The organism is Frankia sp. Mgl5 (assembly GCF_023242985.1).
In the GTDB taxonomy this organism is placed as follows: Bacteria; Actinomycetota; Actinomycetes; order Frankiales; family Frankiaceae; genus Parafrankia; species Parafrankia soli.
On sequence record NZ_JALKFY010000688.1, the window covers coordinates 328 to 52,932 of the forward strand.

32 protein-coding genes and 1 pseudogene are annotated in these 52,605 nt (G+C 72.7%); 9 read left to right on the forward strand and 24 right to left on the reverse strand.

Annotation, left to right across the window (positions count from 1 at the left end; translation table 11 throughout):
• Positions 1 to 680: 680 nt before the first annotated feature.
• From MXD62_RS25680 to MXD62_RS25690, 3 genes are all read right to left on the reverse strand, one after another.
• Positions 681 to 1,229, reverse strand: coding sequence for a helix-turn-helix transcriptional regulator (locus MXD62_RS25680; RefSeq protein ID WP_020458713.1), 549 nt, complete (start codon positions 1,227 to 1,229; stop codon positions 681 to 683).
• Between the two features lie 242 nt (positions 1,230 to 1,471).
• Positions 1,472 to 2,434, reverse strand: coding sequence for an electron transfer flavoprotein subunit alpha/FixB family protein (locus MXD62_RS25685; protein ID WP_248831992.1), 963 nt, complete (start codon positions 2,432 to 2,434; stop codon positions 1,472 to 1,474).
• Positions 2,435 to 2,448: 14 nt separating this feature from the next.
• A complete protein-coding gene (locus tag MXD62_RS25690) occupies positions 2,449 to 3,234 on the reverse strand; it encodes an electron transfer flavoprotein subunit beta/FixA family protein (protein WP_248831993.1) in 786 nt (261 codons plus the stop codon).
• A 586-nt stretch (positions 3,235 to 3,820) separates the two neighbouring features.
• Between MXD62_RS25690 and MXD62_RS25695 the strand changes: the two genes are divergently transcribed.
• Complete coding sequence (locus MXD62_RS25695; protein ID WP_248831994.1) at positions 3,821 to 5,449, forward strand: transcriptional regulator; 1,629 nt, start codon at positions 3,821 to 3,823, stop codon at positions 5,447 to 5,449.
• A 28-nt stretch (positions 5,450 to 5,477) separates the two neighbouring features.
• Positions 5,478 to 6,701 (forward strand): endonuclease/exonuclease/phosphatase family protein, encoded by a 1,224-nt coding sequence (locus MXD62_RS39855; protein WP_248831995.1) that lies wholly within the window; start codon positions 5,478 to 5,480, stop codon positions 6,699 to 6,701.
• A 103-nt stretch (positions 6,702 to 6,804) separates the two neighbouring features.
• On the opposite strand, the gene MXD62_RS25705 is transcribed toward MXD62_RS39855, so the two are convergent.
• On the reverse strand, positions 6,805 to 7,581 hold the full coding sequence (locus MXD62_RS25705) for an enoyl-CoA hydratase/isomerase family protein (RefSeq protein ID WP_248831996.1): 777 nt from the start codon (positions 7,579 to 7,581) through the stop codon (positions 6,805 to 6,807).
• Between the two features lie 348 nt (positions 7,582 to 7,929).
• Between MXD62_RS25705 and glgX the strand changes: the two genes are divergently transcribed.
• Entirely contained in the window at positions 7,930 to 10,293 is a 2,364-nt protein-coding gene (gene glgX, locus MXD62_RS25710) for a glycogen debranching protein GlgX (RefSeq protein ID WP_248831997.1), read from the forward strand.
• A gap of 74 nt (positions 10,294 to 10,367) precedes the next feature.
• Here the strand turns inward: glgX and glgP are convergent, their stop codons facing one another.
• From glgP to MXD62_RS25725, 3 genes are all read right to left on the reverse strand, one after another.
• Positions 10,368 to 12,932 carry an alpha-glucan family phosphorylase gene (gene glgP / locus MXD62_RS25715; RefSeq protein WP_248831998.1) on the reverse strand — a complete coding sequence of 855 codons (2,565 nt, stop codon included), beginning with the start codon at positions 12,930 to 12,932 and terminating at the stop codon, positions 10,368 to 10,370.
• A 168-nt stretch (positions 12,933 to 13,100) separates the two neighbouring features.
• Entirely contained in the window at positions 13,101 to 15,119 is a 2,019-nt protein-coding gene (gene acs, locus MXD62_RS25720) for an acetate--CoA ligase (RefSeq protein WP_248831999.1), read from the reverse strand.
• Between the two features lie 50 nt (positions 15,120 to 15,169).
• Positions 15,170 to 15,922, reverse strand: coding sequence for an antibiotic biosynthesis monooxygenase (locus MXD62_RS25725; RefSeq protein WP_248832000.1), 753 nt, complete (start codon positions 15,920 to 15,922; stop codon positions 15,170 to 15,172).
• A 30-nt stretch (positions 15,923 to 15,952) separates the two neighbouring features.
• Between MXD62_RS25725 and MXD62_RS40905 the strand changes: the two are divergent.
• A pseudogene (locus MXD62_RS40905) lies at positions 15,953 to 16,042 on the forward strand (nucleoside deaminase); the annotation flags it as partial.
• 19 nt (positions 16,043 to 16,061) lie between these two features.
• Here the strand turns inward: MXD62_RS40905 and MXD62_RS25730 are convergent.
• The 11 genes from MXD62_RS25730 to MXD62_RS25780 form a co-directional block, all read right to left on the reverse strand.
• On the reverse strand, positions 16,062 to 16,919 hold the full coding sequence (locus MXD62_RS25730) for a sucrose-6-phosphate hydrolase (protein WP_248832001.1): 858 nt from the start codon (positions 16,917 to 16,919) through the stop codon (positions 16,062 to 16,064).
• Entirely contained in the window at positions 16,916 to 18,085 is a 1,170-nt protein-coding gene (locus MXD62_RS25735; RefSeq protein WP_248832002.1) for a cysteine protease StiP family protein, read from the reverse strand. The genes MXD62_RS25730 and MXD62_RS25735 overlap by 4 nt, the downstream gene beginning before the upstream one ends.
• Positions 18,082 to 19,440, reverse strand: coding sequence for a phosphoribosyltransferase family protein (locus tag MXD62_RS25740; RefSeq protein ID WP_248832018.1), 1,359 nt, complete (start codon positions 19,438 to 19,440; stop codon positions 18,082 to 18,084). The genes MXD62_RS25735 and MXD62_RS25740 overlap by 4 nt, the downstream gene beginning before the upstream one ends.
• 14 nt (positions 19,441 to 19,454) lie before the next feature.
• On the reverse strand, positions 19,455 to 20,648 hold the full coding sequence (locus MXD62_RS25745) for an HpcH/HpaI aldolase/citrate lyase family protein (RefSeq protein WP_248832003.1): 1,194 nt from the start codon (positions 20,646 to 20,648) through the stop codon (positions 19,455 to 19,457).
• Positions 20,649 to 21,008: 360 nt separating this feature from the next.
• Positions 21,009 to 22,838 (reverse strand): glycosyl hydrolase, encoded by a 1,830-nt coding sequence (locus MXD62_RS25750; RefSeq protein ID WP_248832004.1) that lies wholly within the window; start codon positions 22,836 to 22,838, stop codon positions 21,009 to 21,011.
• Between the two features lie 996 nt (positions 22,839 to 23,834).
• On the reverse strand, positions 23,835 to 27,839 hold the full coding sequence (locus tag MXD62_RS25755; RefSeq protein ID WP_248832005.1) for a zinc ribbon domain-containing protein: 4,005 nt from the start codon (positions 27,837 to 27,839) through the stop codon (positions 23,835 to 23,837).
• Between the two features lie 132 nt (positions 27,840 to 27,971).
• Entirely contained in the window at positions 27,972 to 29,714 is a 1,743-nt protein-coding gene (locus MXD62_RS25760; RefSeq protein WP_020458696.1) for an Hsp70 family protein, read from the reverse strand.
• Between the two features lie 213 nt (positions 29,715 to 29,927).
• Entirely contained in the window at positions 29,928 to 32,840 is a 2,913-nt protein-coding gene (locus tag MXD62_RS25765; protein WP_248832006.1) for a hypothetical protein, read from the reverse strand.
• Positions 32,841 to 33,006: 166 nt separating this feature from the next.
• Entirely contained in the window at positions 33,007 to 33,684 is a 678-nt protein-coding gene (locus MXD62_RS25770; RefSeq protein WP_248832007.1) for a Tellurium resistance, read from the reverse strand.
• A gap of 99 nt (positions 33,685 to 33,783) precedes the next feature.
• Positions 33,784 to 34,986, reverse strand: coding sequence for a DUF475 domain-containing protein (locus MXD62_RS25775; RefSeq protein ID WP_248832008.1), 1,203 nt, complete (start codon positions 34,984 to 34,986; stop codon positions 33,784 to 33,786).
• A gap of 406 nt (positions 34,987 to 35,392) precedes the next feature.
• Positions 35,393 to 35,968: a TerD family protein gene (locus MXD62_RS25780; RefSeq protein WP_248832009.1), complete on the reverse strand. Its 576-nt coding sequence runs from the start codon at positions 35,966 to 35,968 to the stop codon at positions 35,393 to 35,395.
• A gap of 860 nt (positions 35,969 to 36,828) precedes the next feature.
• Here MXD62_RS25780 and MXD62_RS25785 point away from each other — a divergent pair.
• The 4 genes from MXD62_RS25785 (at position 36,829) to glgB (ending at position 44,871) form a co-directional block, all read left to right on the forward strand.
• Positions 36,829 to 38,847 (forward strand): alpha-1,4-glucan--maltose-1-phosphate maltosyltransferase, encoded by a 2,019-nt coding sequence (locus MXD62_RS25785; protein ID WP_248832010.1) that lies wholly within the window; start codon positions 36,829 to 36,831, stop codon positions 38,845 to 38,847.
• Positions 38,844 to 40,562: a maltose alpha-D-glucosyltransferase gene (treS, locus tag MXD62_RS25790; protein ID WP_071065997.1), complete on the forward strand. Its 1,719-nt coding sequence runs from the start codon at positions 38,844 to 38,846 to the stop codon at positions 40,560 to 40,562. The genes MXD62_RS25785 and treS overlap by 4 nt, the downstream gene beginning before the upstream one ends.
• Before the next feature lie 266 nt (positions 40,563 to 40,828).
• The gene (locus tag MXD62_RS25795) at positions 40,829 to 42,217 is read left to right on the forward strand and encodes an aminoglycoside phosphotransferase (protein ID WP_248832011.1); all 1,389 of its coding nucleotides are present in this window, start codon (positions 40,829 to 40,831) and stop codon (positions 42,215 to 42,217) included.
• A 125-nt stretch (positions 42,218 to 42,342) separates the two neighbouring features.
• A complete protein-coding gene (gene glgB, locus MXD62_RS25800; protein ID WP_248832019.1) occupies positions 42,343 to 44,871 on the forward strand; it encodes a 1,4-alpha-glucan branching protein GlgB in 2,529 nt (842 codons plus the stop codon).
• Positions 44,872 to 44,968: 97 nt separating this feature from the next.
• Here glgB and MXD62_RS25805 read toward each other — a convergent pair whose 3' ends face one another.
• Both MXD62_RS25805 and MXD62_RS25810 read right to left on the reverse strand, forming a co-directional pair.
• Entirely contained in the window at positions 44,969 to 45,907 is a 939-nt protein-coding gene (locus tag MXD62_RS25805; RefSeq protein WP_248832012.1) for a tetratricopeptide repeat protein, read from the reverse strand.
• Positions 45,908 to 46,066: 159 nt separating this feature from the next.
• Positions 46,067 to 46,363 (reverse strand): MTH1187 family thiamine-binding protein, encoded by a 297-nt coding sequence (locus tag MXD62_RS25810; protein WP_248832013.1) that lies wholly within the window; start codon positions 46,361 to 46,363, stop codon positions 46,067 to 46,069.
• A gap of 246 nt (positions 46,364 to 46,609) precedes the next feature.
• Here MXD62_RS25810 and MXD62_RS25815 point away from each other — a divergent pair, with 246 nt between their 5' ends.
• Positions 46,610 to 48,079, forward strand: coding sequence for a hybrid sensor histidine kinase/response regulator (locus MXD62_RS25815; protein ID WP_248832014.1), 1,470 nt, complete (start codon positions 46,610 to 46,612; stop codon positions 48,077 to 48,079).
• 53 nt (positions 48,080 to 48,132) lie between these two features.
• On the opposite strand, the gene meaB is transcribed toward MXD62_RS25815, so the two are convergent.
• The 4 genes from meaB to MXD62_RS25835 all read right to left on the reverse strand — a co-directional run bounded on the left by meaB (position 48,133) and on the right by MXD62_RS25835 (position 52,306).
• Positions 48,133 to 49,218, reverse strand: coding sequence for a methylmalonyl Co-A mutase-associated GTPase MeaB (gene meaB, locus MXD62_RS25820; protein WP_248832015.1), 1,086 nt, complete (start codon positions 49,216 to 49,218; stop codon positions 48,133 to 48,135).
• A gap of 14 nt (positions 49,219 to 49,232) precedes the next feature.
• Complete coding sequence (locus MXD62_RS25825) at positions 49,233 to 50,417, reverse strand: acetyl-CoA C-acetyltransferase (RefSeq protein ID WP_248832016.1); 1,185 nt, start codon at positions 50,415 to 50,417, stop codon at positions 49,233 to 49,235.
• A gap of 336 nt (positions 50,418 to 50,753) precedes the next feature.
• Positions 50,754 to 51,752: a VCBS repeat-containing protein gene (locus MXD62_RS25830; protein ID WP_248832017.1), complete on the reverse strand. Its 999-nt coding sequence runs from the start codon at positions 51,750 to 51,752 to the stop codon at positions 50,754 to 50,756.
• The gene (locus tag MXD62_RS25835) at positions 51,749 to 52,306 is read right to left on the reverse strand and encodes a SigE family RNA polymerase sigma factor (protein ID WP_050796088.1); all 558 of its coding nucleotides are present in this window, start codon (positions 52,304 to 52,306) and stop codon (positions 51,749 to 51,751) included. The genes MXD62_RS25830 and MXD62_RS25835 overlap by 4 nt, the downstream gene beginning before the upstream one ends.
• Positions 52,307 to 52,605 lie beyond the last annotated feature (299 nt).

Below are 52,605 nucleotides of genomic sequence, written 5' to 3' on the forward strand. Positions count from 1 at the left end.
GCTGCGGCGACTCGGTTAAGTTACCGAGACTTTCGGGTTTGTGTCAAATCACTCCGGCTGAGCCGGTGACTGCCACTTTGCCGTATCCGTTTCGGCCTTTCGGCCCCGGCTGCGGCGACTCGGTTAAGTTACCGAGACTTTCGGGTTTGTGTCAAATCACTCCGGCTGAGCCGGTGACTGCCACTCTTTCAAACCTTACCGCATCGTTTTCGGGCCTCTTCCTCGGGGGGTCTGTGCCTCCTCGGAGGATCCTGGCCCGCCAACGCCCCGGACTGTTCGTCCTGGGTGGGCGGCGAGATGGAACTATACACGAGCGATCCGCGGGGGTGTGGGGACCACCCCGACATATGCAATCCAGGCCTGGGCCGGCCCCGCCCCCACCCGCCGCCGAGCCCGGCGAAGGCTCCCCGACCGCCTGTTACCGGCCGCTGCCCGGCTTCCCCGGGGCCCCGCAGGCCTGCCCACGGTGGGTCTCTCCCGGCGAGTTCCGACGATTGCCTCCCGGCGTCGCCGCTTCAGGACTGCTACCCCATATCGAGCGCCCCAACACCCCTGCCCGCGGAACATCCGTGGCCGGGTATCGCACGCTTTCGACGTCCATGACCGGGTATCAGTGTTCTCGCGGTTGCCTGCTGCGCCCGGGTGGCTTCCGATGTGCCCGAGAGCTGCCGGCTCGCGTTTCAGGGCCGTGGACGTCCACCCGCCGCCTCGGAGCGCTCGGCCGCCCACCGTGCCCAGCCGGCCAGGGCCTCGTACAGCCGCGCTCCGCCCTCGATCGCCAGGCGCAGTGACCGGTTCTGTGGGGTGTCGGGGAAGTCGCCGCGGTCGGTGGCCTGCGCATAGGCGCGGTACCGGCCGGCCGCCGACGCGAAGAACTCGGCCTCGCGCACCAGGTGCTGGTTGAGGTCCGCCGGTTCCATGAGCCAGAAGAAGAACGACCGCAGCAGCGACTGGAGCCGCATGGTGTGGTCGACCTCCGACGGCTCACGCAGCCAGCGCCTGATCTCGTCCAGGCCGGAGTCGGTGATCCGGTAGGCCTTGCGGCCGCGGGGGCCCTCGCTGTCGATCTCGATCAGGCCGTCGCCGGCGAGCCGGCTCAGCTCCCCGTAGATCTGCGGGTGCCCGGCCGGCCAGACGGCGCCCAGCACCTGCTCGAATCGCCTCGTGAGGTCGTAGCCACTGGCCGGACCCTCCGCGAGCAGCCCCAGCAACCCGTGACGTAGCGACACTCAGACACCTCCCGCTCCCAGCTCGACACCGAGCGTAACCGTCGGTGGCGCGGACCGCCCCTGCTCAGGAGCCGGGGGCGGCGGGACCGGGAGAGGCTTCGCGACCTGGAGACGACCTCAGCGCCCCGGGAACGGCGACGGCCGGGTGCGGCCCCCGGGCAGAGAGGGAACGCACCCGGCCATCCTGCGCCCGGTCAGGACGGCCCGGTCGCGGGCCGTCCCGGATGGAGCGGCTCGGCTGGTCAGCCGGCCTTGTGCTTCTGGATCTCCTCGGTGAGCTGCGGGACGACGTTGAACAGGTCACCGACCAGTCCGTAGTCCGCGAACTCGAAGATCGGGGCCTCGGGGTCCTTGTTGACCGCCACGATCGTCTTCGAGGTCTGCATGCCGGCCCGGTGCTGGATGGCGCCGGAGATCCCGACCGCGATGTACAGCTGGGGCGACACCGTCTTACCGGTCTGGCCGACCTGGTTCTGGTGCGGGTACCAGCCGGCGTCGGTCGCGGCGCGCGAGGCGCCGACGGCCGCGCCGAGCGTGTCGGCCAGCTTCTCGACCAGCGCGAAGTGCTCGGCGGCACCCAGGCCACGGCCTCCGGAGACGACGACCTGGGCCTCGGTGAGGTCCGGACGGCCGGACTTCGCCTCGACGACGCGGTCCACGATCTTCGCGCCCTTCGCGGCGTCGGAGATCGCGATGTCGACCGGGGTCTCCACCGGGGTCGTCGGCGCGGCCTCGGGTGCGGTCGAGTTCGGCCGGACGACGACGATCGGGGTGCCCTTGGTGACCTTCGAGTTGACGATCGTCGAACCGCCGAAGATGCCCTGGGTGGCCGTCAGGTCGGAGGTGAGCGCGGTGGCGTCCCAGATCAGGCCGGAATCCGTGCGGGCGGCCGTGCGGGCCGCGACCTCACGGGAGTCCGGCGTGGCCGCGGCCAGGACCGCCACGGGCGAGACGTCCGCGACCAGCTTCGACAGGACCTCGGCCGCCGGCGCCCCGATGTAGTCGGCGACGTCTTCGGACTCGACCAGGTAGACCTTGGCCGCGCCGTACTGGGCCAGGTACTCCTTCGCCTTGGCGTAGCTGCCCGGGCCGCCGAGGAACACCGCCGACGGCTCGCCGATCGTGCGGGCCAGCGTCAGCAGCTCGGCCGTGACCTTCTTCGGCTCGCCATCGCTGTGCTCGACGAGTACAAGAACTTCAGCCATCGAACAACAACCCCTCAGATGAGCTTCTGGGCCGCGAGGAACGCAGCGACCTTCGCGCCGCCGTCGCCCTCGTCCTTGACGATGGTGCCGCTCTGGCGCGGCGGTGCCGGCTGCGCGTCGACAACCGTGGACGTCGCCCCGGCGAGGCCAACCGAGCCCGCGTCGAGACCGGCGTCGGCGGCCGAGAGCTTGGTCAGCGGCTTCTTCTTGGCCGCCATGATGCCCTTGAACGAGGGGTAACGCGGCTGGTTGATCTTCTCGACCACACCCACGACGGCCGGCAGGGTCGCCTCGACGAGCGCGTAGCCGTTGTCGGCGAGGCGCTCGACGGAGACCTTGTTCGCGCCCGGGTCGACCGTGACCTTGCGGGCCTGCGTGAGCTGCGGCAGACCGAGACGCTCCGCGATGAGGGCGCCCATGACGCCGCCCCGGGCGTCGGAGGCCTCCGAGGAGGTGATGATCAGGTCCGGCGAGAGCGCGGAGATCACCTTCGCCAGCGCGGCGGAGGTGGCGAGGGCGTCGGAGCCGTGCAGCGACTCGTCGGTCAGGTGCACCGCCTTGTCAGCGCCCATCGAGAGAGCCTTGCGGATCGTCTCGACGGCCTTCTCCGGCCCCATCGTGACGACCGTCACCTCGCCGCCATGGGCTTCCTTGATCTTCAGGGCCTCTTCGACCCCGTACTCGTCCATCTCGTTCATGACGTTGTCGACGCTCTTACGGTCGACCGTCTTGTCCGAGGCGTCGAGCTTCTTCTCCGCCCAGGTATCGGGAACCTGCTTGACGGTAACCACGATGTTCACGCCTTGGGGCCTCCGTAGCCAGCAATATCGATGTCGGTCCTCCACGCATCGTCGCATCTGACGCCCTGACATGCCCGATGATCGGCGCCGTGATGCAGGCCGCAATCCGCCCGCTCCTGGCATGTCAGCCCGGCGGCGACGGACATCCGGGAGACATCATCCGGACACAACGGCGCCGGCCGGCGCAGCCGCGACCGGCGTATTACGACACGGCCGCCCACCCACGGCGACGCCCGCCGACCGCGAGCGGTGGTGACATGGTGACGGCGCGGCGGCGGGACGGATGCCGCCCACCGGGCGCGTCCGCCGGGCGGACCGATCTGACGGACCGGCCATCGACGCCGCCCGGCACCGCTACGGCACCGCCGCGACGGCACCGCCGCGACGGCGGTCCGGTTTGCCATGGTGCTTCCCACTTCGACCGCTCCTACCGCAAGAGGCCCGGGTCCCACCGTGACCGTGCATTCTGGCCCACTACTGCACACCCTCTTCCTGAATGTGTGACCAATCGGCTACTTTCTGCCCCATGAGGTAGCCGAGGGCCTGGTAAAGGCCCATCCGGCCACATCGAGCAGACGGGGGTTCAATGACCGCGGAAGAACTCATGGTGGCCGGGCCACCCCTGACCCTGTCGGGCCCGCACATCCCTGCCACCCAGCTCCCGAACAGCCAGGTCCCGGCGCCGTTGATGGCATCCACCGGGCGCGCCAGGCCGGCGGCGAAGGCTGCCGCGGGCAAGGCCACCGGCGGGACGTCCACCGGCACGGGTGGCGCCGGCGGCGCCAGCAACACCCGCGCAGGCGGCACCAGGGGTGCCGGTGCCAGCCCCGACACCGGCGAATCCGGCACGCCGACCCTGTTCTCCCGCCTGCTCGCCGAGGCCAACGTCTCCGACACCCGCTTCGCACGTCAGGTCAACAACCGCGCCCGATCCCAGCGCCGCATCGAGCTCGGCCTGGCCCGGACGACCGTCGGGCACTGGCGCCGCGGCATGCGGCCCCGGGACCCGATGGTCGCCGAGCTGGCCGCGGCCGAGCTCTCCGTCCTCGTCGGCTACCCGGTGACCCCGGCCGACCTCAGCTGGCGGGGCGAAGCCAGCGAACGCGACGACCTCGGCCTCGTCATCGCGGACCTCCCCGACGACAACCTGCGAACACTCGCCGGACTTTCGGGACGAGACATGCGGCGACGTGACGTCCTGCACGACGGGGCGGCCTTCGTCGCCACCGCCTTCGCCGACCCCGTGCTGTCCAGTCTCACCGGCGTGATCCGCCGGATCAGCGCGGACGTCCCGTCCTCCCCGTCCGGCGGAGCGATGATCCGGGACATGACCGAGACGTTCCGCCGGCTGGACGCCCGGTTCGGGAGCAGGGAGATTCGACCCCAGGTCGTGACGTTCCTGCACGACCGGACACGCGCGGCCGTGGAGGGACCGGCCGACACCGACACCTTCGGCGCCCTCGCCGAGCTGGCCCAGTTCAGCGGCTGGCTCGCCCAGGACTGCAACCGCCAGGCGCTGGCCCAGCGCTACTACATCCAGGCGCTGACCCTGGCCGAGCACGCCGACGACGTCATGATGTCCGGCCGGGTGCTGTCCGCCATGAGCGACCAGTCCGCGGCCCAGGGGCACAACCGGCACAGCCTGTCCCTGGCGCGCGCGGCGATCGACCGGTCCGCCCGGCAGTCCGCGCCGGCCGTGCAGGCGATGTTGCAGGACAAGCTGGCGTGGGCCCTCGCCCGCAACGGCGACGAGGCCGGCTGCATGCGCGCCCTGGACGCGCTGGAGCGCACGATCTCCCGCGAGCCCGGCGACGCCCCGTCCTGGGCCGGGCACTACAACGTCGGCGACGTGGCCGAGTGCCAGGGCCACTGCTTCCTCCTGCTGGGCCGGGCGGAGATGGCCGAGAAGCGGCTGCTGGAGGCACGTGACCTGCAGGGTCCGGCGCGGGCCCGGACCCGCGCGTACGCGGAGGCGGACCTGGCGCTGTCCTACCTGAAACGCCCGCGCCCCGAGCTCGAGGCGGCCCTCGAGGCCGGGTACCGGGCGGTGGAGGTGGCCGGCCCGGTGTCCTCCACCCGGATCGTCAACAAACTCGCCGAGCTGGACCGGACGATCGCCGGCTTCTCGAAAGCCGTCGCGGCCCGCGAGTGGCGCTCACGCGCCGCTGGTCTTGTGCGACCTCCCCAGCAGCGGCCGGAACCCGCCGTCGGCTGACCGGCGTGGACCGGGCACCCTATGTCCGGTGAGCCCCGCGAAGGGCATCGGCCGCCGCATCGGCCGACGCGCCCCCACCTCCAGCAACGGCACCAACATCGGCGGAGCTACCGACGGCGGCGGAAGCAGCGGAGGTAACGGCGGTGGGAGCGGCGGTGGTGCCGGCGGCAACGGCGGAAGCGGAAGCGGCGGGGGTGACGTCGGTGCCGGGACGGGCACGGGCATCGGTGCGGGCGACATCCCGGCGATCCCGTCCGACCCGCCCGGCCGGGCGGGCGGGACACATCCGCCGGCCCGGATCGCCCTGGTGCTCGCCGCCTGGGTCGCCACGGTGGCGCTCGCCGTCATCGCCGCGGTGCGCCTCGTCCACCTCGACGACGCGTTCGCCTGGCCGTTCGCCTCGTTCAACGCGCTGACACCGCTGCTGTACCTGCCGGTCTATGCGGCGCTCGCGATCGGCTTCGCGCTGCGGCGCAACCTGCTCATGATCTTCTGTGCGCTGCTCGTCGTCGCCCACCTGGCCTGGGCACTGCCCGAGGTCCTCCCCGGCGACGCCGACGACGTCCCGCAGGGCTCGGCCCGGCTGCGGGTGATGAGCGCGAACCTGCTCTACTCCAGCGCCGAGGCCGGCCGGCTGGGCCGGCAGATCGAGGCCGCCGACCCCGACGTCCTGGTGCTGGTCGAGCTCTCGCCGCTGACGTTGGCGGACGTCCAGGCGTCAGGTGCGCTGAAGGAGTACCGGTACTCCGAGGTCCACCCGCAGGACGGCGCGTTCGGCGCGGCGGTGTTCTCCCGCTTCCCGCTGTCGGACACGGCGGCACCCGAGGTGGCCGGCAGCATGTCACTGCGCACGACGGTGCGGGTCGACGAGCGCCGCTCCTTCGTCATGTACGCGGTACACACGATCTCGCCGACCAGCGGGGACTACGCGAAACGGTGGCGCGCCCAGCTCGACCAGCTCCGCGAGGACGTCGAGACGTCGAAACTGCCGGTCGTGCTCGCCGGCGACTTCAACGCCACCCGCGACCACCGTCCGCTGCGCCGGCTGCTCTCCGCCGGTGTGCGCGACGCCCACGACGTCCTCGGCGCCGGTTGGACGCCGACCTGGAACGCGAAAACGGTCGCGTTCCCACCGGTGCTGCGGATCGACCACGTCCTCGCGTCACCGGCCTTCGCGGTCACCGGCTACCAGGTCGGCTCCGAGTTCGGCAGCGACCACAAGCCGGTGACCGCCGACCTGGCCCTACGCTGACCAACCCGACCCCGGGCCTGCACTGACCGAGCCGGGCCGAGCCTCGTGCCGGCCGGCCCCGGGCCGCAGACCGAGCCGGGGCCGATGTCGGGTGCTGCGACGGCTAGCGGCCGACGAAGTCGGCCTTGCCCGGGCCGCGCTCGATGAACGAGTCCATGCCGTGGCGGCGGTCCTCGGTACCGAACAGGCCGATGAACAGCGCCGACTCCAACCGCAGCGCCTCGGAGAGCGCGAGGTCGCCGCCGTCGTCGATCGCCTGCTTCGCCGCGGCCAGTGCCAGGGCGGGCCCCGTGACGAAGCGACCCGCCATCCGCAGGGCCTCGGCGTACACCTCATCGGCCGGGACGACCTTGTCGGCCAGCCCGATCGCCTCCGCCTCGGCGGCCCGCACCTGCCGGCCACTGAAGACGAGATCCTTGGCCCGGGCCGACCCGACGAGCCGCGGCAGGCGCTGCGTGCCACCGGCGCCCGGGATCACACCGAGGGTGATCTCGGGCAGCCCGACCTTCGCGTTCTCGGCGAAGACCCGGAAGTCGGCACACAGCGCGAGCTCCAGGCCGCCGCCGAGGGCATAGCCCGTGACGGCCGCGACGACCGGCTTCGGGATACGCGCCACCAGGTCGAAGGCCGCGGCCAGATCGCGGACCCAGCCGGTGATGCCAGCGACGTCCAGCCCCGCCATCTCCTTGATGTCCGCCCCGGCGGCGAACACCTTCTCGCCGCCGTAGACGACAACGGCCCGGACGTCCGCCCGGGCGGTGGCCTCGAGGGCGGCGGCGCGCAGCTCAGCGGCAAGCGCCGCGTTGAGCGCGTTCATCGGCGGCCGGTCCAGCCTGATCGTCCCGACACCGTCGGAGACCTCGAGCCGCACGACCGCCATCGCCAAACCTCCGCATCGCCGCGAAACCATGAATCCTCATCACGATTCCGCGCATCCGTGAGCCACCCGCCCGCCGGAGACTCCCCCGCCGGGCCGCAGCCAACACTAGACGAGTAGGCCTCCACGTTCAGGCCGCCGACAACCACCCCAAGACCACACCCTTCCCCGGCGAGAGCCGAGCCGGGACCACTCCAGACGGGGCACCTCGGGCCCGGGTGGGGGCCGACAGGGTCCCGGCGTCGGCCAACCGGGTGCGCCGCGGGACGGGAAGTGACGCCGGTCACTTGGGATGGGTGGAGGTGAGAGTTCGGGGGACCACCGGATGATGTGGCGGTTAGCGTCGTTCCCATGATCCGCCCCGGCTCGGCCACCCCGCTCGGCGTGTGGTGGGACGGCGAGGGAGTCAACGTCGCCGTTGTGGCGCCCGGTGCCGACGCGGTGGATTTCTGTGTGTTCGACGGCCAGGACGGCCGGGACGGCTCGGGCGCCACCGGCCGCACCGACCTCGGCACCGACCCGGCCCCCGGAACGGACGGTGGCGCGGAGACCACTTCGGGTGGTGAGACGCGGTACCGGCTTCCCGAACGGGACGGCGGTGTCTGGCACGGTTACATCCCCGGTGTGGGCCCGGGGCAGGCCTACGGCCTGCGGGCCCATGGGCCGTACGCGCCCGGGCGCGGCGAGCGGTACAACCCGGCGAAGCTGCTGCTCGACCCCTATGCGCGCCGGGTCACGGGGAGCTTCGTGCCCCATCCGGCGGTGCACGGGTATGTGGCCGGCGATCCCTACGGGCAGGACCCCGACGACCGGGACTCGGCACCGTATGTGCCAAAGGGCGTCGTGACCGGACCCGTCACGCGGCCTCCCGCGGGATCCGTCACGGGGTCTGCCGCCGGGTCCGTGACGGGGCCGGACCCGGCCGCGAACAGGCCGCGGACGGCCTGGGCCGACACGATCCTGTACGAGCTGCACGTCCGGGGCTTCACCATGCTTCACCCGGGGGTGCCCGAGCGGCTGCGCGGGACCTACGCCGGCCTGGCGCATCCGGCGGTCGTCGACCACCTGCTGCGGATCGGTGTCACCGCGGTCGAGCTGCTGCCCGTCCACGCGCACATCTCCGAGACGACGCTGTTGGAGAACGGCCGCTCCAACTACTGGGGCTACAACACGCTGGCGTTCTTCGCCCCGCACCCCGGCTACGCGGCCACGGACGACCCCGTCGCCGAGTTTCGCGCCATGGTCGCCGCGCTGCACGACGCGGGTATCGAGGTGCTGCTCGACGTCGTCTACAACCACACCGCCGAGGGCAGCGAGCGCGGGCCGACACTGAGCCTGCGCGGGCTGGACAACATCGCCTACTACCGCGTCGAACCCACCGACCCGCGCCGCTACCGCGATGTCACCGGCTGCGGGAACACCGTCGACGCCACGTCGCCGCACGTCGTGCGCCTGATCTGCGACTCGCTGCGGTACTGGGTGTCCGAGATGGGGGTGGACGGGTTCCGCTTCGACCTGGCGACGGCGCTCGCGCGGTCACCGGACGGGTTCGAGCCGGCCGCGCCGCTGCTGACCGCGATCCAGGCCGACCCGCTGCTGTCCTCGGTCAAACTGATCGCCGAGCCGTGGGACCTCGGCTGGGGCGGGTACCAGGTCGGCGCGTTCCCGGCGCCGTGGGCCGAGTGGAACGGCCGGTTCCGCGACACCCTGCGTGACATCTTCAGCGACCGCACCGGCAGCGTGGCGGATCTCGGGTACCGGATCACCGGCTCGTCCGACATCTACGAGCATTCGGGACGCCGGCCCTGGGCCTCGGTCAACTTCGTCACCGCGCACGACGGTTTCCCCCTCGCCGACCTGGTCTCGTACAACGAGAAGCACAACGAGGACAACGGGGAGGGCAACCGGGACGGGGAGTCGGAGAACCGGTCGTCGAACCACGGCGCCGAGGGACCGACGGACGACCCGAAGATCCTCACGAACCGCCGCCGGGCCCGCCGGGCCCTGATCAGCACGTTGCTGCTGTCGGCCGGTGTGCCGATGCTGCTCGCCGGCGACGAGCTGGGACGTTCGCAGGGCGGCAACAACAACGCCTACTGCCAGGACAACGCGGTCTCCTGGCTCGCCTGGCCGAACGGAACGGCAGGAACCTCCGAGGCCGGTGGGCCCGGCGATGGGCCGGCCAGCGAGGTGCCGGCCGCGGATCCGGCAGGTCCTGATCCGGCGCTGATCACGCTGGTGGGCGGGCTGAGCAGACTGCGACGGGCCGCGCCGGTGCTGCGGCGGCAGCGGTTCTTCCGCGGTGGCGCGCCGACCCCGCAGCGGCTGCCCGACATCACCTGGTTCCGGCAGGACGGCGCGGTGATGTCGGCCGCGGACTGGAACGCCCCGCAGGTGGCGATCCTGGTGGCGCACCTGGCCGGGGAGGGCATCGAGTGGACCGACGCCGCGGGCACGCCGGTCACCGGGGAGAGCCTGCTGCTGGTCATCCATCCTGAGGGCGAGGACCGGACGGTCGTGCTTCCCGGGACGCCCTGGGCGACCCGGTACGACCTGCTGCTCGACACCGCCGCGGACGACCTCGCCGGGTTCCCGGCCACGATCGCCGAGCCCCGCCGGACACTGGCGGCCGGCGCGCAGCTCGACGTGGCCGGACGAACGGTCCTCATCCTGCGGGCCCTCGGCGGCTCCGATTGCAGCGTGGCGGCTGAGTGAGTCCACGATGACACTCAGCCACCACGCTGGTCGCCCTGGGCCCGGAGGCCGGAGGCCCAGGGCGCGGGGGTGGGTCAGGGGTTTGTGACCAGGCCGAGTTCGGCCGGGCTTGCGGTGAGGCGGTGGCGGGGCAGGACTCGCACCGTGTAGCCGAAGGGGCCGGTCCGGCCGAGCGGGATCGTGCCCTCGTACCGGTGGCCGTGGCCGCCCTCCCCCTCGCCCACGTCGGTCAGCGAGAGCGTGCCGGGCGCCATGATGCGGCCGGTCTCGTCCACCCGGCCGTAGGAGGCGATCACCTCGACGTCGGCCGGGTCGAGCCCGCCGAGGTCGACCGTCGCCCGCACGACCAGCGACTGGCCCACCTGGGGGGTGTCCCCGAGCCCGGCCGAGTCGACGTTGAGCACATGGACGCCCGACCAGGCGCTGCGCACCCGGTACTTCCAGGCCGCGAGGTCGCGCGCCCCGGCGAGGTCACCCTCGGTGGCCTGGCGGGCCGACACCCCGGCGGGCACGTAGTAACGCTCGACGTACTCGCGCACCATCCGGGTCGCCAGCACCTGCGGGCCGAGCGTGGAGAGGGTGTGCTTGACCATCGCCGTCCACCGCGGCGGGGCGGACGTCGGCGTCGCCCGGTCGTAGAAGCGCGCCGTCACCGTGTTCTCGAGCAGGTCGTACAGGGCTGCCGACTCGATGTCGTCGCGGCGGTCGGGGTCCTCGACGCCGTCCGCGGTCGGGATGGCCCAACCGTTCTGACCGTCGAACATCTCGTCCCACCAGCCGTCCCGGATGGAGAGGTTCAGGCAGCCGTTGAGCGCCGCCTTCATCCCGGACGTGCCGCACGCCTCGAGCGGGCGCAGCGGGTTGTTCAGCCAGACGTCGCAGCCGGCGTAGAGGAAGCGGGCCATGCCGATGTCGTAGTCGGGCAGGAAGACGATCCGGTGGCGCACGGCCGGGTTGTCCGCGAACTGGACGATCTGCTGGACGAGCAGCTTGCCGCCGTCGTCGGCCGGGTGGGCCTTGCCCGCGATGACCATCTGGACGGGGCGGTCGGCGTGCAGCAGGAGCCGCTTGAGGCGCTCGGAGTCGCGCAGCATCAGCGTGAGCCGCTTGTAGGACGGCACCCGGCGGGCGAACCCGATGGTGAGCACGTCCGGGTCGAAGACGGACTCGACCCAGTCGAGCTCGCCGGGGGCCGCGCCGCGCTGCAGCCAGGAGACGCGGACCCGGCGCCGGATCTCGGCGACGAGCTGCTCGCGCAGTTCCCGCCGGGTCGCCCAGATGGCCTCGTCGGACACCTTGTCGAACCGGGTGAAGGCCTCGGCGCCGCCGCTGAGCAGGCCGGGGCCGGGCTGGCGGTCGGCCAGCTCGGTGATCGAGCGGGAGACCCAGGTCGGGGCGTGCACGCCGTTGGTCACCGAGCCGATCGGCACCTCGGCGTGGTCGAAGCCGGGCCACAGGCCGGCGAACATCTCCCGGCTGACGATGCCGTGCAGGCTGCTGACGCCGTTGGAGCGCTGGGCCAGCCGCAGGCCCATGTGGGCCATGTTGAACACGTTGGGGTCGGGCTCGGCGCCGAGCTCGAGCACCCGGTCGACCGGGACGCCGGGCCAGCTGTTGTCGCCGCCGAAGTGGCGGGCCACCAGGTCCTTCGGGAACCGGTCGATACCGGCGGGCACGGGCGTGTGGGTGGTGAACAGCGTGCCGGCGCGGGCGGCCTCCAGCGCCTCGTCGAAGCTCAGCCCGGTCTCGGTGAGCTCGCGGATGCGCTCCAGCCCGAGGAAGCCGGCGTGACCCTCGTTGGTGTGGTAGACCTCCGGCGCCGGCGAGCCGGTGACGGCCGCGTAGGCGCGCAGCGCGCGGACGCCGCCGATCCCCAGCAGCATCTCCTGGAGGAGCCGGTGGTCGGTCCCGCCGCCGTAGAGGCGGTCGGTGACGCCCCGCTCGGCGGACTGGTTGTCCTCGACGTCGGAGTCGAGCAGCAGCAGCGGGACCCGTCCGACCTGCGCCTTCCAGATCTGGGCGTGCAGGGTGCGCCCCTCGGGCAGGCCGACGGCGACCTTCACCGGGGCGCCCTCGGCGTCGGTGAGCTGCGTCAGCGGCAGGCCGTGCGGGTCGATGCCGGGGTAGCGCTCCTGCTGCCAGCCGTCCCGCGACAGCGACTGGACGAAGTAGCCGGCCCGGTAGAGCAGGCCGACCCCGATGATCGGCACCCCGAGGTCGCTGGCGGTCTTCAGATGGTCGCCGGCGAGGATGCCCAGGCCGCCCGAGTACTGCGGGAGGACCTCGGTGATCCCGAACTCCGGCGAGAAGTAGGCGATGGCGCTGGGTGCGCCCGGGATCGTCTGCTTCTGATACCAGAGGTCGGAGGTCAGGTACTCCTGCAGGTCGTCCGCAGCGTCGGAGAGCCGGCGCAGGAACTTCCGGTCGGCGGAGAGCGCCACGAGCCGATCGTGGTCGACCTCGCCGAGCAGCCGGACGGGATCGCCCTCACAGGCCCGCCACAGCTCCGGATCGACCGACTCGAACAGGTCGAGGGTCTCCGGATGCCACGACCAGCGAAGGTTCAGAACCAGCTCGCCCAGCGCAGCGAGCTGCTCCGGGAGCTGGGCACGGACAGTGAATCGGCGCAGCGCTCTCACGAGACGGGAAGCCTAAACAGGGTGCATGAACTCGCCGCACCCGGGTTCGACCCGCCGGTTACCGAGCCGCAACAACTTCTCCACGATCCCCCCAGGACGGATATTCCGCACTCCGCGCCGCCTGTCCACCACGCGGTGGACGGACGGCGGGGACGGACGGGACGGTGGCTACTCGTCCGGGGCGGTGGCGACCTTCGCGGCGAGCGCGGACATGACCGCCGGGTCGCGCAGGGTCGTGACGTCACCGAGCTCGCGGCCCTCGGCGACGTCCCGCAGCAGCCGGCGCATGATCTTGCCGGACCGGGTCTTGGGCAGGTCGTCGGCCCAGATGATGCGGCGTGGGCGGGCCAGCTTGCCGATCCGGTGGGCGACGTGGTCCCGGAGCTGGGAGACCATGGCGTCGTCGCCGACGAGCTCGCCGCGCAGCGTCACGAACGCGACGATCGCCTGGCCGGTGTCCTCGTCCGACTGGGCCACCACGGCCGCCTCGGCGACGGCCTCGTGCGCGACGATCGCGGACTCCACCTCGGCGGTGGACAGCCGGTGCCCCGACACGTTGATCACGTCGTCGATCCGGCCGATGATCCAGAAGTAGCCGTCCGCGTCGAGGCGGGCGGCGTCGCCCACGACGTAGGTGCGGGGGCCGAACCGGGAGAAGTAGGTCTGCACGAACCGCTCGTCGTCGCGGTAGAGCGTGCGCAGCATGGACGGCCACGGACTGGTGATCACCAGGACCCCGGTGCCCTCGGTGACCGGCTCGCCGTCCTCGGACAGCAGCGCCGGGCTGATCCCGGGCAGCGGCGTCGTCGCCGACCCCGGCTTGGTCGACGTCACCCCGGGGATCGGCGAGATCAGGATCGAGCCGGTCTCGGTCTGCCACCAGGTGTCGACGATCGGGCAGCGCCCGCCGCCGATCACCTGGTGGTACCACAGCCAGGCCTTCGGGTTGATCGGCTCGCCGACCGAGCCGAGCAGCCGCAGCGACGACAGGTCGTGCCGCTCCGGGTACCGCGCTCCCCACTTGATACACGCCCGGATGGCCGTCGGCGCGGTGTAGAAGACGGTGACCTTGTACTCGGCGATCAGCCGCCACCAGATGTCGTAGTCCGGGTAGTCCGGCGCGCCCTCGTACATCACGCTCGTCACGGCGTTCGACAGCGGGCCGTACACGATGTAGGAGTGGCCGGTGATCCAGCCGACGTCGGCGGAGCACCAGTAGACGTCGGTCTCCGGGTCGATGTCGAAGACCGTGCGGTGGGTGTAGGTCGCGCCGAGCAGGTAGCCGCCGGTGGTGTGCAGGATGCCCTTCGGCTTCGCCGTCGACCCGGAGCTGTACAGGATGAACAGCGGGTGCTCGGCGGAGAGCGGCACCGGCGGGCACAGCGGGTCGGCGGCGGCGAGCAGCTCGTGGTACCAGACGTCGCGGCCGGCCGTCATCACCGTCTCGGCCCCGCCCACCGGCCCGGTGGAGCGGACGACCACGACGTGTTCCAGCTTCGGCAGGTCACCCAGCTCGGCGTCCACGCCGGCCTTGACCGCCGCGGTGCGGCCCTTGCGGCGGGCCCCGTCCACGGTGATCAGCACCTTGGCGTCGGAGACCTCCATCCGCTCCCGCACCGCGGACGGCGCGAACCCGCCGAAGACCACGTTGTGCACCGCGCCGATGCGGGCGCAGGCGAGCATGGCCACCGCGACCTCGGGGATCATCGGCAGGTAGATGCCGACGACGTCACCCGGGACCACACCGAGCGAACGCAGGCCGTTCGCCAGCCGCTGGGTGTCGGCGAGCAGCTCGGAGTAGGTGACAGCCCGCCGCTCACCCTCCTCGCCGTGCCAGTGGTAGGCGACCCGCCCGCCCAGGCCGGCCGCCACGTGCCGGTCCAGGCAGTTGGCGGAGACGTTGAGCTCGCCGTCGTCGAACCACTTGTAGAACGGCGGGTTCGTGTCGTCGAGGACCCGGGTGAAGGGCTTCTGCCAGGTCAGCAGCTCGCGTGCCTTTGCAGCCCAGAAGGCCGACGGGTCGGCGGCCGCCGCCGCCGCGTCGGCGGCGTACGGCTGACGGCGCGCGAAACCCGGCGGCGGGTCGAAGCGCTCCACGGTCTGCAGGCGCCCCAGCTCCACCTCGAGCGCTCCACCGGCGGCGCCGCCGTCCGTCCCGCTTCCTGCGTTTATGCCTGTCACGGTCACGCGTTCCTCCTGCGTCGGCGAAGGCCCGAACAACGCGGTCACCTACGGTTTCATCGGTGTATCACGAAGCCCGGCGGCCTCCCAGGGCCACTGGGCCGCGCGGGCGGCCACTTCCGCGCGGCGCGCGAGCAGGACGGTTCGGCCGCGCGGCGCGCGAGCAGGACCATCATGGTCTGCTTCCAGTTGGGCGGCGGCGCACCGTCGGCGCCGTCCCCGAACCGGAACCAGCCGCTGAACGACGACCCCACGGTGCGGACGCCGAAACCGGCGAAATGCCGCCGCCCGTCCGCGAGGAGTTTCTCCCGGGCAGCTGAATCCAGCCATTCCTCCAGGTGCCGCATCGAGTCGTACCGGAAAAGGGCGACCCAGCGCTCCTGCACCCCGGGAACCGGCCGGAAAAGTTCGTATCCCAGGAATCCTGGCGACCTCGCCTGCACCCGGCGTGCCTTCTCCTGCCAGGTCTCGAACTCCCGCTCGTGCCCCCGGCGCACGACATGCGGCACCACGGCGGTGACGACGTCCCGCTCGGGTGGCCGGCCGGCGAGGATCCCCTGAGTGGCAGGGTGATCGAGCAGCCGGTCGCCCTCCTCGACGAGGCGCCGGCGGGCCGGTGACTCCAGCCAGCCGCGCAGCAGCGCCAGCGTGGAGAACCGGAACACCACGATCCAGGAGTGGCTCTCCGCGGACGCGGGCGGATAGAGCTCGACCGCCTCGAATCCCGGCCGGTCACGAGCGGCGTCATTGGTCCGCTCCGGCCACCGACGGTATTCCCGCTCACAGCCGTCCCGGACGTCGAGCGTCATCACGACGGTCGCGGCGGCGCCGTCCGAATCATTATCGACGTCTACTACGCCAACGACCTCGCGGCGACCCGGCGGATCGGCTTCGACGACGCCTACCAGTACGAGGACTTCAGCCGTCCGCGGCCCCGGGCCGCGATGGTTACCGGGCCGGCTCGGGGTGGGTGGTTGACCAGGTGTGGAAGAGGTTCAGCAGTTCCTCGGCGGCGAGGACTCCGGCGGCGGTGGTCACCGTGAGGTTCGGGGCCTGCCAGCCCTGCTCGTGCAGCTCCCCGTGCGCCGGTCGGACGGCCAGGTCGGCGGCGGCGAGCATCGGCGCGTCGAGGACGGAGTCGCCCGCGGCCAGCACCCGGGACGCGCCGGCCCGGCGGGCGACCTCCGCGACGGCCGCCTGCTTGGTGAGGGCCGTCGGAACGAGGTAGACCTTGCGGCCCTGGGTGGACAGCGACCACCCCGCCGACGCCACCTCGGCGGCGACGTCGGACAGGTCGGGAATCGCCTCCCGGCTGTGCGCGACCAGGTAGACGAACAGGCCGTCCGCCACCCGGACGATGCGGGCCCATCCGGCGGCGTCGAGCCGGGCGGCCAGGGCCTCCATCTCCGCCAGCGGAGCGCAGGTGCCCGCGAGGCGGGCCGCGACCTGCTCCGCCCAGGCGGGGTCGGGCTCGCCGCCGACGAGCAGGTGCCCGCCGTTGGCCGCGATCGCGAACGCGGGGCGCACGCCGAGGTCGATCCGCCGGTACTGGGCGAGGGTCCGCGTGGTGACCGGGACGAAGACCGCCGTCTGGTGCAGGCGGGCGAGGATGTCGAGTGCGCGGGTGGTGGAGTAGGCCGAGGGGACGCCGTCGATCCGTTCGACCAGGGTCACCTCCGGCTCGGCCGTCCCGGAGGCCAGCCGGAAGGACTTCCGGGCGAAGATCAGCGTCTGGTCGAGGTCGCAGGCCAGCAGGTGCGGGCCGTCCGGCACCGGCACCGGCGCGGGACGGGGCGGGGCGGTCACGGTGTCTCCGGGCGCCAGCGCGCCGCCGGGGTGTGGAACACCGGTTTCTCGCCGTCCGCGGCGCGTACCGGCCGCACCAGGCCGACGCAGGAGAAGGGCAGGCCAGCCATCTCCTCCACCGGCACTCCGCGGGCCTCGGCCAGCGCCAGCACGTGGGCGAGCTCGTCCAGCCGGTCGGGGGCGACGAGGATGCGCCACGGAACCCGGCGCAGCAGCACCCGGGTGGCCTCGCCCACCCCGGGCTTCACCATGATCACATCCGGGATGTCGAACCGCTCGGCGATGCGCTCGACGGCGGCCCAGCCCTCCCAGGTCGGTGTCCGGTCGGCGGCCCACAGCCGGGGCCAGGCCGCCTCGACCTCGTCGGCCACCTCGTCGAACCGGTCGACGACCGTGTCGATGAAGTGCTGGGAGAGGTCGTGCGGGAGGAGCTCCCGGTAGAACTTCGCGCCGTGGAAGTCGTCCGGGCCGATGTGTTCGGCGTTGAGCACCGTTCGGCTGACCAGCCCGCTGACCGTGGAGTTCAGGCAGGCGCTGGGGATGAGGAAGTCGTCGCGGGTGCCGAACAGCGGCACGCAGCGGGCCGGGTCGGCGAGCACGGCCAGGGTGTCGTCGATGCCGAGGCCGCGGACCGCCTCGGCCAGCACCCGGGTCATCACCCCCTTGCCGGTCCACCCGTCGACGAACTGGATGACCGCGCGGTCGTGGCGGTCGGTGATGTGGCGCAGGGCGTTCATGTCGACGCCGCGGTCCTTGATGACCGAGATCGCGTAGTGGGGGACGTCCAGGCCGTGCCGGAACGCGTACCAGCGACGCATCAGGATGCCGATCGGCGTGCCCGCGCGGGCGATCGAGGCGATCACCGGCGCGGGCTTGGTGTGCCGGACGAGCTCGGCGACGATCCCGGTCGCCAACGCCACCCGCCGTGCGGACCGCTCCAGCGCCTGGTGGTAGATCCGCAGGTAGGCGGCGTCGGGCTGGTACTCGATCGGCAGGTCCTCGGAGTAGTGCCGGCCGGACTGGAAGCCCTCCTCGCGGTCCTCCGTCGGCCGTTCGAGGTTCGCCGCGCTGAGGTCGGTGAGCAGGAAGGTGACGTCCTCGGGCAGGTAGGAGCCGGAGCCGATCAGCGTTCGCCCGCCGGTCGCGACGGGCCGCACCGCGCTCACCGGGCGTCCTCGGCGCCGCGCGCCGCCGGCACGTGGCAGGGGATGGTGACGACGGTGACGTCGGCGCAGCGGCGCAGCTCGGTGAGCAGGCCGTCCAGGTCGGGGCCGCCGGGGACCAGCCCGCGGTCGTCCATCCCCGAGTCCACGACGAGCACGATGTCGTCGTAGCGGCCCGGCGTCACGTTGTACACGTGGCTGACCCGCTCGGGGCCGTCGGGCGCCGGGAAGGTCAGCGCCGCCCGGATGGCGTAGCCGTCGACGTCGAGCGGATGGACCGGGGAGCGGGTCGTCGACTGGTAGACCACCCTGCGCCCGGTCAGTTCCGCCAGGCCGTCCGCCAGCCGCATCGGCACGTACATCAACTCCTCGGTACCCAGGACCAGGATGTCCCCGCCGCGGGCGGGGTCGGGCAGTCCCGCCAGGACGTCCTTCGCCACGGCCGGAACCGCGTCGGTGAGGCGCTCACGGGCGGCCGGGGACCAGCCGTGGCGTGCCCCGTCCGGCAGACCCGCCGGCCAGCTCACCGCCACCCGGGTGACCCGGTGCTCCGCGCGGCCACGGTCGCCGCCGCCCCCGGCAGGGGTCGGGGCGCCGAAAGCGGCGCGGATCCGGCTGGCCCGGGCCGTCACGTCCGCGGGCACCGTGACGGTCGCCGCGACGAGGGAGACGACGTCCAGGCGGATGCCGAGCTCGGCGGCGAGGGCGTCGAAGGCGGCCCGGGCGGACGGCGGCCGGGCGTCGACGAGCGCCGCCACTGCGTAGTCCGTTCGGGGGGCGAAGGCGTGCAGGATGCGGATGGTGCCCATCGCCGTCCGTCCGGTCGACAGCTCGTCGTCGACGAGCAGCAGCCGGCCGGGGGTTTCCAGCACACCGGGATCGGCGGGCATGAGCCAGTGGTGGGTGGCGTGCGAGTGCGACTCGACGAATTCCAGGACAGGCGTGCTGCCCGGTACCCGGCGCCGCGTCGTGTGCAGGTAGTGGCTGTTCGGCAGGCCGTCGGCGACGGCGTGCCCGAGCGCGGTGGCGGTCTCGCAGTACCCGATGACGAGCGGGACCTCGGCCGCCCCCGGCCCGGGGCCGGCCCACCGGGCGGGTGCCGGCAGGGCCCGCACCCGTTCGGCCAGGCGGGCCGCCGCGTCCAGCGCGGTAACCGGCGGCACCGGCAGGTGCTTGCCGAGGACCCGGCTGACGAGCAGGTGCGCCCGCAGCGGGTTGCGGCGCAGCGCCAGCCCGACGAGCCGGCGCAGCTCGGCCGCGTCCGCGGGCGCGGCCGGTTCGCCGCCGCGCACCTCGATCTCCAGCCCGAGCTCCTCCCACAGCCAGTCGGGGTCACGCGTCCGGTCCTGGCCGAGCATCCGATCCTGCCCGGTCACCGCAACGCGTCCTGCGTCGCGGCCAGAACGTCGACGAAGGTGAGGCCCTCGCGCAGCACGCCGAAGGCCCGTGCCCGCCGTTGCACGGCCTGCGCCCACGGCCGGTGCGGGCGCAGCTCGTTCATCTTGTTCGCGTAGCTGCTCGGCCGGACACCGCCCGCGTCCCCCTCGAGGACCGCCTCCGCGTCCTCGTACTCCTCCTGGGTGACGACATTCAGCGCGTGGACGGCCGGCACGTGGCTCGGGTGGATCACCGTCTTGCCGATCAGGCCGTTGGCCTTGTCGAGGACGACCTCCCGGATGAGCCGGTCGAGGTCGGCCGAGACGAGCTCCGTGCGGATCCGCGCGCCGCGCTCGCTGCCGTCGACGAGGTCGGCCTCCTCGAACGGCGTCACCCGCAGAGAGCTCACGAACAGGCGCTCGGGCTGGGCGAAGTACTCCCACACCGGGCCGGTGACGACATGATCGCCGCCGCGGGCGCAGATGTTCACGATGTCGGCGATGCAGTCGCGTACCACCGCGATGTCGTAGATGGTCAGGTCACGGTCGCGGCGCAGGCCGAACACCCCGGACAGGTCGGTGGCGCCCAGCCGGACGGCCAGCACGTGGTCGGCGTGCTTGTCGACCAGGCGGCGCACGGCCGTCAGGGTCTCGATCCTGGTCTCGCGGTAGATCACCTGCGGGCTTTCCAGTACGGGCATCGCCCACAGCAGCCGGCCGAGGGTGTCGGACCCGCGCAGCACCGCCTCGAGCGCCGCCTCGCCGCTCTCCTCGCTGAACTTCGGCAGGACGAACCCGGCGAGCAGGGAGCGCGCGGGCCCGCCCAGCCGGGCCAGCAGCGCCGGGATCTGCGCGACGGCCCGCACCCGGACGAACAGCAGCGGCAGACCCTCACCGCAGGCCGGCGGGTCCTCCCCCAGGTCGGCGAGCGCCGCGGCCACGTTCGACTCGGCCCCGAGCACCTCGTGGTCGGCGATGGCGTCCTCCAGGCAGAGGACCATCGAGGTCACCCCGGCCGCCACCTGGCGGCGGACGTCCGAGGCCAGTCGCGGGCGGGTACCGGGCGCGTACAGGGTGGCGCCGAGCGCGGTGGCTACGAGGCGTCGGTCACCGCCGGTCGTGATCTCTTCCGGAGCTCGGTGGAACAGGGTCCTGGCGGCCTGGCCGTCCAGGAAGCTGAAGTGACGCAAGCGGCGCGCTCCTGTCGAGACGATCCGACGATCCGGGGACGGACGATCCGGCGGGCCTGCGCGAGCGATCCCGCGAGCCCTCGTAAGCGGGAACCGCAACCACGCAGGTCACAGGGCGGGCTTGGACATGGTGCCCGGGGCTGACGCTACCGCGCCACTCCGGGGGTTCGACACGAAACGGCACACGACGCCTCTGTGCACAGGTGTTGGTCGGCAGACGAACGGGCCGCCACCCCCGCGATGCCGGGGTGACGGCCCGTTCACTGAAACGAACGATCATCTGTGTGCCGAGAATGGTCCGCCGTTCGGACCGGGCTGCTCAGCGCTGCCCGGCAGACGAGCAGCGCCGAGTGGCGCCGTTCAGACCGAGCCGAACAGTTTCTTGTACAGGGCGGACGCCTTCGGGTTCTGGCCGCCGTTCATGATGGTCGAGCAGACGTTGCCGGGCGCCGCGTCGTGGAAGTACGACTCGTACGCCATCACGTCCGCGTACTTCGTGAACGTGTCGAACATCTTCTGGATGTAGAAGGGGTTGTCACCGCCGCCGTTGCGGCTGCACGAGGACACGCCCCATTCGCCCACGCCCACCTTCTTGCCGTGCTGGCGGGCGAACTCGAGCAGGTAGCACAGGCCGTTCGGGTCCTCGCACTGCTTCTTCCAGGTGGCCTCGTCCCGCGACGGCGGGTACCAGTCGTAGGAGTCGATGCCGACATAGTCGACGTACTCGTCACCCGGGTAGGCCGCCCACGGGGTGCCCCCGTTGGGAACCGGCGAGGCGTGCGCGTTGAACGTCCAGTCGATCTTCACCGCGGGGTCCGTCGAGCGGATGGCGGTCGAGATCTTGCGGAAGCAGTCGCGGAACTCCGTCCCGGCCGGGTCCGAGTGCCAGTACATGAACTTGCCGTTGAATTCCCAGCCGATGCGGACGATCGAATCTGCGCGGCCGTTGTTCTTGAGGAACGTGCCGAAGGTCTTCCAGTAGCTGTCGTACTCGCCGCGGGCGCAGGCCGCGTTGTTGCCCTGGCCCTTCGGATAGGTCGGCTGGCTGATGATCAGCTTGCCCGGGAAGGCCTTGTACAGGTCCAGCGGCCAGCGCGGCTCGACCATCGCGTTCCAGCCCTGGGTACGGACGGTGAACACGTGCGCCACGTCGTTCGCCCGCCCGCGCCACGTCCCGAAGGACAGGACCTGCGACAGGACGTGCGACGGGTAGACGCCGGACATCCAGGGCAGGCCGGAGAGCCGGCCGGTGCCGCCGGTGGTGGTGCCGGTGGTGGTGCCGGTGCCCGTACCGCTCCCCGCCGACGGCGCGGCCGTGGGCGCTGGCGCGGGTACGGCGGTCGGCGCCGGCGAGCCCCGCCGGCCGGCGCTCGGGGGGGTGGTGGCCCGAGCGGTGCCCGTCGGCTCCGAGCTGGTGGGCCCGGAGGCCGTGGGTTCCGAAGTCGTGGGCTCCGAAGTCGTGGGCTCGGCGGTCGTCGGCGCCGGGGTGGCCACGGGGTCCGGGACAGGACTCGCCGTCGGGGCTGGCGCGGGGACCTCGGCGCCGTTGGCCGCCCCGTTCGCCAGGCCCGGCGTGCCAGCGTCGACGACATCGAGCGTGCCGCTGGCCTCCACCGACTCCTGCTTCGCCGTCACGGTCACCCGGCCGGAGAAGCCGAGCGGCACCTGGAAGCCGAGGATGAACCGGCCATCCGCGCCGGCCCGGGCGCTCGCGGAGCCACCGAGGTCGGTGGTCGCGGCGGTGACCGCCACGTCCTTGCCGGGCCCGAAGCCACGCCCGCCGACGAGCACGATGTCGCTGTCGAACAGGACGAGAGTCAGCTTCGACTGCCCGGCGGTGGCCGGACCGGAGGTCAGGCCGGCGACCGGGACCTGCTGGTCGGCGACACCCCCGGCCGACGAGGACGGCACGGGCGACGAGGTTCCGTCAGCCTCCGGGGTCGTGCCCACGGTGGGCGACGGTGTCGGCGTGGCGGCCGTCGGCGCGGCACCGGCCGGCGCCACCAGCGGCAGGGACAGCGCCAGCACGAAGCCGGCTGCCAGGCCCAGCCGCGGCCCACGGCCGAAGCGGTGCCGGCGGCGCGGCCGCGGCGGCCGGGACGCCGGGGCGCCCGCGGGATTCCGGCCGAAGCCGAACCGGGAGGTGCGGTCGACCTGAGGGGTCGGTCGGCCGCCGGGTGTCGAGGCCATGCTCGCGCGCCGCCTTTCGGTCGTGGCGTCGGACGGAGCATCGACGGACAAACAACTCGGCACACGCGGGAAACCGGCTGTGCGGTCTCCCTGCGGCTCGTCCCCTCCGGGCCACCACCACCGTGGTGGGACCCAGCGTGCCGCCTCGGCGCCAGAGCCGACGGCGTCCGACGGATTCTCCGGCTGCAGCGGCCGGATCCGGCAGAATCCGGCCTTACCACCCTGGGACTGATCGAAAGTGCCCCAGAGCTGATCGAAGCCATCGTAAGGGACTAACCAGAACGGGGGTGGTACTACCCCGGAAACAGCTGGTGCGATAGGAGGAAAGTGCCGGCACGGCGATTACCACCCGTAACACGAAAGCCAAAGTAACGGATACACAACAACTCGATCATTTATAGCGATCCTGCTCACAGCGGTGGACGAGTGGCGAAATAGTTCACGGTTCGTCCGGAACACGAGGACGGCTGTGACTACGCAACTGGTTGTCACCAAGCAGGTCGGTGCGCCCGTTGCTGTCGCCCACACCACCGGTCCCTCGGCCGGCAGGCTCGCGGCCGGCAGGCGGCTCGCCCGTCGTCGTCCCGTGGCCGGCCCGCCGGGGCCGGACCCGGCCCCGGGGCCGCCAAACTGCTCGCCCCCGCCGCCCGCGCCAGCTGGCCGCGAACGGATCGTGAATCTGCCGGTACCGACCCGGCACGGCGCAACCACGGCACGGCCGGGCACGGCCAGACGCGACTCGCGCGGTTGAGGATCACCCCGGCGTGGCGGACCCGCGGTCGAACACCGCGAGCCCGCCGACCGGCGTGCTCGCCCTTTGGCGTCGCGCTCGCCCTTTGGCGTCGCGCTCGCCGTTTTGGGAGCTAAGCCCCCCGTAACAGCTCCCGAAACGGCGAGCACGGCACGAAAAGGCGAGGAGGCACCGCGCCGCACGTGGTCCGGCTGTCACCCACTCCGCGGGGGTGGGTGAGACCGGGCCCTCGTCCGCGGGGACGCTCAGCGGACGACGAGCATCGGGTCCTCGGGATGGTCGATCCACACCGCCGGAGCACCCGGCGTGACCACCGGCAGAAGCCGGACACCCCACGGAAGCTGTGCCCCCTCGAGGGTGACCTCCATGGTCCACGACCCCGAGCTCGGAGCCGGCTGCAGCTCGGCCAGCACCTGCCCCTCGGCCGGCGACCCGGGCGGCTCCTCGCCGGGCCGTGCCAACAGCACCAGCCGGGGGGCCGGCCCGGTCGCCCGCACCTGGACGCGCAGGGTCCGCCGGCGCCACCCCGCCTTCGACACCGAATAGGTGATGGAGGTCAGCTCCGCCGGCGCTGGCACCGGCGGCTGGAACTGGGCCGGAGAACCGACCGGCGCGGACGGCCCGGGAGCCAGGGCGTGGCCCTGGGTGTGGGCGGGTGCGAGAGGTGGCGCGGCGAGCGCCCCTGACCCTGACCCTGGGCCAGGCCCTGGGCCAGGGCCAGGCTCCTGGCCAGCGCTGAGCGTGCCGGGAACGGCCGGTGCCACGGGATGCTCGACGTCGTCGGGCCTAGCCGGAGCCGTTCCCGCACTGGGGTGCGCCCCGGACTCGTCCGGGGCCACGGGCAGCGGCATTCCCACCGTCGGCGGGCCCACAGGTGCCCCGGCAGTCCCCGGCGTACCGCCTCCGGTGCTTGACCCACCAGGTCCCGCCGGACCGCCGGGGATCGGGAGGGCACCCGTCTCCGGAGGAAGGCCCGGCACCGGCGGCGTGCCGGGAGCGGGTTGCGCACCCGAAAACGGCAGGCCACCCGTGAACGGCTGGGCGCCGGGAGAGGGTTGGGCGCCGGTCACCGGCGAAACGCCCGGTGACGGCAGGACGCCCGGGGACGGCTCGGCGACAGGCGGGCCGACCGGAGACGATGGATCGAGCGGAGACGGCGAACCGCCTGAGGACGACGGGCCGACAAGAACAGGAGCTACGAGCGGAGCGCCCCCGGGCGCCGGGACGGCCTCCGGGGACGGCATGACGTCGATCATGACCGGGCGGGCGTTCGCGGACACCGCGGGCAGCGGTGGCAGCGGTGGCCCGCCGGCCGGCGGGCCACCGGCATGGCCGGGGAAGGTACCCCCGTGGCCGGGTGGGACGTCCCCGTAGCCAGGCGCGAGGCTCTCACGGCCGGGCGAGGTGTCCCCGTGGCCGGGCGGGGTGGACTGCGCGGGACCGAGCCCGGCGCTGGCGGGATCGTGACCACCGTTGCCGGGACCGTGGCCGCCGTTGCCGGTCGGGAAGTCGGTGATGCCGGTGATGCCGGTGATGAACTCGGAGACGTCGTGCGTCACCACCGGGAAGCGGTGCGGAGCCGAGCGGCCGAGCACACCGAGACCACCGACGACCGTGACCGGGGTGTAGATCAGCTCGCCGGTGCCGGGAGCAAGCGGGACCGCCGCGTCCCGCAGGTGACCCTGCCGGCTCGCGCCGACCAGTCGCAGCGGTGGCGTCAGCGCGGCGAGCGGAACCTCGGCGCCCTCGCCGCCCAGCAACACCAGCGGGCCGGAGCTCGGCTCGGGCCCCCGCCCGAACTCCCCCGCCCCGACCGACACCGCGCCGGCGCCAAGCACCCCGGTGCCGTGCCCACCAGAACCGTACGCACCCGCGCCATACCCACCGGCCCCGTTCGCACCGGAGCCCGACCCGTCCGCACCGGGACCACCCGGGTGGAGAGCGCCGACGGCGCCGCCGGACGGCGGGACGGCCGTCGCGTAGACCCTCACCTCGGCCCCGGAACGCGGCGTCCACCGCAGGGCGACCTGCCCGTCCTCGGCGCCGACGACCAGGTCGGTGACCGGTCGCGGCCGGGTGAGCAGGCCGAATTCGGCCCGCGACCCCGAGGTGCGGGCGGCGCTGCCGTCGACGTCGGTGTACTCGACGAACGCGCGGTAGCGGTAGCCCACGCCGGGCAGCACGTCGGAGTCGAGGAAGCTCCCGCCGGTCACCCGGGCCCGGCGCGGCGGGGCGGAGACCGACGAGTCGGGATCGACCGTGCGCTCGATCGTCACGGTGTCGGACGGCCCGCTCGGCCGCCAGGTGAGGCGGACCCCGGTCGGGGTCGCCTCGGCCCGTAGGTCGGCGACGTCCCGTACGGCGATGACCGGCGCGGTGCTGACCGGCCGGGAGCGCCGCTCGCCGGAGAGCGCGGTCACCTCGTGCCGGACCGGCGTCCACGGTGGGGCGCCCGCGTCGGCGAGCTCGGTGGAGCTGGTGGTGCCCAGGCCGCGCCGGGTGAGCTGCCCGGAGCCGGGATCGACGGCGACCCGCTCCACCCGGTAGGTGACCGGGCCGGCCGAGGCGGACGGCCGCCAGCGCAGCAGGACCGCGTCGTCGGCCAGCACGGAGGTCAGATCGGTCGGTGGCCGCAGCGGCAGAGCCGCGAGGGCGCGCAGCGCGTCCGCGCTGTCGACGGCGGTGGCGAGCACGGCGACCAGCGCGGCCTCCTGCTGCTCGGGCGGCAGGCCGCGGGCGGCCTCGACCCGGCGCCGGATGACGGCCTGTTGCGCGGTCAGCTCGCCGAGCACCTCGGCCGGCGGGCGGCCGTCCGGCCCGGGGACGTCCGCCGCGCGGGCGACCAGCCAGCGGGCGCGTTCCACCGCGGCGTCGGAGCGCAGGGTGGAGCGTTCCTCCGCCAGTGCCCGCCAGCCCGCCTCGGCGGCGCCGAGCCCGGCCCGGACGAGCGACTCCAGCTCGTCGGCGGCCTCCGCCGTCCCGTTGCCGGCCCCCGAGCCGGCGGCCGCGACGGCCGCGCGCACCCGGGCGAGGCCGTCGCTCGCCTCGCGGGGGCGGCCGGCCTCCAGCGCCTGGCGCACGGCGGCGAGCGCGTCGCCGGCCGCCCGGACCTGGCGCAGGCTGTACCCGCAGCGCCGGCAGGTCACGGCGGCGGCCTCGGTGAGCGAGGCGCACCCGGGGCAGGTGGTGTAGAGCCCCGCGTCGCAGTACCGGCAGGTCCGCGAGCCGCCGACCGGCTCGGGACGTCCACAGCCGGGGCACAGCACGTAGTCGACGGCGCCGCCGGTGCTGACCGCGGCGCCCAGGTTGCGGGCGATGCCCAGGATGACCGTCTTCGCCTGCTCGGCGCCCAGCCCGCGGCCGGCGGCCAGGGCGGCCCGGACGAGCCCCTCGTAGGCGACCGCCGTCAGCTCGCCGTCGAGCACGACGTGCTCCTCGACGATCGGGCGGAGCTCGTCGGCGACATCGGCGAGCAGACCCGCGGTGTACGCCGCCGGGTCACCCTCGACCAGCCGGGAGCGCACCATGGCCAGCAGGTCGGCCGTCAGCGTCTTCTCGCGGTCGTGCGGGCGCCGGGCGTTGCCGGCCGCCACCGCCTCCCAGGCGGAGCGGATGCGGTCCGGCCCGGCCTCGGGCGGCAGACCGAGGAAGTCCCACAGGGAGGCGGTGCCGGCCCGGTCTCCGCCGCGCAGGACGCGCAGGTCCTCCAGCCGCTGCCGGATCTGGCTGCGGACCTCGGGGGCGAGCGCCTCGACGCCGGCGCCGCCGCCGTCCGCGATGATGACCTCGCGGCCCAGCCGGGCGTCGAACTCGGCCCCGGTCACCCCGGCCGCGGCCGCGAGGCGGCGCAGGCCGGCGACCCTGGAGGCCGGGATGCCACCGAAACGATCACGCAGTGTGACGAGGTAGCCGTCGACCTTGGCGAGCCGCTCGGCGTCGCCGTTGCGCCGGGCATCGAGGACGGTGTGCCGCAGGCGGGCCCGGGCGTCGCCGTCGAGCAGCGGCGCCTCCCACTCGCCGCGGCGGCGCACCAGCTCGGTGGCCAGCGCCGCGTACTTCGCCGAGTTGCGCTCACGCTGCAGGAACGCCATCACCCGGGCGAGCTGCGCGGCGACCTCGGAGTCGGTGTGCTCGAGCAGCGGATCAAGGTCCGCGACCAGGTAGGGGTCGGCCGTGTCCACCGGGGTCCGGGCACGCAGCGGCGCCAGGACCCGTCGCCGGTAGCCGCTGCCGTCGAACGCCGCGCTCACCGTTTCACCCTCGTTCCGCCACCGCCCGCACGCCCGGGCACACCCGCTCCAGGTCGAGGGTACGGATCCCGGCTCGGGCCGCGGTCACGGTGGTGCTCATCCCCGCGAGCACCACCGCCGCCCCGACGGAGATCAGTTCCGTTGCTTGAGGAGATTGACCTTGGCCGATTCCTCGGTCTTCATGCTCTCGCTGCCGACCCCGGCCTTGACCCGCAGGACAAGCGGCTCGGAGGCGCCCACGTGGGTGGCGGTGACCTGGATGGTCTGGTCCCGGCCCATCTCGAAGGTGACCTCGACCGGTGTCCCGCGGGGATGACCGGCCGGGATGCCACTGATCGCGCCGGCCACGATCACCTTGTTGTCCTCGATGCGCGTCGACTCGACGCCGGTGCCCTGCTCGAAGACCCGGATGTCGACCTCGGACTGGTCGTCGGAGATCGTGTAGAACGTGCGCTTCACCTGGATCGGCAGGGCGTCGTTCTGGTGGGCCAGAAATGCCGCCACCGCGCTGCCGCGATCTTCCGCGAAGATCCCGAAGCCACGCGAGGTGACATCCGTCACGCGGGTGCGCACGAGGTCGACCACCGACGAGGTCGTCAGCCCGGCGGCGGACGCGCTCGCGGCGGCGGCGACCTCAAGGTCACCGGTCGCGGCCGCGTCGAGCTGCTGGTCCGGGCGCAGCCGTCCGCTGGCCACCAGCTCCGCGCGGACCTCGCGCTCCAGCGCCTTCTTCTGCCCGTAGACCGCCGCGCCCTTGGCGACGGCGAGGTCCGGGTCGACCAGCCGGCAGGTGAGCCCGAAGGTCTCCCCCAGCCGGCGGGCGACCGCGGGCAGCTTGCTCATCCCACCGACGAGGAGACAGAGGTCGATCTTGTCGACGCCCTTCTCCTTGGCCCGCTGCAGGACCGCGCCGGTGAGGTCGATCGTGCGCTGCAGCAGCGGCCCGGTGATCTCCTCCAGCGTCGCCCGGGTCACCGGCACGCTGCTCCGCCGCCCGCCGTGCATCACCAGGACGTCCACGCTCTCCCGCCCGGACAGCGCGAGCTTGGCGTCCTCGGCCGCGGTGAGCAGCTCCTGCTCGTCGTGGACGTCGTCGAGCGGGTCACCGGCGTCCGGCTGCTCCTGGACGAACTTCTGCGCCAGGTAGCGGACGATCTCGTTGTCCCAGTCGGCGCCGCCGAGCTCGTGGTCGCCGTCCGTGGCCACCACGGTGATGTCGTTCTCGCTGAGCCGGATCACCGTCGTGTCGAACGTGCCGCCGCCGAGGTCGTAGACGAGCACCGTCGAGGTGGACTGGCCATCCTGGGCGAACCCGTAGGCGAACGCCGCCGCGGTCGGCTCGTTGATGATGTCGACGACGTTGAGGCCGGCGAGCTCGCCGGCGAGCTTGGTCGCCTTGCGCTCCTCGTCACCGAAGTAGGCCGGGACGGTGATGACCACGTCCGTCACCGGGGTCCCGGTCGCCCGCTGCGCGTCCGCGGCCAGTGCCTTGAGCACCAGGCTGGACACCGACGCGGCGCTGTACTCGACGTCGTACGCCACGAACCGCCAGTCCGAGGCGCCCATGTGCCGCTTGACGAGCCGCGCGACGTCGTCCGGGCGGATGCGCGCCTGACGCTTGGCCTGGGTGCCGACCACGAACGACGTCGAGCCACCGCCGCCGGACGCACCGGCCACCGCCCCGGCCGTGCCGGCCGTGCCGCCTTCCGCGCCGCCCGGGCCACCGGCGGCCGCGCCGTCGAAGAGGACCACCGAGGGGGTCGTCGGCTGTGACTCGATGTTGCGGATCACGTCCGGGCGGCCGTACTCGTCGACCTGGGCGATACACGAGTAGGTGGTGCCCAGGTCGATTCCGAACACCTTGGTGCCTGCCACCGTCTGATCTTCCCTTCACCTGACGACTGCTGCGGCCGGCAGACCACGACCGGCGACGCCCCCACCCGGCCGGCGCACGTGCCACCGGCTCCGCCGCCGGCGGCGTGCGCGCCGGCATCTGCCTCATGATGATGACGCGCGCGTGCCGGGCCGTCGGAGCCGGCCGTCCCCCGGGCGTCCCGCCCCGCCGGAACGCCCGGTCGGGACGCCTGGTCAGAAGGCCCGGTAGACCTCGGTCTCGGCAGGTCGGACGACCATGGACTCCCCGCGGACGAAGCCGGGACGAACCGTCCGGGCGACCGTTCCCTCCAGCGCCGGATCGTCGGTGCCAACCCGGCGGACCCCCAGCGACCGCCCCGGATCGAACGGGTCACCGGCCGCCGGCGCGTAGGGACGGACGTCCGCGGCCAGGTCCAGGATCTGGAGCAGCTGCTTACGCAGGATCCCGGCGACGCTCTGGGCGTCCTCGGCGCCGAGGCTGCTCATCTGGTCGTACAGCCGGACCAGCCCGCGCAGCAGCGGGGTCATCGCCTCGGTCAGCTCACCGCCGCGCAGCCGGCCGTTCTCCGCGTGCAGGCGGTCGACCAGCTCGGCGTCGTGGCGGCGTAGGCGGACGAGCTCGTCCACCCGATCGGCGAGGCGTTCCAGCACCTGCCGGTCGACCAGCGCCGCGGCGGACACGTCCGCTCCGGCTCCGTTCATGACGGCTCCGTTCAAAGCACCGTCCACGGCGGCGGCCGGCGGGGCCTCGTCCGACGGGACCGCGCCGGTCACGGCCGGGCCATCGGTGCCCCCCACCGCCAGGCCCACCGGGACCGCGGCGGACGGCACGACCCCGGCACCCACCGAAACGGCGCCCGCCGGCCCAGCGCCAGCCGGAACGGTGCCAGCCGGAACGGTGCCAGCCGGAACGGTGCCCGCCGGAACGGTGCCCGCCGGCATGGTCTGCGCGGGCATGGCGTCCGCGCCCGATCCGTCGATCACGTCCGCGTCGGCCGGCCGGCCGGTGCCGTCGAACGGCCCCCGCTCGAAACCGAGGCCGAGGCCGGTGCCCGGCGATGGTGCGCCCAGCGCCTGCGCGCCGGCCCCGTCCGCCGTCCTGCCGGTGCCTGCCTCGTCTCCCGTCAGGAGATCGTCTCCCGTCAGGAGGTCATCGAACGCCACAACATCATCGGATGCCGACAGATCACCGGACGCGACGACGTCGTCGGGCTCCAGCAGCTCGCCGGACGCCACGACCTCGCCCGCCACGACACTGCCCGGCACGACACTGCCCGGCACGATGTCGCCCGCCACGACGTCGCCTGTCCCCAGGACGTCGCCTGTCCCCAGGACGTCGTCGGCCGCCACGGCGTCGTCCGCCGGGTGGCCACCCGGTGTCGGGAGGTCACCCGGCACGAGGACGTCCACCCGGTCCCGCGCGGCGAAGGCGTGCTCCGCGGCCGGGTAGTCCCCGATCGGGTCCCCGGCGTCGTCGAGCTGGCCGGGGACGCGGCCGGCGGGGGCGTCCCCGGCATGCCGGTCGGACGCGCTCCCGCCGAGGATCTCGTAGTCGAGCAGGTCGAACTCGTCCCGACGGCTGGCGGGACGGGCCCCCGTCGAGTCCCCGCCGTCCCCGGCCGGGGCGTCCTGCATGCCGGCGGGCTCGGTCGACTGGCGCACGTAGCGCCGGAAGAAATCGATCTTCTGCGCGGGCATCGGTGGCAGCTCGGCACCGCCGCGATCGTCGGCTCCGTCGTAGCCGGCGGCGGCTGTGTACTCACCGTCGCCGGAGTAGCCGGTGTCCCCGCCGTAGCCGGTTCCGCCGCCGGGCGCGAAAGCGGTGCCGCGGCCGGCATCGGCCTTCGCCTCGTAGGCGGCGCCATCCGCTGGTTCATAGGCGGCGCCACCCGCGTAGCCCGCATCATCGGTGTAGTCGGCGCCACCGGCGTAGGCGGCGTCGCGCTGGTATACCGGGCCGTCCGGGAAGTCGCCCTCGCGTTCGTACCGGTCGGACCCGCGGGCGTACGGCGCGGCATCCGGGTAGCCCTCGCCACCGGCACGCGGGCCGTCCCCCGAGTACTCCTCGTCACCGGCGAACGCCGTGTCCCTCGGGTACTCCGCATCTCCCGAGAACTGGGAGTCGCCCGAGAACCGCGGGTCGTCCGAGTACCGCACCTCCCCCGCGAACCGCGCGTCACCTTCGGCGAACCGCGCGTCACCGGAGTACTCGGCGTCGCCGGAGTACTGCGCACCAGCCGGGTAATCGGCCTCGGCGACGTACTCCGGCGCGCCGGGGCCGTCCGGGACGAACTCCGGGTCGCGGGCGTATCCCGGCGTGCCGGCATACGCCGCGGCACCGCCGCCGTCCCCGGCGTACCGGGGCTCGCCGCGGTAGCCGCCGTCGTCGGGATAGCCGCGAGCGGCGTTGTAGCTGGTCCGGCGCGGGAGCGGGGGCTCGCCACCGCGGGTGTAGTCCGCCTCGCCCGTGAAAGCCGCCTCACCGGGGAAGCCGGGAGCGTCGGCGAACCCGTCACCGCCCGCGTACCGCGGCCCGCCCGGGTACCCGGGACCGCGGTCGTACTCGCCGTCGGCGGTCTCGGGCCGCCGGTAGCCGTCGCCCGCGTACCGGTCCTCGCCCTCCGGCCCGGGCTCGTACGCGCTCTCCTCGTACCTGCCGCCGGCGTACCCGGGGTCGCCGTAGGCCTCGTCCGGGTAGGCGGAGCGGTAGCCCGCCTCCGGATCTCCCTCGCCGCGGTCCGGTGGGCCGTACCCGGCGCGCTCGTAGGTGTCCGGGGCGAATCCGCGACCGCCCCCGGCCGGCGCGCCCGCGCCACCGGAGTCGGAGCGCTCGCGCCCCGACCGGCCGCCCGGCAGCCGTGACACGTAACCCCTGGGACGGAGGTACTCCCCGTCGCCCGGGTCGGTGCCGTCGTCCGTGTCGTACCAGGCGGACGTCCGCTCCGGCCCGTCCGACCGGGGCTCGCCCCGATCGTCATCGCCCTGCTCCCGGGTGTCGGGCAGCTCCTCGCCGGGCAGGTCCTCGGGGGCGAACCAGCGGTAACCACCGGGGCCGCCCCGGCCCTCGCCCGCCTCACCCGGGCCGCCGGAGCGGCCCGACCGGGAGGAACGCCGTGGCTGGAACATGGAGTAACGCCCCTCCCCGTCAGGCGGCGGCAACGGACGGGTCATCCCGGTGCGTGGGCCCTGATCACGACTGATTCCCGGCTACTGCGGACAGCCTGCCCGGTTCCGGCGTTCCACTCAACTCCGGGTCCGCCCCGCGCACCGCGGGACGGGCCGCGGTGACCGGTCACTTGCGGCCAGCGGTCCAGTCCAGGCCCCACGAGTACGCCTTGTCCAGCTCGCGGTGCCCGCTGACATACCGGACCTCCCGGCTGACGGAGAAGTCACCACCGGTGTTCGTCAGCAGCGCGATCGCGCACATCCGGGCGCCGCCGGCCCGCTCGTCGAGGCGGACCTCGATCGGCGCGCCCTGGGCCGGGGTCAGCGTCACCACGGCGTCGGCCTGGTCGAAGGAGGCCACGCCCTCGTAGATGAAGGCGAAGACCAGCAGGCGACGGATCTCACCGATCCGGGCGAGGTTGACGTGCAGGTTCTCACCGCCGGCTGCGGCCCCGGTCCGGTCGTCGGCGTCGAGGTTGACGTACGGCGGGTTGTCGAACGAGCCGAAGGCGTTGCCGAGCGCCTGGACCACGCCGGAACGGCCGTCCGCCAGCTCGAACAGGCAGGCCAGGTCGAGGTCGATGCCGCCGCCGCCGGCGCTGAGTACCCGCTTGAGGAAGCCGCCCTTCCCCCCGCCGCCGCCGGTCCCGGTCTGGTTCCAGTTCAGGTTGACGTGCAGCCGCCCGCCGCCGCCCTGCTTGCTCAGCGACACGGTCGGCGTGGACTTGGTCAGCGTGACCTTGCTCAGCGACACCGGCGGCCCCGCCGCCGGTGCGGCGGGTCGCTTGCTGTAGTCGATGCCCATGTTCCGCTCCCTTGCGGTCGGTGGGTGATGGCAGTGGGTGACGACGGTGGGGTGGTCGGCAGTGAGATAGGTGGTGGTGGGTGGTGGTCGGTGGTGACGTCAGCTCCGGGTGCCGACGACCGGCGCGCCCTCGGGATCGCCGGCGTCCCCGGACTGGTCACCCGCGGCCGCGTCGTCCCCGCCGTCGAGGTTCCCCTGCCGCTCCTTCGAGCGGTGGCGGACCGAGGACAGCAGGGCCAGCCCGATGAACGCCACACCGATCAGCCCGGTGACGATCTCGTGCACCTCGGTCTCGATCGAGACCGCCAGGATGACGGCGAGCGCGCCGATCGCGTAGTGCGCTCCGTGCTCCAGGTAGATGTACTCGCCCAGTGTCCCGCGCCGGACGAGGTACACCGTGGTCGACCTGATGTACATGGCGCCGATACCCAGGCCGGTCGCGATGATGAAGATGTTCTGCGAGATGGCGAACGCCCCGACGACGCCGTCGAACGAGAACGACGCGTCGATCACCTCGAGGTAGAGGAACAGGAAGAAGGCGGCCCGGCCGGTCGCGAGGACCACGTCCGAGGTTCCCGTGGTGCGACCGGGTGCCGTGGTCTTCCCCGCTGCCGAGCCGTCGGCCCCGGCCTTCTCGTCCTCGTCGTCCTCGTCGTCGTCCGCGCCGATTCCGCGGGCCTCGAAGAACTCGCCCAGCCCGCGGACGCCCAGGTAGGTGGCGAGACCGGCGACCCCCGCCGTCAGCACCTGCTGGGTGTGGTCGCCGGAGAAGGCCTCCCCCACGACCAGCAACGCGACGAGCCCCAGTACGACGGACACGACGTCGAGCTGGCCGGCCCGGCGGAACGGCTCCTCGATGCGCTTGATCCACTGGATCTCGCGCTCCGGGTCGAACATGAAGTCAAGGAAGATCATAAAAAGGAAGATCCCGCCGAAGGCGGCGATCGAGGGGTGCGCGTCGTGCAGCCGGGCCCCGTACTCCTCCTCGTGGTTCAGCGCCAGGTCGAAGACGTCCACCGGGCTGAGGTGCGCCGTCAGCGCCACGATCACGATCGGGAACAGCAGCCGCATCCCGAACACGGCGATGATGACGCCGACACTGAGGAAGATGCGCTGCCAGAACTCGCTCATCCGGCGCAGGATCGTCGCGTTGATGACCGCATTGTCGAACGAGAGGCTGATCTCGAGGACGGCGAGGATCGCGACGATCGCCGCGGCGTCCCCGCCGCCGATCACACCAGCCCCCGCGACCCCGATCACCGTGATGGCGAGGGACCAGCCGAAAATTCGAAGTGCGTGCACTCCTTGGAACACCTCCCGGACCGGCTCACAGTGCTCCGACAGGCGTTTACGGACGAGCTCCGCGGTCCGTACGGAACCCACCACACACAACGTCACACACTGTCGCCGACCGCTGCGTCCAGCTCACCGGGCGGTGTAGGTCCCGCGGTCGAGCGAATCGTAGCCAGGTACGGGTCACTCGGCACGACCGAAACCCGACAGGCGCCCACCTTCCCCACCGTCCGTACACGGCTGGATCCATCGGCGCGAACGCGTCACAGGGGGCCGGCCGGCCCGTGACCCGCTCGAACTCCCGGCCGGGGCCCGCCGGCGGAGCCGGAGTCGATGCCGGGGTCAGCGCCAACGCCGAGGATCACCCCGGGACCAAGTCGTCCCGGGGTGATGTCGCGCACGCGGACGCGAACCGTCAGACATTCACCCCGTAGTCACGGGCGATTCCCGCGAGGCCGGAGGCGTAGCCCTGGCCGACCGCGCGGAACTTCCACTCCGCCCCGTGCCGGTAGACCTCACCGAAGACCATGGCGGTCTCGGTCGAGGCGTCCTCGGTGAGGTCGTAGCGCGCGATCTCGGTCTGGCCGGCGGCGTTCACCACGCGGATGAACGCGTTGCGTACCTGCCCGAAGCTCTGCGAGCGCGAGTCCGCGTCGTAGATGGAGACCGGAAAGACGATCTTGTCGATCTCGGTCGGGAGGCCCGCCAGGTCGACGTTGATCTTCTCGTCGTCGCCCTCGCCCTCACCGGTGAGGTTGTCGCCCTGGTGCTCGATCGCGCCTTCCGGGCTCTTCAGGTTGTTGAAGAAGATGAAGTGCCCGTCCGAGACCACCTTGCCGTCCGCCCGGCACGCGATCGCGCTGGCGTCCAGGTCGAAGTCGGCGCCGGTGGTCGTCCGCACGTCCCAGCCGAGACCGACGATGATGTTCGTGAGACCGGGCGCCTCCTTGGTCAGCGACACGTTGCCGCCCTTGCTGAGGCTGACTCCCACTGCTCCTCCAGGTTCGGTGTTGTCGGATGCTCGCCGGGCCGGCTTCCCAGCCGGCCCGGCGCTGTCGCCCGCGCGCGGTGGTCGCGCCGGGGGCCGCGCGCCGCCTCCGGCCGCCCAGGGGTCCGGGCGCCGGCAGCGTACTGCGTCACACATCACGCCCCGGGCCCTCGCGGGTCCGGTGTGTCCACCTCGGGCCCTCGCGGGCCCGGTCTGGTCACCTGCGTCACATGTCCAGCCGCGCGCGAGCCGGCGGGACCTGCCCGGCAGCGGCGCGTGCCCCCGGGCAGTTGCCGGCAGCCACCCGCACCGCCACTTCGCCCGAGGGCGACCGCCCCGGCGGCCGTACCCTCCGGTCGCCGTGGCCGGGCCGCGCTCCGCCCGCCCGGCGCCCGGGTCGATCGGAACTCGGTGTTCTGCAGTTCTGTGTTCAGCGGGACGAACGAGCGCGCGACGAGGTTCCCAGATCACCGAGCGTGCCACCACCAAAGGCTCACCACCCCCGGGGGCCACTGTCACTCAAACGACACATCGCCCGAACTCGACGTGCGGCGGGCGATGTGGTGGGCACACCGTCAGAAACGAGCGCCATCGAGGCTCCCGGACCGGCGCGGCGACCCGTCCGACGTCACCCACCGGACACACCACAGTGTCTACGAGAGCAATACTCACCGCGGAAGGTTAACCACCGGAGCAAGCCGGGAACATCGGTCAGGACCGTGACCATCGGGACAGCACAGGCAGACCCACCACAGAGACAACGTGGGCCCATCCGGTGGTTGCATGCAGTTCACGTGGCGGTGTCACCGAACGCCATGTACAGGGTCGACCATTGAGTCGTGGTTCGTCTGGATAAGGTCCCCATGATGATCGGACGTTCAGTAGGCCGGGTTGTCATCACTGACGCGCGCCCGGTCGTCTCCTGTGGCCAGTGGCCGTCGCGGGCGGTGGAGGGGGAAACCCTCACCGTCAGCGCGACGGTCTTCCGTGAGGGGCATGACCTCATCGGGGCCAATGTCGTTCTTTCCGGCCCCGACGGCCAGGGAGTTCCGTTTACGCGGATGAAACTCGCCGGCGCGGGCACGGACCGCTACGAGGCCGATGTCGTCATGGGCCGCGAGGGCCTGTGGGGCTATCGCGTGGAGGCCTGGGCTGATCCGCTGGCCACCTGGCGGCACGGCATCGAGCTCAAGGTCGGTGCCGGCCAGACGGTGGACGAGCTGGCGGTCGACTTCGAGGACGGCGCGCGGCTGCTGCTGCGCGCGCTGCCCGGAGTGCCCGAGCCCCGCCGGGTCGACATCGCGCGGGCCGTCGCGGTCCTGCGCGACGACGACGTGACGGATCCGCACGAGCGCATCGCCGCCGCCTGCTCCCCGGGGCTGGCCGGTCTGCTCGACGAGCACCCGCTGCGCGAGCTCGTGACCCGCACCCCGTTGTACCGGGTGTGGGTGGACCGCGAGCGGGCGCTCTACGGCAGCTGGTACGAGCTGTTCCCCCGGTCCGAGGGCGCGAGCCGCGACCCACCGCGATCGGGCACCTTCCTCACCGCCGCGGAACGACTGCCGGCCGTCGCCGCGATGGGCTTCGACGTGGTCTATCTGCCACCGATCCACCCGATCGGCGAGATCAACCGCAAGGGCCCGAACAACACCCTCACGCCCGGCCCGGAGGACCCCGGTTCACCGTGGGCCATCGGTAGCTCGCAGGGCGGCCACGACGCCGTCCACCCGGATCTGGGGACCCTGGACGACTTCGACCTCTTCGTCGCGCGGGCCCGCTCGCTCGGCATGGAGGTCGCGCTCGACCTGGCGTTGCAGTGCGCGCCGGACCACCCCTGGGCGAAGCACCATCCGGAGTGGTTCGTCGTGCGCAGCGACGGCTCGATCGCGTACGCGGAGAATCCGCCGAAGAAGTACCAGGACATCTACCCCCTGAACTTCGACGCCGACCCGATCGGTCTATATCACGAGATTCTGCGGGTGGTCCGGTTCTGGACGGCCCGCGGCGTCCGGATCTTCCGGGTGGACAATCCGCACACGAAGCCGGTCGAGTTCTGGGAGTGGCTCATCGGCCAGGTCAAGGCGACCGAGCCGGACGTGCTGTTCCTGGCCGAGGCGTTCACCCGCCCGGCGATGATGCACACGCTCGCCAAGATTGGCTTCACCCAGTCCTACACCTACTTCACCTGGCGCAACGAGCGCCATGAGCTGGAGGAGTACGCGCAGGAGCTGGTCGACGCGGCGCACTACATGCGGCCCAACTTCTTCGTCAACACCCCGGACATCCTGCCCGGGTTCCTGCAGACGGGCGGGCCGGCGGCGTTCCGCATCCGGGCGGTGCTCGCCTCGATGCTCTCCCCGACCTGGGGGGTGTACGCGGGGTACGAGCTGTACGAGAACTCCCCGGTGCGGGCCGGGAGCGAGGAGTACCTCGACTCGGAGAAATACCAGTACAAGCCGCGGGACTGGGCCGGTGCGGAACGCGCCGGGGCCTCTCTGGCGCCCTACCTCACCCGGCTCAACCAGATCCGGCGCGACCACCCGGCCCTGCACTGGATGCGCAACCTGCACATCCACGAGTCCGCGACGCCCGAGATCACAGTCTTCTCCAAACGGCACACCGCGGCCCGGGCGGGCGGACCCGCCCTCGGCCGCCTCCGCCCCGACGACGACCTCGTCATCGTCGTCGTCAGCCTTGACCCGCATTCGGCCCGGGAGACCACCGTGCGACTGGACATGCCCGCTCTCGGGCTTGACTGGGGCGACCGCTTCGAAGTGCACGACGAGATGACCGGCGTCACCTACCAGTGGGGCCGTGAGAACTACGTCCGCCTGGAGCCGACCGAGCCCGCCCACATCCTGACCGCGCGGCGCCTGCCGTGAACGAGTCGGAACCGTTCGCGGAGCAGCCGCTGCGCGAGACCGCGGCCGAGGGCGGCGACACGGGGACGTCCCAGGACCCGCTGTGGTTCAAGCGGGCCGTGTTCTACGAGGTCCTCGTCCGCGGCTTCGCCGACTCCAACGGCGACGGCACCGGCGACCTGGCCGGGCTGGTCTCGAAACTGGACTACCTCGAGTGGCTCGGCGTGGACTGCCTGTGGCTGCTGCCCATCTACTCCTCGCCGCTGCGCGACGGCGGGTACGACATCAGCGACTACTTCCAGATCCTCCCCGAGTTCGGGGACCTGGGTGACTTCATCAACCTCGTCGACGAGGCGCACCGGCGCGGGCTACGGATCATCGCCGACCTGGTGATGAACCACACCTCCGACGCACACCCGTGGTTCCAGGCGTCCCGCTCGGACCCGGACGGCCCGTACGGCGACTTCTACGTCTGGTCCGACACCGACGAGAAGTACCCCGACGCCCGGATCATCTTCGTCGACACCGAGAAGTCGAACTGGACCTGGGACCCGGTGCGCGGGCAGTACTACTGGCACCGGTTCTTCTCCCACCAGCCCGACCTCAACTACGACAACCCGGACGTCCAGGAGGCGATGCTGGAGGTCCTGCGCTTCTGGCTCGACCTCGGCCTCGACGGGTTCCGCCTGGACGCCGTTCCCTACCTGTACGTGCGCGAGGGCACGAACGGGGAGAACCTGCCGGAGACGCACGAGTACCTGCGCCGGGTCCGCAAGGAGATCGACGCCAAGTACGCCGACAGGGTCATGCTGGCCGAGGCGAACCAGTGGCCCTCGGACGTCGTCCAGTACTTCGGCAATGACGACGAGTGCCACATGGCCTTCCACTTCCCGCTGATGCCGCGCATCTTCATGGCGGTGCGGCGGGAGTCGCGCTACCCGATCTCGGAGATCCTGGCGCAGACCCCGGAGATCCCGCCGAACTGCCAGTGGGGCATCTTCCTCCGCAACCACGACGAGCTGACCCTGGAGATGGTCACCGACGAGGAGCGGGACTACATGTACGCCGAGTACGCGAAGGACCCGCGTATGAAGGCGAACATCGGGATCCGCCGACGCCTCGCCCCGCTGCTGGACAACAGCCGCGACCAGATGGAGCTGTTCACCGCCCTGCTGCTCTCCCTGCCCGGCAGTCCCGTGCTCTACTACGGCGACGAGATCGGTATGGGCGACAACATCTATCTCGGTGACCGCGACGGCGTGCGCACCCCGATGCAGTGGTCCCCGGACCGCAACGCCGGGTTCTCGACAACCGACCCGGCCCGGCTGTACCTACCGGTGATCATGGACCCGGTGTACGGCTACCAGGCGCTGAACGTCGAGGCCGAGCAGCGGATGCCGACGTCGTTCCTGTCCTGGACCAGGCGGATGATCGAGGTCCGCAAGCGGCATCCCGTCTTCGGGCTCGGTACCTACGAGGAGCTCGGCGCGTCGAATCCGTCGGTCTTCGCGTATGTCCGGGAGTTCGGTGACGACAGGGTGCTCTGCGTCGCGAACCTCTCCCGGTTCGCCCAGCCCGTCGAGCTCGACCTGCGGAGATTCGCCGGCCTGGTGCCGGTGGAGCTGCTCGGCCGGGTCCATTTCCCACCGGTCGGCGAGCTTCCGTACCTGCTGACACTGCCCGGTCACGGACACTACTGGTTCGCTCTGTCCAATCCGGGGGAATTCACTCAGTAGACGTCAGGACAGCCGTCAGGACATGCGGCTGGACGCGCCGTACGGCTGGCGTCGCCCGCGCGGTGTGTTCGGGCGGAACCGAACCGGGCCGAACCCGGTCGGTTCGGTCTTGATCTCCGGGCCGGACGACGCCAGGATTCACTCCTCCGGTGCCGCGCGGTTCTCCACATCCCGGGCGGCACCCAGGCCGGAGGAGAGCCGCGGAACACGGCGGGGCGGCTCGACGCCGATGACGAAGTGAAAAGTGACGCGCAGGGAGGTCGGGCATGACGGACCACCACTCCGAGCTCACGGCCCTGCTCTCGGACTGGCTGCCCAGGCAGCGCTGGTTCGCGGGCAAGGGCCGGCCGGGCGGGAGGCTGCGCGTCGGGCAGGACGTCCGCCTCAGCCTCGACGCGGCGGTGAAGGCGGCGATGCACCTGCTGGTGGTGGAGGTCCGCTATGACGACGGCGGCCTCTCCGACCACTACCAGGTCCCGGTGGTGATCCGGCCGGACGCCCCCTTCGGCCACGAGGGGTTCCTCATCGGCGAGTCGTCGGTGGGCTTGGTCTACGACGGCCTGCACGACTCCGACGGAAGCGCCGCCCTGCTGGACTACCTGCGCCGGGGCGCGAGCCGCGAGGGGCTGACCGCGACGGCGGTCGAGTCGTTGGACGACCTGCCCGCGCACGCGGTCGGCGCCGAGCAGTCGAACACCTCGATCGTCTACGGCGACGCCTACATCCTGAAGGTCTTCCGCCGCCTGTGGCCCGGGACGAATCCCGATCTGGAGATCACCCGGGTTCTGGCGCGCGCCGGCAGCGAGCACGTGGCCCGGCCGGTGGCCTGGCTGAGCGGGCAGCTCTCCGGCGTCCCGACGACCTTCGCGTTCATGCAGGACTTCCTGCGCACCGGGGCCGAGGGCTGGCTGCTGGCCCTGGCCAGCGTCCGCGACCTCTACGCCGAGGGCGACCTGCACGCCGACGAGGTGGGCGGCGACTTCGCCGCCGAGGCCGAGCGGCTGGGCGCCGCGACCGCCCAGGTGCACCGCGACCTGGCCGCCGCGCTGCCGACCCGGCCCGCCGACGCCGCCGCGCTCGGCGAGGTCGCCGACTACCTGCACAGCCGGCTCGACGCCGCGCTGGCGGCCGTGGCGGAGCTCGCGCCGTTCGAGGCCGCGCTGCGGACCGCCTACGACGAGGTCCGCAGCGCCGACCACGCGGCGCCGTTCCAGCGCATCCACGGCGACCTGCATCTCGGCCAGGTGCTGCGGGTGGAGTCGGGCTGGGTGCTGTTCGACTTCGAGGGTGAGCCGGCGCGGCCGGTGCCCGAGCGGACCCTGCTCGAATCCCCGCTGCGCGACATCGCCGGCATGCTCCGATCGTTCGACTACGCGGCCCAGTCGATGCTGCTCGAGCGCTCCGACGAGCCGTCGCTGGCCTACCGGGCGCTGGAGTGGGCCGACCGCAACCGGGACGCCTTCTGCCGCGGCTACGGCGCGGTGTCCGGCGCGGACCCCCGGGACGGCAGCGCCGTCCTGCGTGGTCTCGAGCTCGACAAGGCCGTGTACGAAGTGCTCTACGAGGCGCGCCACCGGCCGGGCTGGATCAGCATCCCGCTGCGTTCGGTCGAACGGTTGACCGGCGGGCGGCCCACTGAGCTCCCCGCGCCCTGAGTGGACCAAACGCCCCGTGCGCTGAGCGAACAGCGCTCCCCGCGCCCTGAGCGACACGACGAAACCCACCGGGGGCGCCTGGGTGGGACGCGATCTCGACGACGAGAGAAGGACAGGTGGCCGGAGTGGACGACCCCGACGACACGAGGCGGACCGGATCCGTGAACGGGCGCCCTGACTCGGTGAACCTGTCGAGGTTCACCGACACCGCCGTCGTGGACCGGCCAGGCGTTGTAGAGAGGACCGGTGGCGCGGACAGGCCCGGTGGCGCGGATCCGGCGGCCCCGAGCGGTGCTCCGGACCCGGTTGCCGCGGCCCGCCCGGCCGGTGCCCCGGAACCGACCGGCACACCGGACCCGGCGAGCGCGCCCCCGCTGGGACTGCCCGGGGAGGTGCTCGACCGCCTCGCCGGCGGCGCGCACCACGACCCGCATGGCGTGCTCGGCGCGCACCCCACCCGGGGCTGGACAGTCATCCGCGCACTGCGCCCCGACGCCACCGCCGTCGCCGTCCTCGTCGACGGGACGCCCCACCCGATGACGAGGCTGCACAGCGGTGGGATCTTCGCCGTCGCCGTGCCCGGCGGCATCCCCGACTACCGGTTCGAGGTCACCTACCCCGACTCGACCTACGTGGTCGACGACCCGTACCAGCACCTGCCGACGCTCGGCGAGATCGACCTGCACCTGATCGGCGAGGGACGTCACGAGCGGCTCTGGCACGTCCTGGGCGCGCACGTGCGCCGCCTCGACCGAGGGCCGGGCAGCGACGGCGGGACAGTCGCGGGGGTCAGCTTCGCGGTCTGGGCGCCGAACGCCCGCGGCGTGCGGGTGGTCGGCGACTTCGACTTCTGGGACGGCCGCGGCTTCCCGATGCGCTCGCTGGGCTCGTCGGGCGTCTGGGAGCTGTTCGTCCCCGGTATCGGGGCCGGAACCCGCTACAAGTACGAGATCCTCGGCTCTGACGGCGTGTGGCGGCAGAAGGCGGACCCGCTGGCCTTCGCCACCGAGCAGCCCCCGGCCACCGCCAGCGTGGTCCACGAGTCGAGCTACACCTGGGACGACGCGGCCTGGCTCGAGCGGCGCGCGAGCATCCCCTGGCACGCCGCGCCGGTCAGCATCTACGAGGTGCACCTGGCCTCGTGGCGGCGCGGCCTGAGCTACCTCGAGCTGGCCGAGCAGCTCGTCGAGTACGTGCGCGAGAACGGCTTCACCCACGTCGAGATGCTGCCGGTGGCCGAGCACCCGTTCGGCGGCTCCTGGGGCTACCAGGTCACCTCGTACTACGCGCCGACGTCCCGCTTCGGCAGCCCGGACGAGTTCCGGCACCTCGTCGACGCGCTGCACGCCGCCGGGATCGGCGTGATCGTCGACTGGGTGCCCGCCCACTTCCCCCGGGACGCCTTCGCGCTGGGCCGCTTCGACGGCACCCCGCTCTACGAGCACCCCGACCCGCGCCGCGGCGAGCAGCCCGACTGGGGCACCTACGTCTTCGACTTCGGCCGGTCCGAGGTACGCAACTTCCTCGTCGCCAACGCGCTGTACTGGCTGGAGGAGTTCCACGTCGACGGGTTGCGGGTCGACGCCGTCGCCTCGATGCTCTACCTCGACTACTCCCGGCCCTCGGGCGAGTGGGTGCCCAACGCGCATGGCGGCCGGGAGAACCTGGAGGCCGTCTCGCTGCTGCAGGAGGTCAACGCGACCGTCTACCGGCGGGTGCCGGGAGCGATGATGATCGCCGAGGAGTCGACGGCCTGGCCCGGCGTGACCCGCCCGACCCACCTCGGGGGCCTCGGCTTCGGCTTCAAGTGGAACATGGGCTGGATGCACGACACCCTCGACTACTCGTCGCGGGCGCCGCTGTTCCGCACCTACCACCACCACCAGATGACGTTCTCGCTGATGTACGCGTTCTCCGAGAACTTCGTCCTGCCGTTCAGCCACGACGAGGTCGTGCACGGCAAGGGCTCGCTGCTGCGCAAGATGCCGGGTGACCGCCGGGCCCAGCTGGCCAACCTGCGGGCGCTCTACGGCTACATGTGGGCGCACCCCGGCAAGCAGCTGCTGTTCATGGGCTGCGAGTTCGCCCAGGACAACGAGTGGAGCGAGGCCACCTCGCTGGACTGGCACCTGCTCGGCGAGGCCGGGCACGGCGGGGTGGCCCGCCTGGTCCGCGACCTCAACCACACCTACCGGGAGATCCCGGCCCTGTGGGAGCGCGACTCCGATCCGAGCGGCTTCTCGTGGATCGACGCCAGCGACGCCGAGAACAACGTCTTCGCGTTCGTACGCTGGGGTGAGGACGGCGAGCGGGCGCTGGCGTGCGTGACGAACTTCGCCGGCGTCGGCCAGGTCGGCTACCGCCTCGGCTTCCCGTTCCCGGGCCGCTGGCGCGAGGTGCTCAACACCGACGCGCTCGACTACGGCGGCGGCGGCATGGGCAACCTCGGCGGGATCACCGCGGTGGCGGACCCGTCGCACGGCCTGCCCGCCTCGGCGGCCCTGTCACTTCCCCCGCTGGGCACCGTCTGGTTCGTGCACGAGCCGGCCGACGGCGGACCTGCCGGCGACGGACCTTCTGTCGACGGGCAGACCGACAACGAGCTGACCGCCGGCGAGCCGGCAGACGGCGTGCGGTCCGACCCCGAGGCCTGACAGCCGGGCCCCGCCGGGGCGGCCGGTCCTCGTCGGACTCGGCCTCCCCGGCGGCACACCGCGGCTCCGCGGTGACAGCGGTGTCAGACAGGCGTGCTCAGAACAGGGCGGCGGCGAGGGCCCGCCGGGCCGGGGCGACCGCCGGCTCGCCGTCGCCCAGCGCCTGGAACAGCCCGACCAGATGCGCCCGCAGCTTCTCCCGGTCGTCGCCCGAGGTGCGGCGGACGAGGTCGACGAGGCGGCCCAGGCCGGTGGCCGGGTCGCCCTGGGCGATGGTCAGGTCGGCCACCGCGAGCGCCGCCTCGACGTCGTCGGGGTTCTCCGAGAGCCGCTGACGCAGCCAGGCCGGGTCGTAGCCGCGCACCCGCCGCAGCAGCTCCACCCGGGCCAGGCCGAGGGTGGCGTCCGCGTCCCCGGGGGCCTCGGCGAGCTGGGCCTGGTAGGCGGCGGCGGCCGCGTCCAGGTCGCCGGCGGCCATCGCGTCCTCCGCGGCGGCGATGTTCGGCGGCAGCGCGGGACCGCCCTCGGCTCCCGCCCCCGGCAGCCCGCCCATCGCCTCCCCGACGACGCTCAGGAGCTGGTCCAGCCAGCCGCGCACCTCCCGCTCGGGGACCGCGCCGGTGAACTCTCCGATGATCCGGCCGCCGACCACCGCCTTGACCGCGGGGATGCCCTGCACGCCCGCGGCCTGCGCGAGACCGGGGTTGGCGTCGACGTCCACCTTGGCGAGCACCCAGCGGCCGCCGTCGGCGGCGGCGAGGCGCTCCAGGATGGGGCTGAGCTGCTTACACGGCCCGCACCACTCGGCCCAGAAGTCGATGACCACGGGAACCTGCATGGAACGGTTCACGACGTCCTCGGCGAACGTCGCCTCGGTCACGTCGATCACGACCGGGCCGGCGGCACCGGCGGGCGCCGCGCCGCCGGGAGAGCCACCGGGGCCGGCCCGGCCGGCCGGGGGCGCCGGCGGCTGGGCCGGCTTCGGGTCTAGGGGAACCGCACCGGCGAGCCGTAGGCCGCCGAGGGTGTCGGGCATACTGCCCGGCCCGCCCCTGCGCGGCGAGCCGGGTGGGACAGGTGACCTCCGCTGCATGTCTCCATCGTTACACCCGGCGGTCGCGGTCAGGACGCCCCCGGGCCACTTTTCCGCGCGTGGTCACCTCGGTGGCGACACCCGGACACCCGGCGCCCGGCCTCAGTCGCCGGCCAGGTGGCGCTCGACGCTGGCGACCTTGGCGTGCAGCGCGTCGCTCACGCCCTCGCGCAGATCAGCCTTGAGCACCAGGCTCACCCGTCCGCACCGGGCCGCCACGGCCTCGGTGGCCCGCCGTACGACGTCCATCACCTCGGCCCACTCACCCTCGATGATCGTGAACATCGCGTTGGTCTCGTTCGGCAGGCCGGAGTCGCGCACGACCCGGACCGCCTCGGCGACCGGAGCCGAGACGTCCTCGCCGAGACCGATGGGAGTGACGCTGAAGGCAACAAGCATGTGGACAGGCCTACCATGCCTCGCGCTGCGGACACGGAGGTCTGCGCTGGTTCCACGCGGAGTCGAACCATGGGTGCCCACCCGACCGGAGAGCCATTTTTCGCGACGAACCCGTCACGGGATGTTGATGCTAGGTGAGAATTGACCGGAGTTCACCAAACCCGGGACAACGCGCGCTGACGGTACGCCCTACCATGACCCGCCGTGGGGTGGATGCAGACTTATGACGAGGCAGACGAGGCTTAGGTGGGGCTGAGTACCCTGCTCGACACGCTGACCGACCTGGTGGTGGTCGTCGGCGGTGACGGGCGTGTCCTCGAACTCGGCGCGGCCGCGCGCGCGTTCGTGGGAGACCGGATCGGCACGGCGCCGCACCTGCACGACCTGTCCGACGTGGTCGATCCCGCGTGCCGGGTCGAGCTCGCCGGCCCGGTGTCGCAGGCGCTGGCCCGGACGGGCGTGTGGCGGGGCACCGTCTCGCTGATCGACCTGGCCGGCACGACCGCGCCGTACACGGTCACGGCGCGGCTGGACCCGGCCGGCGGGATGGTCATCGTCGCCCGCGACACCGTCGACGCGCGTGCCCGCCGGGCCGCCGAGACCGAGTCGCGGTCCAAGGACGAGTTCGTCGCGCGGCTCGGCCACGAGCTGCGCACACCGCTGAACGCGATGCTCGGGTTCGCCCAGCTCCTCGAGCTCGAACCGCTCACGCCCGACCTGCACGAGGACGTCGAGCGCATCATCACCGGCGGCCGCCACATGCAGGCCCTGATCGACGACGTCCTCGACCTGGCGCGGCTGCGCGCCGGGCGCGGTGACATCAACAAGGGGCCGGTGAACGTGCTGGACATCGTCCAGGGCGTGGTCGAGCTGGTCGAGCCGCTGGCCGAGCGCCGCGGGATCCGGCGGATCATCCATCCGGCCCGGCCTCTCATCGCCGACGCGGACCGCCGCCGGTTGTGGCAGGTCCTGCTGAACCTGGTCGGCAACGCGCTGAAGTACGGCCGGGAGGGCGGCAACGTCCGGGTCGGCGTGGTCCCGGTCACCGGTTCACGGATCCGCATCGAGGTGGAGGACGACGGGATCGGGCTGTCCCCGTCCGCGCTGTCCCGGCTGTTCCGGCCGTTCGAGCGCCTCGGGGCCGAGGACACCGGAGTCGAGGGCAGCGGCCTCGGTCTGGCCCTCTCCCACGCCCTTGTGACGGCGATGGGCGGTGTTCTGACGGTTGCCAGCAGGCCCGGGGTGGGCAGCGTCTTCGCGGTCGTCCTGGACGCCGTGGACGTCCGTTACGACCACACCGAGGAGGACCCGGACGACTTCGTGGGCGACGGGCAGCTCGAGCCGGGTGGCCTTCGCGTGGTCCATGTCAGCGGCGACCCGGGGCTGCGCGCCCTGGTCAGCGACACCCTGGCGAGCGCGCTCGGGGCGGACACCATCAGCGTGCCGCGCGGGGCCCTCGCGGTCGAGGCCATCCGGCGGGCCCGCCCGTCGCTGGTCCTCCTCGACCGCGACCTGCCGGACGTGACCGCGGTCGACCTCCTCCCCCGGCTGGCCGCGGACCCGGTGGCGGGCACCGTCCCCGCCCTGGTGCTGACCACCGAGGTGGACCCGGACGAGTGGACCCGCCTGCGCCAGGCGGGCGCCGTACAGGTCCTCGGCATGCCGCTGGACGTCACCTCGCTGATCGCCGCCACCTCGCAGCTCACCACCGCCTGAGGCCTGGAGGGCGGCCGGCTGTCAGCTGACCGCCCCGGCAGCTGACCGTCACGTCACCCGGAGCGCGGGAGGTGGGGGTCGGGGACGGCGGCCAGGAGAGTGGCGGCCGCGGTATAGGGGTCGAGGCGGCCGGAGGTGACCTGGCGGGCCAGGTCGGCCAGCTGGGCCGCGCCGTTGAGCCTGCCCAGCCGGGCCCGCATGCCGGCCAGGGCGATCTGGGAGATCTCCTCGGCCGCGCGGTGCAGCCGGCGGCGTTCGAGCTCACCGGACGTCCGCAGCCAGTCGTGGTGGCGCTCGATCGCGTCCAGGAGCTCCGGCACGCCCTTTCCGGTCGCGGCCTCGAGCCGCACGACCTCGGGCTGCCAGCCGGCTTCCGCCGCCCCACCGGCCGCCGTGCCACCGACCGCCCTGCCACCGGCCATCCGGACGGCGGCGACGAGGTCGCGGTAGGTGTGGTCGGCGCCGGGACGGTCGGCCTTGTTGACGACGAGGATGTCGGCGATCTCCATGATGCCGGCCTTGGCCGCCTGGATCCCGTCCCCCATGCCCGGGGCGAGCAGGACCAGCGTGGTGTCGGCCAGCGAGGCGACATCCACCTCGGCCTGGCCGACACCGACGGTCTCGATCAGCACGATGTCGAAGCCGGCCGCGTCGAGGACCCTCAGCGCCTGTGGGGTGGCCCAGGACAGCCCGCCGAGGTTGCCCCTGGTGGCCAGGGAGCGGACGAACACCTCCGGGTCGGTGGCGTGCTCGACCATCCGGACCCGGTCGCCCAGCAGTGCGCCGCCGGTGAACGGGGAGCTCGGGTCGATCGCGAGCACGCCCACCCGCAGCCCGCGAGCCCGGAAGGCGCCGACCAGCGCCGAGGTGGACGTCGACTTCCCCACCCCGGGAGCCCCGGTCAGACCGATCACCCGGGCGCGGCCGGTGTGCGGGGCGAGCAGGGCGCTCACCTCGCGCAGGGCGTCGGATTCGTCCTCGACGAGCGAGATCAGGCGGGCCACCGCGCGCCGGTCACCGGCCAGGGCGGCGGTGGTGAGCTCCGCCGGGCTCGGGCGCGCGGCGCGCGCCCGCCCGGCTGTCGCCGGCCCGGATCTCGCCGGACCGGCTGGAGCGACCCCGGCGGAGCCCGCGCTCACGCCGGAGCCCGAGCTCACGCCGGAACGCGCAGCACCAGGGCGTCGCCCTGGCCGCCGCCGCCGCACAGCGCCGCCGCGCCGATGCCGCCGCCGCGGCGCTGCAGCTCGAGCATGAGGGTGAGCGCGACCCGGGCGCCGGACATCCCGACCGGGTGGCCGACCGCGATCGCGCCGCCGTTGACGTTGGTGATGTCCGGGCCGATCCCCAGCTCGCGCATCGACTGGATGCCGACGGCCGCGAACGCCTCGTTGATCTCGACGAGGTCGAGGTCGGCCGGGGTCAGCTTCTCCTTCGCCAGGGCGGCGAGGATCGCGTTCGACGGCTGGGAGTGCAGGGACGGGTCCGGGCCGGACACGTAGCCGTGGTGGCCGATCTCGGCGATGATCGGCAGGCCCAGCTCCTCGGCCTTCGCCCGGCTCGTCACGACGACCGCGGCCGCGCCGTCCGAGATCTGGGAGGCCGAGCCGGCGGTGATCGAGCCGGCCTTGTCGAACGCCGGGCGCAGCTTCGCCAGGCTCTCCGCCGTCGTCTCGGCCCGGACGCCCTCGTCCGCGCTGACGACGATCGGGTCGCCGCGGCGCTGGGGCACCTCGACCGGGACGATCTCGTTCTCGAACAGGCCGTTCTTCGCCGCGGCCGCGGCCCGCTGGTGCGACCGGGCGCTGAACTCGTCCTGCTCCTCGCGGGTGATGCCGTAGCGGGAGTTGTACCGGTCGGTCGCGAGACCCATCGACACCTGGTCGAACCCGCAGGTGAGGGCATCCACCGCGATGGAGTCCGTCAGGGTGGTGTCGCCGTACTTGACGCCGCCGCGCAGCGCGGGCAGCAGGTGCGGCGAGCGGGTCATCGACTCCATGCCGCCGGCCACGATGACGTCGTACTGACCGCTGGAGATGTAGAGGTCCGCCAGCGAGATGGCGTTCAGGCCCGACAGGCACACCTTGTTGATGCTGGTGGACGGCACCGTCATCGGGATGCCGCCCTTCACGGCGGCCTGGCGGGCGGCGGCCTGGCCGGCGCCGGCCTGGATGACCTGGCCCAGGATGACGTAGTCGACGGCGTCGCCGGCCAGCCCGGCCCGCTCGAGCGCGGCGCGGATGGCGATACCGCCCAGGTCGACCGCGGTGAAGTCCTTGAGGGCGCCGGAGAGCTTGCCGATCGGGGTGCGCGCACCGGCCACGATGACAGAACCAGGCATGGACGCCTCCTAGGTCACGGGTACCGGCTCGCGCGGCACCGGCCCTGCACGGTTACCCCCGCGATGTGCCGCGAGGCTACCCCCGCGATGTGCCGCGACCGCGTTCCGCCGGCCATGACGGCCGGACGGGTGGGGAGAACAAAACTCTCCCAGCAACAATAACGTGATCTTGGTGGACGCGCCGGGGGTGCCGCCCGCCGGAACAGCCCCAGGACGGCCCTGTGTGACGAACATCGCCCGCCGCGCCCGGAGGAGCGCCGGCGAAACACGGCGGCGGTCAGGACGAACGGGCCGTCGGCCTACCGGTCAGGAAGAACGGACCGGTAGGCGGACCGGTCAGGAGAAGACGCCGCAGGATGCCCGGAACTGGCTGTTCGCGCCCGACGCCGGCAGCTGGGTGGTCGTGCCCTGCCCGGCCGTGACCAGCCCCTCCGGGGTGAGCTGGAGCGGGGTGGTGACGACCTGGAAGTCCGTTCCGACGGTCGACGACGTGCCGGCGACGAGCCGCATCCCGGTCTCGTCGCAGCCGAAGCCGAAGCCGGCGTTGTCGCGCTGGCCGGCGGACAGGCGCACTCCGGGCCCGAGGGTGACCGGCGCGAGCACGTCCCGCGCGGCGTAGCGGAGCATCGTGTACTCCTCGATGGCGTCGCGGGTCGCGGTGCGGACCAGGATCTCGGCGAAGCCGTCGACGTTCGCGTCCACGACGGCGTGAACCGTCGGGAGCTGCAGGCCGGGCAGGTCGACGCTGGTGGTCCTGCCACTGCGGGAGAAGGTCACCTCGACCTTCGAGGTCGTCTCGTTGACGCGGACCTGGTCGCCGATCCCGTCCCCGTCCACGTCGCTGGCGCCCGCCGGCCGGGTAACGGGGGTGGGCAGGTCCGCAGCGCCGGAGCCGCCAGGCCCCGGCGTCGCGCTCGCGGGCGGGCTCGACGGGCTCACGGTGGACGGCGGGGTCGTCGCCGCCGCCGACGGGCTGGACGTCGCCCGCGGCGGCCTGGTCGAGCCGGGGACGCCGTTGCCGCCGTTCGAGCCGCCAGCCCCCCCGGTGGACGGGGTGGCCGGCCGGCTGGTCTCGGAGAGCACCGAGGACACCAGCGGCGGTGCGGCGGGCTCGACGACCTGCTGGTTCGACGACTTCGGCCGGACCGCGACGATGGCCAGGACGATCAGGGCGGCCATCGCCACGCCACCGGTGGCCATCAGCGGCAGGCGCCACCAGCGGCGGCGCTCCACCCCGGCCCGGATGCGGTGCAGCGCGTCGGGGGACGCCCGCACGGGCTCCACCGCCGCCCGCAGCAGGCGGGTGAGCTCCTCCGGTTCGAGCCCGCTGCTCACCGCAGGCCCTCCAGCTTGCCGCTCAGTGCCGCCAGCCCCCGTGACGTGTAGGCCTTCACCGACCCGACGCTGCAGCCCATCACCGCGGCGGCGTCAGCCTCCGACATGTCCGCGTAGTAGCGGAGCACGACCGCTTCCCGTTGCCGTCTGGGCAGCTCCCGCAGTGCCTGGACGACGGCGGCCCGCTCGACCAGAGAGTAGGCCCCCTCTTCGGCGCTCGCGGCGTCGGGCATCGGCTTGGGGGCGTGCTTGAGAGCGACCAGTCGACGCCGGAGGGTGGACCGTGCGAGATTGACCACCGTCTGACGGAGGTAGGCCAGGGCCTTGTCCCGGTCCTGGAGCCGACCCCAGGCACCGTGCACCCGGATGTAGGCGTCCTGCACGACCTCCTCGCACAACCCGATGTCATCCAGCAGCAGTGCCGCGAGACGGACTAGGGATCGGTAGTGCTCGGAGTACAACGCCGTCAGAGCGGCGTCGGCGTCCCGCGCGACGGCGCTACGGGCGGCGTCGCTCCGCGCAGGCACGGGCCGCCACCCTTCCACGACTGTCATGGGCGCGGTCACGCAAAGTCTGACGCGCGCCGACCCTCCAAGGTTGTCCCAGAAGTTCTATCGCGTCGCGCGGCACGCCGACACCCCTCAGTTCTCCTGGCCCGCCGACCTGCGGGTCGTCCACCACGCCGGGCGGCGGAGCCCCGCCACCGGGCACCCGACAGACGCCGGAGGTAGATCGAGAATGAAGCGGATCCTCGAAGCGATCATGGCTGGTGGGGGGCGTTCGCCGGAGCGGCGGGCGGAGTTCGGGGCGTTGGCGGTGCCGGAGTCGTACCGGGGTGTGGTGGTGCGCAAGG

Bases quoted from the DNA above. Each gene is read 5' to 3' on its own strand.
- MXD62_RS25685 (WP_248831992.1), bottom strand. From the start codon at position 2,434: ATGGCTGAAGTTCTTGTACTCGTCGAGCACAGCGATGGCGAGCCGAAG.
- MXD62_RS25695 (WP_248831994.1), top strand. From the start codon at position 3,821: ATGACCGCGGAAGAACTCATGGTGGCCGGGCCACCCCTGACCCTGTCG.
- MXD62_RS25705 (WP_248831996.1), bottom strand. From the start codon at position 7,581: ATGGCGGTCGTGCGGCTCGAGGTCTCCGACGGTGTCGGGACGATCAGG.
- glgX (WP_248831997.1), top strand. From the start codon at position 7,930: ATGATCCGCCCCGGCTCGGCCACCCCGCTCGGCGTGTGGTGGGACGGC.
- MXD62_RS25725 (WP_248832000.1), bottom strand. From the start codon at position 15,922: ATGACGCTCGACGTCCGGGACGGCTGTGAGCGGGAATACCGTCGGTGG.
- MXD62_RS25740 (WP_248832018.1), bottom strand. From the start codon at position 19,440: ATGCTCGGCCAGGACCGGACGCGTGACCCCGACTGGCTGTGGGAGGAG.
- MXD62_RS25750 (WP_248832004.1), bottom strand. From the start codon at position 22,838: ATGGCCTCGACACCCGGCGGCCGACCGACCCCTCAGGTCGACCGCACC.
- MXD62_RS25765 (WP_248832006.1), bottom strand. From the start codon at position 32,840: ATGTTCCAGCCACGGCGTTCCTCCCGGTCGGGCCGCTCCGGCGGCCCG.
- MXD62_RS25770 (WP_248832007.1), bottom strand. From the start codon at position 33,684: ATGGGCATCGACTACAGCAAGCGACCCGCCGCACCGGCGGCGGGGCCG.
- MXD62_RS25785 (WP_248832010.1), top strand. From the start codon at position 36,829: ATGATGATCGGACGTTCAGTAGGCCGGGTTGTCATCACTGACGCGCGC.
- MXD62_RS25795 (WP_248832011.1), top strand. From the start codon at position 40,829: ATGACGGACCACCACTCCGAGCTCACGGCCCTGCTCTCGGACTGGCTG.
- MXD62_RS25805 (WP_248832012.1), bottom strand. From the start codon at position 45,907: ATGCCCGACACCCTCGGCGGCCTACGGCTCGCCGGTGCGGTTCCCCTA.
- MXD62_RS25810 (WP_248832013.1), bottom strand. From the start codon at position 46,363: ATGCTTGTTGCCTTCAGCGTCACTCCCATCGGTCTCGGCGAGGACGTC.
- MXD62_RS25825 (WP_248832016.1), bottom strand. From the start codon at position 50,417: ATGCCTGGTTCTGTCATCGTGGCCGGTGCGCGCACCCCGATCGGCAAG.
- MXD62_RS25835 (WP_050796088.1), bottom strand. From the start codon at position 52,306: ATGACAGTCGTGGAAGGGTGGCGGCCCGTGCCTGCGCGGAGCGACGCC.